This is a genomic window from Mesorhizobium sp. M0678 (genome assembly GCF_040320505.1).
In the GTDB taxonomy this organism is placed as follows: Bacteria; Pseudomonadota; Alphaproteobacteria; order Rhizobiales; family Rhizobiaceae; genus Mesorhizobium.
Map to the genome: position 1 here is coordinate 1 of NZ_JAMYPT010000029.1, position 45,946 is coordinate 45,946.

The 45,946-nt window shown below is 59.6% G+C and carries 39 protein-coding genes, 6 pseudogenes and 3 riboswitches; of the genes and pseudogenes, 35 read left to right on the forward strand and 10 right to left on the reverse strand.

Annotated features, from left to right (window positions below; all coding sequences use genetic code 11):
• Nucleotides 1-415 precede the first annotated feature (415 nt).
• The 7 genes and pseudogenes from NKI29_RS29720 to NKI29_RS29750 all read left to right on the forward strand — a co-directional run bounded on the left by NKI29_RS29720 (nucleotide 416) and on the right by NKI29_RS29750 (nucleotide 7,285).
• Nucleotides 416-1,647: pseudogene (locus tag NKI29_RS29720) on the forward strand (ATP-grasp domain-containing protein).
• 293 nt (nucleotides 1,648-1,940) lie between these two features.
• Nucleotides 1,941-2,057, forward strand: a riboswitch (TPP riboswitch).
• Nucleotides 2,058-2,160: 103 nt separating this feature from the next.
• Nucleotides 2,161-3,992: pseudogene (thiC, locus tag NKI29_RS29725) on the forward strand (phosphomethylpyrimidine synthase ThiC).
• Nucleotides 3,989-4,990 (forward strand): glycine oxidase ThiO, encoded by a 1,002-nt coding sequence (gene thiO, locus NKI29_RS29730; RefSeq protein WP_352643587.1) that lies wholly within the window; start codon nucleotides 3,989-3,991, stop codon nucleotides 4,988-4,990. Before thiC (NKI29_RS29725) ends, thiO (NKI29_RS29730) begins: the two are co-directional and overlap by 4 nt.
• A complete protein-coding gene (thiS, locus tag NKI29_RS29735) occupies nucleotides 4,959-5,156 on the forward strand; it encodes a sulfur carrier protein ThiS (protein WP_023679205.1) in 198 nt (65 codons plus the stop codon). Before thiO (NKI29_RS29730) ends, thiS (NKI29_RS29735) begins: the two co-directional genes overlap by 32 nt.
• A 1-nt stretch (nucleotide 5,157) precedes the next feature.
• Nucleotides 5,158-5,931, forward strand: coding sequence for a thiazole synthase (locus tag NKI29_RS29740; RefSeq protein ID WP_352798275.1), 774 nt, complete (start codon nucleotides 5,158-5,160; stop codon nucleotides 5,929-5,931).
• Entirely contained in the window at nucleotides 5,928-6,533 is a 606-nt protein-coding gene (locus NKI29_RS29745) for a thiamine phosphate synthase (protein WP_352642954.1), read from the forward strand. The genes NKI29_RS29740 and NKI29_RS29745 overlap by 4 nt, the downstream gene beginning before the upstream one ends.
• Complete coding sequence (locus tag NKI29_RS29750; RefSeq protein WP_352798285.1) at nucleotides 6,524-7,285, forward strand: hydroxymethylpyrimidine/phosphomethylpyrimidine kinase; 762 nt, start codon at nucleotides 6,524-6,526, stop codon at nucleotides 7,283-7,285. Before NKI29_RS29745 ends, NKI29_RS29750 begins: the two co-directional genes overlap by 10 nt.
• 21 nt (nucleotides 7,286-7,306) lie before the next feature.
• On the opposite strand, the gene NKI29_RS29755 is transcribed toward NKI29_RS29750, so the two are convergent.
• Nucleotides 7,307-7,480, reverse strand: coding sequence for a hypothetical protein (locus NKI29_RS29755; protein WP_023737084.1), 174 nt, complete (start codon nucleotides 7,478-7,480; stop codon nucleotides 7,307-7,309).
• Nucleotides 7,481-7,673: 193 nt separating this feature from the next.
• Between NKI29_RS29755 and NKI29_RS29760 the strand changes: the two genes are divergently transcribed.
• A complete protein-coding gene (locus tag NKI29_RS29760; protein WP_352624061.1) occupies nucleotides 7,674-8,093 on the forward strand; it encodes a hypothetical protein in 420 nt (139 codons plus the stop codon).
• 651 nt (nucleotides 8,094-8,744) lie between these two features.
• Here the strand turns inward: NKI29_RS29760 and NKI29_RS29765 are convergent.
• The 3 genes from NKI29_RS29765 to NKI29_RS29775 are packed head-to-tail and all read right to left on the reverse strand — an operon-like array spanning nucleotide 8,745 to nucleotide 10,964.
• On the reverse strand, nucleotides 8,745-9,149 hold the full coding sequence (locus tag NKI29_RS29765; protein WP_023697172.1) for a ubiquitination-like system serine protease family protein: 405 nt from the start codon (nucleotides 9,147-9,149) through the stop codon (nucleotides 8,745-8,747).
• A complete protein-coding gene (locus NKI29_RS29770; RefSeq protein WP_023697173.1) occupies nucleotides 9,146-10,333 on the reverse strand; it encodes a ThiF family adenylyltransferase in 1,188 nt (395 codons plus the stop codon). The genes NKI29_RS29765 and NKI29_RS29770 overlap by 4 nt, the downstream gene beginning before the upstream one ends.
• A complete protein-coding gene (locus NKI29_RS29775) occupies nucleotides 10,308-10,964 on the reverse strand; it encodes a multiubiquitin domain-containing protein (RefSeq protein ID WP_032898264.1) in 657 nt (218 codons plus the stop codon). Before NKI29_RS29775 ends, NKI29_RS29770 begins: the two co-directional genes overlap by 26 nt.
• A 150-nt stretch (nucleotides 10,965-11,114) precedes the next feature.
• On the opposite strand from NKI29_RS29775, the gene NKI29_RS29780 reads away from it, so the two are divergent.
• From NKI29_RS29780 to NKI29_RS29795, 4 genes are read left to right on the forward strand one after another with little or no spacing between them, the layout of a single operon-like run.
• Nucleotides 11,115-11,321 carry a ribbon-helix-helix protein, CopG family gene (locus NKI29_RS29780; RefSeq protein ID WP_010913797.1) on the forward strand — a complete coding sequence of 69 codons (207 nt, stop codon included), beginning with the start codon at nucleotides 11,115-11,117 and terminating at the stop codon, nucleotides 11,319-11,321.
• Complete coding sequence (locus NKI29_RS29785; RefSeq protein WP_023697175.1) at nucleotides 11,318-11,965, forward strand: hypothetical protein; 648 nt, start codon at nucleotides 11,318-11,320, stop codon at nucleotides 11,963-11,965. Before NKI29_RS29780 ends, NKI29_RS29785 begins: the two co-directional genes overlap by 4 nt.
• Before the next feature lie 15 nt (nucleotides 11,966-11,980).
• Nucleotides 11,981-12,511 carry a helix-turn-helix domain-containing protein gene (locus NKI29_RS29790; protein ID WP_023830723.1) on the forward strand — a complete coding sequence of 177 codons (531 nt, stop codon included), beginning with the start codon at nucleotides 11,981-11,983 and terminating at the stop codon, nucleotides 12,509-12,511.
• Nucleotides 12,508-13,464 carry an ImmA/IrrE family metallo-endopeptidase gene (locus NKI29_RS29795; RefSeq protein WP_352538818.1) on the forward strand — a complete coding sequence of 319 codons (957 nt, stop codon included), beginning with the start codon at nucleotides 12,508-12,510 and terminating at the stop codon, nucleotides 13,462-13,464. The genes NKI29_RS29790 and NKI29_RS29795 overlap by 4 nt, the downstream gene beginning before the upstream one ends.
• 175 nt (nucleotides 13,465-13,639) lie before the next feature.
• Here the strand turns inward: NKI29_RS29795 and NKI29_RS29800 are convergent, their stop codons facing one another.
• From NKI29_RS29800 to NKI29_RS29815, 4 genes are all read right to left on the reverse strand, one after another.
• The gene (locus NKI29_RS29800; protein WP_352624066.1) at nucleotides 13,640-14,233 is read right to left on the reverse strand and encodes an ImmA/IrrE family metallo-endopeptidase; all 594 of its coding nucleotides are present in this window, start codon (nucleotides 14,231-14,233) and stop codon (nucleotides 13,640-13,642) included.
• The gene (locus tag NKI29_RS29805; RefSeq protein ID WP_352624068.1) at nucleotides 14,190-14,675 is read right to left on the reverse strand and encodes a ParB N-terminal domain-containing protein; all 486 of its coding nucleotides are present in this window, start codon (nucleotides 14,673-14,675) and stop codon (nucleotides 14,190-14,192) included. Before NKI29_RS29805 ends, NKI29_RS29800 begins: the two co-directional genes overlap by 44 nt.
• Nucleotides 14,676-15,485: 810 nt before the next feature.
• The gene (locus tag NKI29_RS29810) at nucleotides 15,486-15,857 is read right to left on the reverse strand and encodes a hypothetical protein (RefSeq protein WP_352624070.1); all 372 of its coding nucleotides are present in this window, start codon (nucleotides 15,855-15,857) and stop codon (nucleotides 15,486-15,488) included.
• 242 nt (nucleotides 15,858-16,099) lie between these two features.
• Nucleotides 16,100-16,387, reverse strand: a complete 288-nt coding sequence (locus NKI29_RS29815) for a hypothetical protein (RefSeq protein WP_081726247.1) — start codon at nucleotides 16,385-16,387, stop codon at nucleotides 16,100-16,102.
• 550 nt (nucleotides 16,388-16,937) lie between these two features.
• Between NKI29_RS29815 and NKI29_RS29820 the strand changes: the two genes are divergently transcribed.
• From NKI29_RS29820 to NKI29_RS29835, 4 genes are all read left to right on the forward strand, one after another.
• Nucleotides 16,938-17,390, forward strand: a complete 453-nt coding sequence (locus NKI29_RS29820) for a hypothetical protein (protein ID WP_352624072.1) — start codon at nucleotides 16,938-16,940, stop codon at nucleotides 17,388-17,390.
• Nucleotides 17,391-17,601: 211 nt separating this feature from the next.
• Nucleotides 17,602-19,257, forward strand: coding sequence for an MFS transporter (locus NKI29_RS29825; RefSeq protein ID WP_352642956.1), 1,656 nt, complete (start codon nucleotides 17,602-17,604; stop codon nucleotides 19,255-19,257).
• A gap of 256 nt (nucleotides 19,258-19,513) precedes the next feature.
• On the forward strand, nucleotides 19,514-20,194 hold the full coding sequence (locus tag NKI29_RS29830; RefSeq protein WP_352798277.1) for an NAD(P)/FAD-dependent oxidoreductase: 681 nt from the start codon (nucleotides 19,514-19,516) through the stop codon (nucleotides 20,192-20,194).
• 602 nt (nucleotides 20,195-20,796) lie between these two features.
• Nucleotides 20,797-20,988 carry a hypothetical protein gene (locus NKI29_RS29835; RefSeq protein ID WP_023727257.1) on the forward strand — a complete coding sequence of 64 codons (192 nt, stop codon included), beginning with the start codon at nucleotides 20,797-20,799 and terminating at the stop codon, nucleotides 20,986-20,988.
• Nucleotides 20,989-21,164: 176 nt separating this feature from the next.
• Here NKI29_RS29835 and hemN read toward each other — a convergent pair whose 3' ends face one another.
• Entirely contained in the window at nucleotides 21,165-22,526 is a 1,362-nt protein-coding gene (hemN, locus tag NKI29_RS29840) for an oxygen-independent coproporphyrinogen III oxidase (protein WP_352567757.1), read from the reverse strand.
• A 1,005-nt stretch (nucleotides 22,527-23,531) separates the two neighbouring features.
• Here hemN and NKI29_RS29845 point away from each other — a divergent pair.
• The 17 genes and pseudogenes from NKI29_RS29845 (at nucleotide 23,532) to NKI29_RS29925 (ending at nucleotide 40,876) form a co-directional block, all read left to right on the forward strand.
• A complete protein-coding gene (locus tag NKI29_RS29845; RefSeq protein WP_352642959.1) occupies nucleotides 23,532-24,689 on the forward strand; it encodes a porin in 1,158 nt (385 codons plus the stop codon).
• Between the two features lie 547 nt (nucleotides 24,690-25,236).
• Nucleotides 25,237-25,353, forward strand: a riboswitch (TPP riboswitch).
• Nucleotides 25,354-25,457: 104 nt separating this feature from the next.
• A complete protein-coding gene (gene thiC, locus NKI29_RS29850) occupies nucleotides 25,458-27,302 on the forward strand; it encodes a phosphomethylpyrimidine synthase ThiC (protein WP_352798279.1) in 1,845 nt (614 codons plus the stop codon).
• Between the two features lie 3 nt (nucleotides 27,303-27,305).
• Nucleotides 27,306-28,280, forward strand: coding sequence for a glycine oxidase ThiO (gene thiO / locus NKI29_RS29855; protein ID WP_352643223.1), 975 nt, complete (start codon nucleotides 27,306-27,308; stop codon nucleotides 28,278-28,280).
• A gap of 2 nt (nucleotides 28,281-28,282) precedes the next feature.
• Nucleotides 28,283-28,480 (forward strand): sulfur carrier protein ThiS, encoded by a 198-nt coding sequence (thiS, locus tag NKI29_RS29860; protein WP_352515934.1) that lies wholly within the window; start codon nucleotides 28,283-28,285, stop codon nucleotides 28,478-28,480.
• A gap of 3 nt (nucleotides 28,481-28,483) precedes the next feature.
• Nucleotides 28,484-29,255, forward strand: a pseudogene (locus tag NKI29_RS29865) (thiazole synthase).
• Complete coding sequence (locus NKI29_RS29870; protein ID WP_352515936.1) at nucleotides 29,252-29,857, forward strand: thiamine phosphate synthase; 606 nt, start codon at nucleotides 29,252-29,254, stop codon at nucleotides 29,855-29,857. Before NKI29_RS29865 ends, NKI29_RS29870 begins: the two are co-directional and overlap by 4 nt.
• The gene (locus NKI29_RS29875) at nucleotides 29,848-30,606 is read left to right on the forward strand and encodes a hydroxymethylpyrimidine/phosphomethylpyrimidine kinase (RefSeq protein ID WP_352624084.1); all 759 of its coding nucleotides are present in this window, start codon (nucleotides 29,848-29,850) and stop codon (nucleotides 30,604-30,606) included. The genes NKI29_RS29870 and NKI29_RS29875 overlap by 10 nt, the downstream gene beginning before the upstream one ends.
• A 626-nt stretch (nucleotides 30,607-31,232) precedes the next feature.
• Entirely contained in the window at nucleotides 31,233-31,496 is a 264-nt protein-coding gene (locus tag NKI29_RS29880; protein WP_352515996.1) for a hypothetical protein, read from the forward strand.
• 79 nt (nucleotides 31,497-31,575) lie between these two features.
• On the forward strand, nucleotides 31,576-31,701 hold the full coding sequence (locus tag NKI29_RS29885) for a sterol desaturase family protein (RefSeq protein WP_352515991.1): 126 nt from the start codon (nucleotides 31,576-31,578) through the stop codon (nucleotides 31,699-31,701).
• A gap of 74 nt (nucleotides 31,702-31,775) precedes the next feature.
• Entirely contained in the window at nucleotides 31,776-32,309 is a 534-nt protein-coding gene (locus NKI29_RS29890; protein ID WP_352643219.1) for a hypothetical protein, read from the forward strand.
• A 485-nt stretch (nucleotides 32,310-32,794) separates the two neighbouring features.
• A complete protein-coding gene (locus NKI29_RS29895; protein ID WP_352643217.1) occupies nucleotides 32,795-34,327 on the forward strand; it encodes a Fic family protein in 1,533 nt (510 codons plus the stop codon).
• A 15-nt stretch (nucleotides 34,328-34,342) separates the two neighbouring features.
• Nucleotides 34,343-34,720, forward strand: coding sequence for a hypothetical protein (locus NKI29_RS29900; RefSeq protein WP_352643215.1), 378 nt, complete (start codon nucleotides 34,343-34,345; stop codon nucleotides 34,718-34,720).
• Nucleotides 34,647-35,126 (forward strand): hypothetical protein, encoded by a 480-nt coding sequence (locus NKI29_RS29905; RefSeq protein WP_352798281.1) that lies wholly within the window; start codon nucleotides 34,647-34,649, stop codon nucleotides 35,124-35,126. Before NKI29_RS29900 ends, NKI29_RS29905 begins: the two co-directional genes overlap by 74 nt.
• Nucleotides 35,127-35,477: 351 nt before the next feature.
• Nucleotides 35,478-36,302: a hypothetical protein gene (locus tag NKI29_RS29910; protein ID WP_352643211.1), complete on the forward strand. Its 825-nt coding sequence runs from the start codon at nucleotides 35,478-35,480 to the stop codon at nucleotides 36,300-36,302.
• A gap of 916 nt (nucleotides 36,303-37,218) precedes the next feature.
• A pseudogene (gene glyA, locus NKI29_RS29915) lies at nucleotides 37,219-38,557 on the forward strand (serine hydroxymethyltransferase).
• A gap of 54 nt (nucleotides 38,558-38,611) precedes the next feature.
• Nucleotides 38,612-39,787: a methionine adenosyltransferase gene (gene metK / locus NKI29_RS29920; protein ID WP_352452623.1), complete on the forward strand. Its 1,176-nt coding sequence runs from the start codon at nucleotides 38,612-38,614 to the stop codon at nucleotides 39,785-39,787.
• A gap of 109 nt (nucleotides 39,788-39,896) precedes the next feature.
• Nucleotides 39,897-40,876 (forward strand): annotated as a pseudogene (locus NKI29_RS29925) (adenosine kinase).
• A gap of 32 nt (nucleotides 40,877-40,908) precedes the next feature.
• On the opposite strand, the gene NKI29_RS29930 reads toward NKI29_RS29925, so the two are convergent.
• Complete coding sequence (locus tag NKI29_RS29930; RefSeq protein ID WP_352643300.1) at nucleotides 40,909-41,586, reverse strand: transposase; 678 nt, start codon at nucleotides 41,584-41,586, stop codon at nucleotides 40,909-40,911.
• Nucleotides 41,587-41,876: 290 nt separating this feature from the next.
• Here NKI29_RS29930 and NKI29_RS29935 point away from each other — a divergent pair.
• Both NKI29_RS29935 and metE read left to right on the forward strand, forming a co-directional pair.
• Nucleotides 41,877-43,501 (forward strand): annotated as a pseudogene (locus tag NKI29_RS29935) (MFS transporter).
• A 498-nt stretch (nucleotides 43,502-43,999) separates the two neighbouring features.
• Nucleotides 44,000-44,200: riboswitch (cobalamin riboswitch) on the forward strand.
• Nucleotides 44,201-44,295: 95 nt separating this feature from the next.
• On the forward strand, nucleotides 44,296-45,946 hold a 1,651-nt coding region (gene metE / locus NKI29_RS29940; RefSeq protein ID WP_352798283.1), incomplete at its 3' end, for a 5-methyltetrahydropteroyltriglutamate--homocysteine S-methyltransferase.

The window sequence follows — 45,946 nt, forward strand, 5'->3', positions numbered from 1 at the left end:
TATCATCGCGTCTCCCCATCGAAAGCTTGACCCCAGCACTCCGGTGCTCAGGTTCTCCTGGCCGCCGGATACGCACGTCTGCGGTCTTCACCGGATGGGTACGGTATGACCAGAGCGCATGTTCTTGTGCTGCGAGTTTGATGTGGCTTGGCGTGCCCTACCCGAGGGGTAGGTCACGCCCAGGCCCACGGGATCACACACCAACCCCAGCTAACCTGGTTTGAACGGAGCAAGCCTCCGACGCCGCCCTAATCAACAACGCTGCAACAGATCCTTCAAATCAATTTACAAGATTTTTACAACCGTCAGTCGTTGACAATGGTACGGCGCCGCGAGTCTGAGGTCCGGCACGGCCATAAAAGTGACGCCGGTACCCTCGGACCGCCGCCAGCACGCAACATCGGGATTAACAGCAATGGTAAGAAGAAGAGCGCTCATATTGGTCGAAGGCCATAGGGGAACTGGTCAGCTATACGTCCAAGCGGCTCAGTGTCTTGGTCTTCATCCAATTACTCTGACGGCTGATCCACCTCGGTACGACTATCTTTCGGCGGAAAACGTTGAGGCAATCCGTGTCGACACTGGCAATCTCGAAGCGTTGGTCCGCGAATGTTCGCGGCTGCGTGCTACCCACGACATTGCTGGCATTACTGGCTTTGCCGGGGACCATGAATCGATCTATGCGACAGTTGGCAAGCTTTGCCGGCATTCGATCTACCGGGACCGAACCCTGAATCGATTGAACGAAGCTGCGACAAATTCAAGCAACGCCAACTCCTCGCGCAGGCCGGCGTTCCAATACCGGCCTATCGGTTGGCAACGAATGCGGCGGAGGTAGAAAGCTCGGCTGCAGAGATCGGCCTGCCCGTGATTCTTAAGCCGGCAGTAGGCAGCGGCAGCATCGGTGTCCGATTGTGCCGCAGCCTCGAAGACGTAGCCGAACATACGACCTATCTATTGGGCGGAAAGCACATATGGCGGTCTACACCGAAAATACTCGTCGAAGAATTCGCACAGGGCCCGTTCTATAGCATTAATGTTATGGGGAATGAGGTCGTTGCGATTTGCGCCAATGACTTTGGTCCCCTCCCCCATTTCGTCATTCGTGAGGTGACCTATCCGGCCCTGCTGACTGATCAGGAGCGTGAGCGCATCGCCGATGTTTCGCTGAGCTGTTTGCGGACTCTCGGCCTTGGCTGGGGGCCAACTAACATTGAACTCCGGTGCACGAAACGCGGTCCAGTTGTCATTGAAATCAATCCGCGTCTTAGTGGCGCGCCCGACCCTCAACTGGTCCAGTTAGCTTACGGTGTCGACCTCGTAACCGAGCACATCAAGCTTGTCATTGGCGAGGAATGGGATCTGCGCAAAAAGCATTCGCATACTGCGGCCGCGCGATTCCTGCTTCCTGATCAAGATGGCACCCTCGACTGGATTGGTGGCGACACTCAGGCAGCTGCTATATCAGGTGTGGCCGAGGTGAAATTGAATGTTGAACCCAAGACACCGATCGTCAGGAAGGGGGATTTCCGAGACTGGATTGGACATGTCATTGCCACTTCGCCCAGCCGTGCTGAAACCGAGGGCGCCCTTCAGCGAGCGGTCGACTTGATCGATTGGTCGATCACCCCTTTCCGGCGACAATAGGAGGTGATCGAGAGCACGATGTTTGTGGGGCGTTCGGGCGGCCCACCAGTTCTGTTCCGATCAGGCATTGACGGCTTAAGATCCTTGAAACGCAGCAGGCCGTCTACGTCAATGTCACATCAAGTTTGACGAGGCAAATGCAGCTTTGGCCACACCTGCCCTATCTCCCGCGGAACTTCTCCGCGACCCGTGGCGAGGCCGTCGGCCCAATTTGGGCCCAATTTGATTGCCGCCCACCGCCGCCGCAGGACGAACATGCGCTTGACAAGACAACCCCGGCCCGTTCAACTTGAGGCATTCACCAGGGGAGTCCCGGCAAGGGGCTGAGATACTGCTGGCTTTCGCGGCGCAGTGACCCGTTGAACCTGATCCAGTTCATACTGGCGTAGGGACGGTGCAAGCGCTTTGCGGGAGTTCACGCCCGAGGTCCTGTTTCGGCAGGTCGACAGAAGCGTCTTTTCATCCTTCCGGCACAGAACTGGGTCTCCAATGCATGAGCAAAGGAGCCTCAAGATGAATGCCCTCACCCCAGCCGTCTCAACGGGACCGCTGCCTGCTTCGCGTAAGATCCACAAGCCCGGTGCCATCCACCCGCAGATCAGGGTGCCGATGCGCGAAATCTCCGTCCATCCGACAGCCGGCGAACCGCCCGTCACCGTCTACGACCCGTCGGGCTCCTATACCGATCCGGCTGTCGAAACCAGCATCCAAAAAGGCCTGGCCCGGCTTCGCCACGAATGGATCTTGGCGCGCGGCGATGTCGAGGAGACGGCCGCCACGTCCGGCCGGAGGACAACGGATTCGCGACGGGCGAACGCCTGACGCCAGAATTTCCCATCCGCCACCGACCGCTCAGAGCCAAAGCAGGCAAGGCGGTGACGCAGCTTGCCTATGCACGCGCCGGCATCATCACACCCGAAATGGAGTTCGTCGCCATCCGCGAGAACCTTGGTCGCGAGATCCTGCACGGCAAGCTTGAGCGCGACGGCGAGGCTTTCGGCGCGATGCTGCCCGATTTCGTCACGCCCGAATTCGTCCGCCACGAGGTGGCGCGCGGACGCGCGATCATTCCCGCCAACATTAATCATCCCGAGAGCGAACCGATGATTATCGGTCGCAATTTCCTGGTCAAGATCAACGCCAATATCGGTAACTCCGCCGTCACATCGTCGATGGCTGAAGAGGTCGAAAAGATGGTCTGGGCGATCCGCTGGGGCGCCGATACGGTGATGGACCTGTCGACCGGCCGCAACATCCACAACATCCGCGACTGGATCGTCCGCAACTCGCCGGTGCCGATCGGCACTGTGCCGCTCTACCAGGCGCTCGAGAAGGTTGGCGGCATTGCCCAGGATCTGACCTGGGAGGTGTACCGCGACACGCTGATCGAACAGGCCGAACAGGGCGTTGACTATTTCACCATCCATGCCGGCGTGCGGCTGCATTACATCCCACTGACCGTTGACCGGGTCACGGGTATCGTCTCGCGCGGCGGCTCGATCATGGCAAAATGGTGCCTGCACCATCACCGGGAAAGCTTCCTCTACGAGCACTTCGCGGAGATCTGCGACATCTGCCGCGCCTATGACGTCTCCTTCTCGCTCGGCGACGGCCTTCGTCCCGGCTCGATCGCCGATGCCAACGATGCGGCGCAGTTCGCCGAGCTGGAAACGCTTGGCGAGCTGACGAAGATCGCCTGGGCGAAGGATTGCCAGGTGATGATCGAGGGGCCTGGCCACGTGCCGATGCACAAGATCAAGCAGAACATGGACAAGCAACTCGCCGTTTGCGGCGAGGCGCCGTTCTATACGCTTGGCCCGCTGACGACCGACATCGCGCCGGGCTATGACCACATCACCTCCGGCATCGGCGCGGCGATGATCGGTTGGTTCGGCACCGCCATGCTCTGCTACGTCACGCCCAAGGAGCATCTCGGCCTTCCCGATCGCAACGATGTCAAGATTGGCGTGATCACCTACAAGATCGCCGCCCATGCCGCCGACCTGGCGAAGGGTCATCCGGCGGCGAAAGTCAGGGATGATGCCCTTTCCCGCGCGCGCTTCGAGTTCCGCTGGGAGGACCAGTTCAACCTGTCGCTCGACCCCGAAACCGCACGGTCCTTCCACGACCAGACCTTGCCCAAGGAGGCGCACAAGCTGGCGCATTTCTGCTCGATGTGCGGACCGAAATTCTGCTCGATGCGAATTTCCCACGACATCCGCGCCGAAGCGCAGAAGGAGGGCATGGCGGCGATGGCGGCGAAATACCGCGAGGGCGGCGATCTCTACGTGCCGGCGGACGAGACCGGCGCACCGCTTTCGCCACAGGCGCATGAGCCATCATGAAGGTGCTGGTCAAAGGGGCCGGCGTTGCCGGCCTCACCGCGGCCTTCGAGCTCGCCGCACGCGGCGCGGCGGTTTCCGTTGCCGAGACAAGGCCTGGCCTTGGGGGCAATGCGTCGTGGTTCGCCGGTGGCATGTTGGCGCCATGGTGCGAGCGTGAAAGCGCCGAGCAGCCGGTGCTGGATCTCGGATGCGACGCCGCCGACTGGTGGGACGCCGCAACGCCCGGCTTGGTAACACGACGGGGAACGCTGGTCGTGGCCGCGCCGCGCGATGCGGGCGAGCTCGACCGGTTCGCCAGCCGCACGTCGGGCTATCGGCGCGTCGAGGAAGATGAAATTGCCTTGCTGGAGCCCGACTTAGCCGGCCGCTTCCGCCGCGGACTGCTCTTTCCCGATGAGGGCCATCTCGATCCGCGCCAGGCGATGGCAGCGCTTCATGACAAGCTCGCGGCCATGGGTGTCGAATTCCACTTCGGCGCCGACGCCCAGCATGTTTTTGGTTTCGATCGTCAGATCGATTGCACGGGAATGGCAGCCGCCGATGACAGGTTGCGCGGCGTTCGCGGCGAAATGCTCATCCTGCGCACCCCTGATACCTCGCTGTCGCGCCCGGTCAGGCTGCTGCATCCGCGCTTTCCACTCTATGCAGTGCCGCGCACCGACCACCGTTTCATGGTTGGTGCGACGATGATTGAAAGCCAGTCCGCCGGACCGGTTACGGCGCGCTCCATGTTGGAGCTGCTGGGTACCGCCTATGCCCTCCATCCGGCCTTTGGCGAGGCCGAGATCGTTGAAACCGGTGTTGGCGTCCGTCCAGCCTTTCCCGACAATTTGCCGCGCGCCGAAACGAACGGTGAGATCATCGCGATCAACGGGCTCTATCGTCACGGTTTTCTCCTAGCTCCCGCCATGGCGCGCCAGGCTGCCGACCTGGTTTTCAATCAAGACGGAACCAAGGAGCTTGCTCATGAAACTGATGGTCAACGGCAAAGTGCATGAGGTTGCCGCCACCACGCTGGCCGAGCTGCTTGCCGCGCTTGACTATGAGGGCGATTGGCTCGCGACCGCCGTCAACAACGACCTCGTGCACAAAGCCAGCCGGGCGGAATTCCAATTGAACGACGGCGACCGGATCGAAATCCTCTCGCCGATGCAGGGAGGCTAACATGTTCGAACTTCTCGGGACGACGCTTCCCTCCCGCCTGCTTCTCGGCACGGCTCAATATCCTTCGCCGGCTATCCTTTCCGATGCGGTCAAGGCGTCGGGCACGTCGGTGCTGACCGTCTCCTTGCGCCGTGAAATGGCAGGCGGCAGGGCCGGCGAAAAATTCTGGTCGTTGATCCGCTCGCTCGGCGTCAGAATCCTGCCCAACACTGCTGGCTGCCACTCCGTCAAGGAAGCGGTCACGACCGCGAAGATGGCGCGCGAAGTCTTCGGTACGAGCTGGGTCAAGCTCGAAGTGATCGGCAACCACGACACCCTGCAGCCGGATGTGTTCGGTCTGGTCGAAGCCGCCCGCATCCTGTGCGAGGACGGTTTTGCTGTATTCCCCTATACTACCGACGATCTTGTCGTTGCCGAGCGGCTGCTGGACGCGGGCTGCAAGGTCTTGATGCCGTGGTGCGCGCCGATCGGTTCCGCCCTCGGACCCATCAACATCACTGCGCTGCGCTCGATGCGCGGGCATTTCCCGGGCGTTCCGCTGATTGTGGATGCGGGGCTCGGACGGCCGTCGCACGCGGCGACTGTCATGGAACTCGGCTTTGACGCCGTGCTCCTGAACACGGCGGTCGCCAGGGCGGCCGATCCGGTCGGCATGGCGCGCGCGTTCGGCAAGGCGGTCGAGGCCGGTCGTGAAGCTTTCAGCTCCGGGCTGCTCGAACCGCGCGACGTCGCAATGCCATCGACACCGACCATCGGCAGGGCAGTATTTTCATGAAGCTCGATCCCTTCTACCTGATCGTCGACAGCGCTGCCTGGATCGAACGGCTGGTGCCGCTCGGCGTCAAGCTGGTGCAGCTGCGCATCAAGGATAGGGACGAGGCCACGCTGCGGACGGAAATCCGCCGCGCGAACGGCGTCTGCGCGGTCCATGGTTGCCAACTGATCGTCAACGACTATTGGCGCACGGCAATCGAGGAAGGCTGCGACTTCGTCCATCTCGGCCAAGAGGATTTGGCTGCGGCCGACCTGCTGGCGATCAAGTACGCCGGATTGAAGCTCGGGCTTTCCACGCACGATCATCTAGAACTGGAAACGGCCATCGCTGCCGAGCCCGACTATATCGCGCTCGGCCCCATCTATCCCACCATCCTGAAGCAGATGAAGTGGGCGCCGCAAGGGCTCGAGCAGATCAGCGAGTGGAAGCATCGGGTGGCGCCGATCCCATTGGTCGCCATAGGCGGCCTCACCCCTGACCGGCTCGACGGTGTCTTCGCGGCTGGTGCGGACAGCGCGGCAGTGGTGACCGACATCACGTTGAATGCCGATCCCGAAGCGCGCACGCGAGAATGGATCGAAAAGACAAAGCCATGGCGCTGAGGCGAGAACCGCATGTGCTCGTGGTCGGCGGATCAGACTCCAGCGGTGGGGCTGGAATTGCACGCGATATCGAGACGATCTCTTCCATTGGCGTGCGCACCTGCCTGGCCGTCACAGCGCTAACGGTGCAGACGCACCATGCGGTCATGGAAATCCACTCTATGCAACCCGGTCTGGTGGCCGGTCAGATGCGTGCGGGGTTGCAGGCCAACAAAGTGGCGGCCATCAAGATCGGGATGCTCGCCACGGTGGAGATCGTCATTGCGGTTGCCGGAGTGCTGCGCGAAAATCCGCAGGTGCCGGCAGTGCTCGACCCGGTGCTGGCGTCGACGTCAGGCCGGGCGCTCCTGGAAGCCGGCGCCATCGCCGCCCTGAAATGCGATCTGATGCCATTTTGCCGTCTGGTCACCCCCAATCTCTTCGAGCCGGCACTCCTTGTTGGCTCGGAGCGGGCAGTGGATGAGGACGGCGTAGTGTGGCAAGGCCAAGAATTGCTGGCAGCCGGCGCGCGGGCTCTGCTGATCAAGGGCGGCCATGCATCGGGACCGCAATCAACCGATATTCTGTTGCGCCCCGATCACGAACCAGTCCGCTTTGACACGCCGCGTCTTGCCGCATCGATGCGCGGGACGGGCTGCATGCTGGCCAGCTCGATTGCGGCACATCTGGCGAAGGCGCAATCAATCGAGTACGCCGTGCGCCAGGGCAAGCTCTTTGTGTTAGAAAAGCTTCGGAAAACCCCAGCCGAATAGCCGTAGAGCCGGCTCAAGCGTTCAGCGGCTGACGCTGAAATGGAAGCCGTAGCCCTCCTGCCCTTTTTTCACAGGGCGTGACGGGATGAGGCCGCTTTGCAGATCGGAATTCAGCGGCGCCGAGACAAGCTGCCCTGCCAGGCCGGGAAAGTAACGGGACTCTTCCTGCGGCGAAGCGCACTGCCAGTCAGGCATGGGGATGCACTTGTGCCTCCTGGCGAGTGTGAGGCCGGCATTTCAGCGCGGCGGGGGCCGCCGGATCTGGCCCCGCAGTGCTGGAGCAAAGCAAAGGCCGGTTTGAGACGATTCCGGGGATTTCTACGAGGCTGCTCGCGACGCCGGCGTTGAGTTCTACCAGCTCCTGAGCGGCATACGCGACCAAACCCGGTTGAGTGTCACCGCAGGGATGTTCCACGAGTGGGACAAACAGCTGCGGGACTGGCTGGTCCGCGAATTACGACACTGGCATCGAGGGGATACGGCAGCTGCGAAGGTCTGGTCAGCGGATTTCGCCAAGATTGCAGACCTCCTGGAAAGTTTCGGCTGGAAAGTCCGAAGCACGGACTACTTCAAGACGCTCGATGCGTGCCGGTTGGTGGTCAACGTCTACAAGCACGGCGCCGGAAAATCGCTGGATGACCTGAAGAAAACCTGCTCCGAGTATCTAGACGATCCGCTCAAAGGCACTCGGCCGCCGTGGTCAGAGAAACTGCTGAACCACACGCACCTCAAGGTGAGCGATGACCAGTTCCAGACGTTCTCAGACGCGATTGTCGCGTTCTGGCGCGACGTCCCGGCAATGCCGTAGGTGGCAGCAACAGGTTCCTGATTGGTTTGAAAAGGCCATTCTCAGTGATCGCGCCCAACGATAAGCACGCCAAGGTTTTACCCTCGCATATATCTTCGCTCCCGCTCCCGGCCATAAATTCTGCCACATATCTGCATTGCCGGGAAAGGTGCCATGCGTAACGCATTGGTCGATGGGCGAAGATTCCGCCCGCAAGCGGGTTTCGGGGGCTCTTGCCCGCATTGCGGTACAGACATGATCCCGCGCGCGGCAGCGTCTGGGTTTGGCATTAGGCCAATAAACGAACACGTCGTTGGGTCAGCAGACAGCTATCTGTTCGGCCGGTCAGACCGCCAAATTCGGTTCATTCAGAATTGGATGGGTACCGACCAAAATGAATCCCTAATCGACCGACTTCACAGAAAACGAAGCGATCTCCGGCCCTGACGAGCGAGTTTCGGCGTTGTCCGGGTGCTCCTGGATGAAAGATCGGGCTTCGCGCCTCATTTGGACAACGCCGCCAGGTAACCGTTTCCCTGAAACCTGCCCTTCATTCAGATTTGCAACATCAACGACTACCGGCTTCCTAGACCTACTTGGAGCCAATCGGAGGACAGCCGTGTCGGCGCCAGCCCGACCGCAAATTGCGGCCGACCCCATGGCAAACGTTGATTAGCCAATGAACTTGATCCACAGGCGCTTGAACCATGCGACGATGGCCCTGAGCCCCTTCGGCTGGGCGCCGCGCTTGAGCAGACGGTCATGGACGCGGCCCGCTTCGATCTGCGCGCGAGACATCTTGCCGGCCCATTGGATGCGGCCGCTTTTAATGATGTAGTGCGAGCCACAAGGGAAGTCGTGATTGCCGATCGACGGCCATATCGAGGCTCCCTCGTCTTCCATAATGAGGTCATATTCAGTCGGAACGAGCGGTGTTGAAACCTCCTCGCCGCACCCACACGCGCAATTATGCAGCGCGACGTGGCATTCGCGCGACACGTAAAGGACACCGTCTTCCAGTTGTTCCGGAATGTCTTCGACGAAGACCGTTGTAAGACAATCCACCCGAGCCATCATGTCACCCGGTTTGTGATATTGTTGCCCTCGATCATGTATGTCGCGTTCCTTTCGTTGCGCTCATCACGATAGAAGGTCAGCCAGCGTTTCCAGCGCATGACCGCCATAATCGCGTTCAAAGAATTGAGTTCGGCGATCTGGATTTCGGTTCCGTACACATCGGCCTCTTCGTCGTCGTCACCGAACGACAGATGGGTAGCCACTTCCGCCCACGGCATGCCAGGGGCAATAAACGTTGCCCTTGCGCAACCGTCGAGCGTGTTGTCGTCCAGCCCTATACCTATGCCAGTGTCGACGAATGCAATGCCCAGGCGAACCAGCCCTTCGGCAATCACGCGCCGCGACGATCCCTTATCAACGCAGACAAATACGAAGTCATAGGCTGAAAATTCGTCAATGTTGTCAGCCGTCACTCGAGTGGTGTGCGGCTTCACGCCCTTGTGCATGCGCGCGTAGAGCGCAGCGTAATAATCTACCTTGCGGGGGAAATTCTTCGCTAGCACCAGTTCGGGAGCACCAGGCGAACGGAAAAGATTGTGGTTGAGAAGCTGGTCGTCATCGTAGATGTGGATCTCGGCAACACGGGTCTTGGCGGCGAGGTCGAGCAGATAGGCACCGGTTCCGCCGAGGCCGATGATCGCGATGCTGCCCCTGAGTTTGCGGTTGGCGGCGAGGATTCCGTAGCGGACTGACGCAGAATCGGGAATCGCGAAGGGACTATCGTCCTCCGCACTGGCCAACGTGACGCCTGTACGCGCGTTGGCGGTCTTGTCGTGAGACCGCGCAGCAGCACCGAGGTGAGACTCATAGGTGACAACCTTGTCGTAAATGTTGGCATACTGGCCGGTGCCTTCTGGCTTCGACGAGAAATAATGGTGGACCTTGATGTCCGACCCCACAGTCGCTTCCTGACTATTATGGATGATATTTGTCATTGGCGTGCCATCGCGATGGCAAGGCGTCTCGCCGGCGAACCACATGGTGTGGTCCGTCAGTGGAGTCGAGGTCAGGCCTTCCGTATCCAGCGACAGAGTGCAGACAAGTGTGCCTCGACCAAGCGACATGTCCCGCTTCACATAGGGCACGCTGTGAACGAGGAGGACGAGGTCGCGCATCTCAAGCTCAAACCCCTCGTCCAGCAGTTGCTTCAGATGTGGATCACGACTTATCAGATCGGCGGACATTGAAGACCATCCCATTCTTGACTTCGATCTTTTCGCCCTCCACCAGATCACCTTCCGCGCCGTGTACACCTTTCAGGTAAGTTATCGTGTACTTGAATTTCTCGAAGTCGGCGTCAGGGTAGGCGAGAAGTGCAACCTCACGATAGCTGAGCTTTTTCTTGGGCACCGTACGCGGTCGCCCGTTGACTTTGATGACCACCGTCTTCGCTTCGCGGCTGCGGATGCGCTCGACTCCCTGTCCGCCCAGAGTCACCTCGCCATCAGCGGGAATGACCGCGTCGCCGGCGCTGTCCAGGATTAGCTCGAGTTCCTCATCGATGCTGGCGTAACGGTAGATGTCAGCTGCGGAGAGTTTGGCCGCCCCCCATTCCCAGCCGCGCTCGTTGACGGTGAGGGAGAAGGTCCGATCACCTTCGAATGAAAGGAACTCAGGCTGCGGCATCTGTCGCAGGTCGGTCGGCTCCTCAAGCCCGATCGAACGCGTCGACCCGTCCGCAATCTGGATGAGAATATAACCGCTAGCTGGATTGAGCCCGCCGATGGTGCGGACCTCGCGACCTGAGATTATGGCGTCATTGGTGGCGATCACGCGACCATCCAGCTTATATGTAAAGTTCGTTACGTCAGGCATTGAAGCCTCCTTGTTTCTCATTCTGCACAAATCATATATGGAGTTTTTAGCCAATGTCTAGCTATTAATTGGCTAATTAACGATTGTTTTTTGATTGACAGGTATGGACTTTATAGCTACATGGAGAGTGCTGGTTAGGGAGAAGCGCCTGTGAAGCGTACGATGACGCTTAATTTGTCGGACGCAGAAATGAGCGTCCTTGAAACCATGTGTGAAGAAAAAGGGTTGTCTAAAACCGCACTCGTTCGCCAAGCGCTGCGGCTCTACAAATCAGTCGATGATCGACTGGCGCGGGGCGAAAAGGTGTTCGTCGAAAGCGCGGATAAATCAGAAAAAGTAGAGCTTATGGTTCTATGAAAGGGCTGATCGATCGAGTCTTTCTCAAAAATCGTGCCACAGGCCTGTACGAAGATGCACACCTGTATCATGGCTTGGACAGCACGAATCTCGCGCATATCGAAGGACGCTGGCGACCTCTTTTTGAGTTGCGTCGGAGGGAGGCTAAGGCTTCCCTTCAGACGTTAGCAGAGGTCAATGCTGAAGACGCCCATTGGGAATGGGGCAAGAAGGCGCTGGTTGCGCTGAACGACCCCTTCCTGTTCGATTTCTTCGTGCTTGAATGTGGTGGCAGTACCCAAGCCATCATGATGACGCGCAAAGGCGGTCAGGATTGCTTCAGTCGCCACCCCGAGCATCAGCGAGCGCCGCTGATCTACGTGGAGTTTTTGGCGACGGCTCCATGGAACCGACCAAAGTTGGTTGCTGACCCGACTTACAAGGGCGCGGGCCGTGTGCTCATCGGTACGGCCGTCAGCTTGAGCCTAGAAGAGGAATTTGGTGGCCGAATTGGTCTGCATTCACTTCGTGGCGCAGAAGTTTTCTACCGGGATGCGATCGGAATGACGGATTTCGGAACGGATAGCGAAGGAGTACATAAAGGACTTAGATACTTCGAGCTTTCCAGCAGGGATGCTGCGACTTTCCTATCCGTGCAACACTAACAAGAGGAGTCGACCATGAAATTACATTTCACTGCCGATTGGCTGCGCAGCCATATCGAACATGATCCGGATGTCGATTGCGACGTGGGGCTCCCGCTCCGCGACGCAGCTCCGCTTGAGCGTCTTATGCAGGAGAAGTCTCGTCATCAAGCAACTGCGGGGCAGCCTAATTCGGCTGCCCCCGAACAGAAATCTGCTGTGTTGTTTAAGTTGGTGCATCAGCTTCGACGCAAGGACGGTTTAAGCATTGCGCAGTTGGCTGCCAAAATTCGTGTTGATGCGGCGGAATTGGAGCAGGTGGAGAAGGATCCCAACTATGTTCCAGGCCCGCGTACCGTTCATCAGCTAGCCGAGTTTATTGGGGTTTCAGCACGTGCTGTAGGACTGCTGACTGCGGCGGCGTCCGCGCAGAATGACAATCTCACCGAAGCGGTGCATCGTTTTGCTGCGAGTTCAGACGACCTATCGAAACTAAGCCAGGCTGAAAGGCGCGACCTCAACGATTTCGTTAAGGTACTGGCGTCAATCGATAAGAAGAATGGATGACCATGTCTGCGATTGAGCCGATAATCGGGAACTTTGAGCGCCGAGATATCCATGAGCACATATCACGTTTGCTACGTGATCTCGGCAATCCAGAGCCCCCATTAAGGCTCGAGCAGGTGCGCGCGCTGCAAAAGCTTGACCTTACCTATTATAGCAAGGCGAACTTGAGCCTATTAGATGAGATCGCCCACAGGGCGCGAATGGCTGGGAACGAGATCACCAGCACGGCTAAGCGCATGGTCGATGTAGTCCAGCAATATGGCCTTCGTGGTATCCTAATGTTGAAGGAAGGCGACAAAAGAATCTTCATCGATGACGAGGTAGCCGAGCTAAAGCGACGCTTCCTCATCGCACATGAAATTACACATGACCTTCTACCCTGGCATCGCTCCCTGCTTCTGGGCGACAACGAGTCTACGCTGAACCCAACATTCCATCAGGCAATGGAAGCAGAAGCTAACTATGGCGGACGCCATCTCTTGTTTCTCGGAGGAAGGTTTCGACCGGAAGCGCTGGACTGCTCATTGGAATGGAAGAGTATCGAGCAGCTTCGCAAGCGCTATGGGAACACACTTACAACAACACTTTGGCAAATGGTTTGTGAACGCGACCCGGAGTTTCCTGCCTTCGGCGTTGTCAGTCGGCATCCGTATCACAGAGATATTTGCGAGAAGGCGGGGAATGACAATGTGGCATATTTTCCAAGATCGATAGCTTTAGCTGAGCACTTTCCCGGAATCACCACCACAGTTGCCTATTCCGCGATCTGCGATCACGCAACGAACCGCAAACGGGGTCCAGTAGGCGAAGGCGAAAGCATCTTTTATGATGCGAACGGCGAACCCCATGTATTCTGGTTGCACAGCTTCTCAAACACCTACGATCTGCTCACTTACTGCATCTACAAGAAGAAACACCAGCGCATTTTCCCTGTCGGCTATAGGGCAGCCTAGGCACAGGCAGACGGTTATCTCAACGGCAGCTTGCCCATATGTAAGCACACCACCGCTGTTTCGCTTGCGGCATATTTCTTGGCGGACGTCGCTTATTGTCGGCGCGACATTGGTATGACCTCGCCGAGCTGGCCGGACGGCCCCTCACCGCGGGTCGGCGCCACGAGCTTCAGCTTCACGACGCGAGCAGGCTCTTGCGAGAGCCAGCCCGGAGGAAGTGCAGCCAAGCTCTCAACATCATGAGCGAACAACGGCAGATCGTGCCGAAGCTCTTCCTTGGACAGCCCCCGTCATCCACCACGGTCCGAAATACATCAGCCAGTAACGTAGGTTGCTGCAGCGGCCAAACGTCATCGTAGGGCTCGGATCCTGAGTAGCCCTTGGCGCTGTAGCTACGATAAAGGCGGGTCGCTCCCTCGGCATCGACAATGCAGAGGCGTTGGAGACGCATGATCTGAGCCTTGATGGACACGCGCCAGCGAACCTTCAGACGCTCCAGCTCCCAAAGCGAGGCACTAGTGACCTCAGCCGAGAACTGACTCGCCGGCAGAAGCAACGCTGAAGCGAACCGATGAGCTTGGTCTTGGATCAGCTTGAAGTTCTCGACAAGCTCATCCTCGGACACTGCACGGTGCAGCAAGAGGTGGGCCAACTCGTGCGCGGCATCAAATTGTCTTCGCGCGAATGACTGCTTGTCGGTGGCTAGAAGTACGTGTGGGCGACGATCAGATCCCCACCTGCTTAGCCCATCCAACTGTGTGGTTTCCATTGGTTCGCTCGCCACGACGACGCCGATCTGCTCCAGCAGAGCAACTACGTTGGGGTCGGTCGCAATCCGATTCCCCAGTGCTCTCGCGCTGTTTGGGCAATGCCCTCCAGATCCTCATCCCCAGGCTTCGGTAGCCTAAGCCGTTGAGTAAATCTGGCAGGTCGACTTCAGGGAGAAACGCATAATGGCCGGCAACTGCCGTAATGTCTTCAAGCCAGCGGTTGACCGGATAATCCTTGGTCACAGCCACGCCCTGTACGGTGCGGCCCTCGTCCAGCAGCAACCGCAACGCCCCCAGTCGCCGCCCTCCGGCGACGACTTCGAACTTGGCTCCCTTCGGGGCCTTGCGGGTCAAAAGGTTATGGATGAGGCCATGGGCCTCGATGCTGGCGGCCAGTTCGGCCCTACCTGCGGGCGGGATAGTGATAACAGCGGTATTCATGGACTTGCTCGTGTTGATTTCAGGGATTGACCTGATGGGTTCAGGTCCCCTGAACCCCTGCCTCGCGGCGAGTAGCGGGGAGCGAGGGGGGGGCAAGTCCCGGGGGCGGAGTGGTCTCCCCGGTCTGCACCTAGCGAAGCGGAGGAAGATGGGGGAACCCGCCCGCGGCGGCTTGCTGGGGAGAGAGGGCCGCGCGCCTCTCTTCCCGCTACATAGGAGAGGTGCCGCTAGGCACATCCATGTCGGCGCAGCCGTGCCGCGAAGCGGCCCAAGAAAGAAGAGCGTACAAAACGGAAGCACCTAAATGCCCGCCAGCGGGACCAAGTCAGATCGGTGCAGGAGAAAGACCGTGGCCCTGAGACCGGCTCAACAGGGCGGCCGTAGGAGCATCAGCAACGCGCCGCCGTCAGGCGGGATGCGGAACGGACGGCCCCCGCCGAAGGGCGCCGTTCTCTTTGAGCTGCGACCCTGGTGAGCGCCTTCGTGCCTAAAGCTGTGCCGTCGGGCTAAGCTTCAGCTTCAGATCGTTCTGAAAAGCCGAACATGGTTCGTCGAGTAACCCTTGAGGGAAGGATCCTTGTCGGGTTCCCTGTTTTTCGACAAAATCGCCCTGCAGAATTTATATTGCGTGATTTGGCGGCATCGCACTGCTGGGTGTCCGCCTTATAGCAAGCGTGGACCAAAACGGCTCCCACGTAATCATGCTCGACGTTGTTGGAAGAAAGGTGGGTCTGAATGTCTTGGAGAATGGCAACTCCATGGGACATCCCATCTGCTCCGGAGTAGGTCATTGCGAGTTGACCGGGTCGTTCAAAGCCGCTTACCGAGCCGCTCCCTGCAACGTTCTCGTAGGTGCCAGACAAATCCGGGGCCGACGTGAATGTCACCTTGAAGGGGGTGCCCCAGGCCGACGGGGGTGACATCCGTAAAGTCGGGACCGTAGTACACCGAGAGATACCACTCGCCCTCTATAAGAGCGTTGGGGGCTTGCCCGAGCCCAAGGCGCTGCATGCTCTTGTCGATGACAGTCCGAACGACGTTGGACCTGCCCTGCTGGATGCCTTCGCCGAAGCCGGTCCAGATGAAGGCGCCTACGGCCAACACAGCCACACCCAGCAGGCCGAACGTCGCACCTGTTGACTTCGTTTCACGCCCGGGCTCGATTTCCGGCTGGTCCTGCATCCGCCCCTCGCAACGCTCGTCGGGAACAACTTGGGACCCGACTATGGGCCCCAAGGGATCGGTCAGCAGGCTTCCAGATGAACTTTCTTCTCATGTGCATTCCTCCTCGACTCAAGGGCACTTGCCGTGCGGAGCCGAACACACGCAGTATGGAGATGATAACCCGATTGCGGCTTTCAAGTGTCCTCGCATCCCCCGAGGGCGCCACCTGATCTCTCGGGCAACCTTGTTCGGCGCCGCAGTTATTGAGGCGGCCGGCTTGGAAGCAGTTCCTTATGGCCCTCATGCATAAACCAGAGCACCCGTTTGAGGTGACTGCGAAGGGCCTTACGGGCGCGGATTGGCTCTTTGACCGGATCGATACCCAGTACATCCAGCGCCATCTCCTCTTCGCTGGCACTGTCGGCGCAAGCGTCCATGAGCTTCAAATAGAGCTCGAAATGCTTGTCATCATATGCGGTTAGGCTTTCCGACCAGGGGACTTCCGTTGCAATGGTTGGATCAGGCGTTGGGCGCGATCTGCTTTTCATCCATGTCTCGCTTTGGCGATGAACCAGGCCCCCGTTCCAATTCAGAATATCTCCATCTAGCGCACTTTCAACCGTTCTCGGCCTTCTTCGGACAGTGCCCAATCGTTGCATATGGTCGTGGGTTCCAAATTGGCGCGCGGCTGCTCGCGACCAATACATCCTCAACTTGGCGAGGCGATGTAACGCCCGGCTGAACCAGAATGGCGCGGGTATTGAGCATCGCCGATTGGATCGAACCTCTTATTTTAGCTTCGCGATAATCTTGTCTGGCTGCTTGCAAGCGTCCATCATGCCGCCGTACATACGCTTAAGGATCTCGCCCATCACCGTACGAGCAGCAAACATTTCCAAAATCGATCTTGCAACTTGAGGCTTTGCGTTACTGCATAGCTGCATTGCACAAAATGTGTTTGCGCATTGCACAACTTTTAGCCATTAAGCTTACAGCTGATGCACGCGATGGTTTCCTCCCATTCCATGGTATCAGCTGTTCCCCTCTGAAGGTTTTGACTTTACACCTAAAGGGCCTCGGTTTTCCGATGCCCTTTTTTTGGCGGTCGCCACGTCGTTAATGGAACGCGGCTCGATCGCCGGTTCAGCCATCAGGCTTTGGAACCCGTTCTGCCCGGCCGACCCCTCCCGACAACAGTCTGACCTTCGCCAGCCTTCTACGGGCAAGCGTTCGCGCCAAAAGTTCAAAGCCGCGTCCGTAACATTCGACGATGAAAGCCAATGTCATCAGGTCGAGCAGAAACTCGTCGATCGCATGTGTGAGCGCATCAGACTTTTGTCCGAACTGAAGGAGCAGGGCGCGCGCGTCTTCGATCGCGGCCTGGCAATCGTGTGCATCTATCAGGGAACTGATCCTGTCAAAGATCTGCAAGCGTCCTCACTTTTCGGAAGCCACACTCAGCATCGAACGCCGCTGATGAGTGAGTTTCCAACAAAAGAACAGGGTAACGTTTCGCGAAAAATCGCTCGGCAGCGCGTCGAACGAGCATGATGCCTCAAATGACATGTGAATTCCGGCTCACCAACATGTCGTCGAAGGCGAGTGAGCCGGCCCATGTCTGCGTCCCGGCCGCCAGACCACTGGTCAGGAGAAACTGTGGCCACATCGTCGGAGACAAATGGGTCCATCTATTCTTCCAGCCGCCACGGTTCAGCCTAGATTACATGGGAAGCGACAATAACGGAAAGCAAAGGATCGCAAAATGAGTAGGGTGGCTGGATCAAACGAAGATTTGGCTGCACCAACGACCTTTGGGCCACTTCTGCAGCCCACCTTTCGCTCGATCTGGCTCGCCACGCAGGTTTCAAGCCTCGGCTGGTTGATGCAGACTGTCGCCATCAGCTGGCTGATGGCAACGATCTCGACTTCCGATCTGATGGTTGCGTTGGTTCAGGCTTCATCGAACCTGCCCGCCTTCGTCTTGTCTGTCTTCGCCGGGGCTCTCGCTGACAATTTCAGCCGGCGCCGGGTCATGTTCGCCGGTCGGTGCCTTATGGTGACTGCCTCCGCGATGCTGACCGCATCGGTGGCGCTGGGCTTTGTCAGTCCGTGGATGATCCTCGGCTTCAGCTTCTTGATCGCAAGCGGCGGTGCTCTCAATGATCCGGCCTGGCAAGCGTCGGTTGGCGATATTGTGGATCGACGAGATGTTCCCGCTGCCGTCACCCTGCTTTCTGTTGGATTCAATACCGTCCGGACTGTGGGCCCGGCGCTCGGCGGCATTGTAGTTGCCTCGTTTGGCCTTATGGCGGCATTCGCGGTGACCACGCTCACCTATTTCGTACCCTTGGCCACTATTTGGCGCTGCAAGTGGAAGGTTCGTTCTTCCCCTCTTCCACGCGAGTCGATGAGGACGGCGATCTATGACGGGCTGCGCTTCACGGCGATGTCATCGGAAATCAAGGCCGCGATCGCGCGCGGAACCCTCTTTGGCTTGGCGAGCATCGCCATACTCGCGCTGCTGCCGGTGGTTGTCCGCGATCAGCTGGGAGGAGGCCCGCTCGCCTATGGCGCGCTCATGGCCGGCTTCGGGACCGGAGCCGTCTTCGCTGGCCTCTCCAACAGCCTGTTCAGACGGAGCTTGTCGCAGGAGCGGCTGATGAGGCTCTCCTGCGTCGCCTGCGCGGCGTGCTCACTTTCCCTGGCACTGACAACTTCGATCGGGGTGGCGGCAATTGCACTCGCTTTGGGCGGCGCGGGCTGGGTCACCGCCTGGTCAGGGGTCGGTGTGAGCGTGCAGCTGGCAAGCCCGCGCTGGGTCGTGGGGCGCACCATCTCGATCTACTATGCTTTGATAGATGGTGGCATCGCGCTCGGCAGCTGGGTGTGGGGCACGGTGGCCGAAAACCATTCGCTGGCCCTGGCGCTGGAGGGTTCCGCTGCCTCCCTGATGTTCGTCGCTGCAGCCGGCGTTCTGTTTCCTCTTCGCGAGCGCCGCGACTCAGAGCCCGATCCTCTGGAGGAATTCGATGCCCCGGCTGTCGCTCTCAATCTGAAGCCGAGAAGCGGCCCGATCGTGGTCAAGGTCGAATATCTGATAGCCGAGAGAAATCTCGAGGCTTTCCTCGACCTCATGCGGCAGCGGCGTCATGTACACAGCCGGGTCGGTGCTCGGAATTGGACGCTCCAGCGGAACTTGCAGAAGCCTATGCATTGGACGGAAACGTTCCGCACGCCGACCTGGACGGACTACCTTCGCCTCAATCATCGTCTGACGGAAGTGGACAAGGAACTGGACGAGCGTGTCTTCCAGTTGCACGCGGGAGAGGAAGCGCCTCAGATGACGCTTTCCATCGAGCGACCGACAAGCTCGGCCCGCAAGCCCGAGCACTCAGCTTTTCGCCATCCCCGTCATTGAAGCCCGGCCGGCACAGAAAACGCGATTCTTGTCTATCGCGCTGAAACCGGTGCGGGAGACGGACAATCCACCAAAATTCGATGATGGGTGGCAGAGAAGAACCCCAGGCTGAGAGTGCGACCGATCGGTCCCCACGGTGAAGCGGAGCCTGGGGCTACAGCGGCACGCGACTATTGCCGCGTGTCACCTTTTGAATTTAAAGTCTTCCTCAGTCCGCCTCGCTGATTCGGGCCAACGTTATCTTGAGGTTGGCATTTTGTCCCGCCAGCTCGCTGAGACGATCACGTTCGGCGGCGACCACATCCGGACTGGCGTTGGCAACGATGCACCCGCGCGGAGCGTGCTGTTGCTGGAAGCAGGAAGGCATGATCGGCCAAAGCCGGGAGAGGTGCTGCCGGCAGTAGCGAATGGGCTGCTGCGTCAGCTTGGTGTCTGGACGCCGTTCGCCGAGGCCGGCTTCGTTGAAAATCGTGCGCTTGTTTCGGTGTGGGCCAATGAAGTTCCCAGCGAGCGGCACGGCATGTTTTCCGCTCAAGGTGCCGGCTGGCAGCTCGACCGGACGCGATTCGACCGGCTGATGGTGCAGGCGGCCAAGGCGGCAGGTGTGGACACGCGGTTTGGCTCGGCCGTGGGTTCGGCAGTGCGCGACGATCAAGGCTGGCTGCTCAAGCTGGCCGATGAAGCTATCGTTGCCCGCGCCGTGGTTTTGGGCGACCGGTCGCAGTTGGAGGCTGGCGCGATGTTTCGGCGCCAAGCTCACCATGCACGGACATCTTGCCGCCTACACACGCTTTTTCGACCGCGCACCGGGCGATTGCAGCATGGTCGTCGAGGCGCGTCCCGAAGGCTGGTGGTACAGCGCCGACTTGCGCGTGCCTCACCGATCCGGATCTGGGCAGCGAACTGCGCAAAGCCGGACATTGGTACCGCGCTTTAGCCGCAACGCAGTCCATCGCGCCGCTCGTGCCGCCCAACGCAATCGAGACCGCCAGCATGATCAAGGCGGCGGGAACCGCAACGATCGATCCCGCCGCCGGTGACCGCTGGGTCGCGGCGGGCGACTGCCTGTTCTGTGCCGATCCACTGTCATCACGCGGGATCGTGCATGCACTCCGCTCAGGGATCCTGGCGGCCTACGCGGCATCGGACATGCTGGACGGGCGTGGCGATTCGCCTGCGCCCGCTATGCAAAATCGCCACACGCGGCTTTGCCGATTAGCTCCCGGCGCTGGCTGCCCACTATGCAGCCGCCGCGCGATGGGACACGCCTTTCTCGCAGTGGCGGCGCAGCCATGTCTTCCACGCGTCTAGCATCGAAGGAGGGAGGTCAGAGGTGGTCTCGGGACGGGGTGCTCGGCACTTATGAACCGACCGAGCGCCAGCGAGTGGTCGTCGGCGGGCTCGATGGCGGCATTAGGTCAGGGAACTCGGCCTCCATGATCATCTCCGATTTAATTCAAATTTGTCTGTATATATTGACGATTGCACTACCTTCACCTCGTAGACGGCAATGCGGGCGGGTAGAGAGGGTTCTATGATATGACAAGCGATTTTTCCGCCGCCCGAGTGCATTTAGATCGAGCGTATGACTACCTTTGTGGGGATGACCCGATGAGTCAAAGGGGCCGCGAAGCCTTGGACCTGCTAATTGAGGCGGTTGCCGTCGAAGAGTTCAAGCAGCCACGCCAAAGCGCTGAGGTGCTAAGGTTTCCGATCGGGCGCCGCTGCTGAGGTAATCTCCACGGCCGCCATGTAGCCTCGCGGGTGAGGCGCTCACGGCAGGGACTCGCCGCCCCGTGAGGGCCGGGAACGAACGCATTGGCAAACGGAAAGCCCACTTGCCAGACCAGCGCCCGGCCGGCGTGGCAAGTAGGCCGGCGGTTCCAAGCGGAGACATTGATGCCGGACTATGTCGTGCTTTGCATCGCATTAAGCTGCTGCGGGATATACATAACGCCATCCCTAAAAACATCGAATGCGGCAGCGACAGCGCGAATCCCAAAGCGATGCTCCCGCCGTACGCGGACAAAGCCGTTTTCGAAGTCCACTATCCCGTCCTTGGCCAGCATGGCCAAGCGCTCAGCCGAATCGCGAAGACGGATCGGATCAGATCCGTGGGCGACACAGATTGCCGGCACGTCAGCCTCGAAATCGCACATTAATCGCTCGATAATTGCGGCTCGCACGCGGTCGTCGTCTGTGAGGCGATGGCCCTTCGATGTAGCCAGTCGGCCAGCTGCGATGTGCTGGATGTAGGAATCCCGTGTAACTTCGTTTTGAACGTATCCCTGGCCGATGCGGCCGATAGCCGACGCGCCGAAACCGATCAGGGTTCTGCAGGTATCGGCCGAGTAGCCCAACGAGTTACGTCGCAGGCGACCTGTTTCCTGTGCCAGCGCGAGCTCGTCGTCCGGCAAGGCGAAATGGTCGAGCCCGATCTGTCGGTAGCCGGCGGCAATCAGCGTCACGGCGACAGCCGCATACTGTTCAGCGCGGGCAGCGCTGTCGGGAAGAAATTCCGCCTCGATGAGGCGCTGATTCTTTACTTGGGATGGGATGTGCGAGTAGCCGAACAAGGCAAGCCGGTCGGGGCGCATGGCGACCGCCGCCCTCACTGTTTCGACGCACGACTCCACCGTTTGACGCGGCAGGCCGTAGATGAGGTCGAAGTTGATGCGGCTTACTCTATGCCGGCGCAGCACTTCCACGGCAGCCGACGTCTGGGCCTCGCTCTGGATTCGGTTGATCGCTTTTTGAACAATGGGATCGAAGCTCTGTACGCCCAGGCTCGCGCGGTTCACGCCGGCCGCTCCCAAGCCTTCCGCCATCTCGGGCGTGAGCGTGCGTGGATCGATCTCGATGGCGACCGTAGCTGTTTTCGAGATGGCGAAGCGGCATCGCAGGAACTCCATCAGAGCGAGGAACTCGGCTGGTCCGATGAGAGACGGCGTTCCGCCGCCGAAATGTATGTCGCTCACGGGCAACGTCTTCGGCACTCGCTCCGAAACCAGACGGATCTCGTCACGCAGCGCCGCCAGATAGTTGAGGATGGGCGCATCACGGCGGGTGATGGTGGTTGGGAAGCCGCAATACCAGCAGGCTGATCGGCAGAACGGAACGTGCAGATAGAGTGACACCGGATCATCAGCCGGCAGGTTCCTGAGCCATTCCTCATAAGCCTCGGCGCCGACCGCCCCAGAGAACTCCGACACAGCCGGATAGATAGTGTACCAAGGCAGCCGGGCCTCTCGAAATTTCGTGGTCTGCAACGGTCACCGTCCCATGCTGATAACATCCAACCTTACCGCTGCGCTCGCCTGCGTCTTTGCGCTATGTCAGTCCGTTCCGCTTTGGGCTCGAAATTTTTTAGCAATGGGCGCCGTTCAGTCTTGGCTGGACAGCGATGGTCTGAGCGCACTCGATCAGCGACTGACGATGGTGTTCCCGCCGAAACCCTCACGCGCACCGTTTTGTTCGACGTCCCTTCCCTTCATCTGCGCGTGGGAGACTCTTCTGAGCGCAGATGCCGCATCCGATGAGACAATACGGTGTTGGGTCCAGACTTTGCACGCCAGCTAGCGCCGCCCATAATGATCTCTGCCGTCTCGATGAGCTCGTTGTGTGAATTGCTGGCAAGAAGCATTAGCTGTGCCGCGCCGCTTTCAGCACGAAAACCTGCTCGACGCGACCGTCAGGTCCGCCGCAATGCCAAGGCTGGCGCCTACCGACTCAGTGGTGCAAGGCTGCGGCGCGTGGTTATCGACCATCAGCTCGCCAAAGTGACGGCGTCGTACCGAGCGGTGGCCGCCGCATGATGCCTCAACGGCGGGGCTCAAGCAAACAATGCCGTCGCCATTAAGCCAAACTGTCCCGAAGCGAACAGACGAACCGTAGCCGAAACGTTTGCCGTTCGTGCTTGGGTGGATCCGCAAGGCAAAAGAACGGAAGCGCGAACCAAGGTCCGCCCGCATAGTTGAGCTTCAAGCCGCAGCTGGGTCGTCAGGGTGGCACGTCATTTGCAGTAGTACCCTTTGTGAGGCCCGCCGCGGAGGTGAAAAGGGTGATTGTACAAAAATGTTGTACGACCGCCTGGGAGTCATAACTACTTAATATATGTGACAACAAGTCTCAATCACATTCTAACTTCTCCTGAGCGTTAGCACGACAGGTGCAGCAACACTCCCAGAATTCAGCTTGATGCGCTATCAATCGTTTGCTTAGCAAAAATCATTTATCGGTCTCGATTCCTTTTACTATTTAGACGGAGATCAACAATGACCATTGGGAGCCTCCTCCTCGGCTCAACTGCGGCACTGATCGCCGTTTCCGACGCTCGCGCGGTGACCACCGTCGCCGAGCCTGACCCGACTGAGTACGTCAAGATCTGCGACGTCTACGGCTCGGGCTACGTCTACATTTCAGGCACCGAGGCCTGCCTGCGCATCGGCGGCTATGTTAGTTACGACGTCGGCTTGGGCCATGTCGGATTGTTTGACCACGCAAGAACCTCAGATGTGAGGACTGGTGAGGATCAGGGTACATGGCAAAACAATACGCGCTTCACACTGAAAGCTTGGACCGGCCAGGAGACCGAACTCGGCACGTTGAAGACCTACACCGAAACCCGCGTGGATTTCGGTAACCGCCACACGTCGGTTTCGGACAGTTCTCGGTCCTATGCCTTCAACGGAGACAGCATCTTGACTTTCGCCTGGATTCAGCTTGGTGGCCTCCGAGTTGGTAAGGACTGGTCGGCCTTCGACATGTTTATTGGCGGCGCGGGTGACGTACTCAACCAGACGCCGGTTCCGTACGGCGCTTTCGATACCAATGTGGTCCAGTACTACTTCGACGCCGGGAACGGCTTTTCGGCCGTGGTTTCGCTCGAAGAAGGCTCAGGCGTGGTCGGCACAATCGACAACTACGATCCGCACATAGTCGGCGGCTTGAAATACACACATGGCTGGGGAGCGATCACCGGCGTTGCTGGTTATGAAAGCAACTACGAATCGGTGGCCGCCAAGGTCCGTGTCGACATCAATGTCACCAACGAACTGTTGCTGTTCGGAATGTTCGGCTACGGTCCCAATGGCAAGCTCAACGACGACTCCATGAACGCGATCGACGCTCATGGTCGCGGCTTCTATAAGATTTGGGGCGGGAACTGGGCTTTCTGGGCTGGCGCCGCTTACGAGCTCAACGAGACAACTTCGTTCAACCTTCAGCTCTCCGGTGATCAGCTCAACAACCATGGTGTCGCTGCAAACGTCGCCTATGCGTTTCTTCCAGATTTCACAGTTACGGCGGAACTCGACTATGGCCGCTACGGCAACTTCGCCGTCGGCAAGGTGGACGCTTCCAACGTGACCTGGACCAACGCCAACAAGAAGAGCAGTGTCAGCGGAATCCTGCGTTTTGAACGCTCATTCTAATGGGATGAAAGGGTTGAGCTCCGAGATCCGGTTGAGCGGACCAATCCCGCAACACTCCAAGAGAACGTCGCATGAAGCTATACGAGATTGGAGCCTCGATCTCGGGGCCGGACGATGTTTCATATCAGATCTGGTCCGGATGATCGCGCAGGCGATATTCATCGCTCGATTATGTGTTTTGATCTGCAGCTCTTTCATTTCCTCATCCCTTCCGCCCGCTTGACGGACCCTGCCATCCAGCAGTACCCCGGCCAGGTTTTCCAAACTCGAAGGCCCAGTCGGGTCAGGACGTGTTCAACTTGTTGAGCGATTGTGGGGTGCGGCCCGACGCACTTGAAATCGCAAATGGATCGCCTCCGTTCAGCCATCCCCGCGGAAATTCGGGCGCGAGAAAACAAGCTCCAGAGCATAAGCGAGGCTGATCGAGGAACAGACGATTCTCAGGCGACGCTCCATCCGATCTTGCGCCTGGCCGAGACGATCGCCCGACGATCACCGCCGCGGCCCGAATGCGCTTGACAAGATAGCGCTCGCCCGTTCAACCTGAAGCATTCACCAGGGGAGTCCCGGCAAGGGGCTGAGATACTGCTGGCTTTCGCGGCGCAGTGACCCGTTGAACCTGATCCAGTTCATACTGGCGTAGGGACGGTGCAAGCGCTTTGCGGGAGTTTATGCCCGAGGTCCTGTTTCGGCAGGTCGACAGAAGCGTCTTTTCATCCTTCCGGCACAGAACTGGGTCTCCAATGCAACGAGCAAAGGAGCCTCAAGATGAATGCCCTCACCCCCGCCGTCTCGACGGGATCGCTGCCCGCCTCCCGCAAGATTCACAAGCCCGGCACCATCCACCCGCACATCAAAGTGCCGATGCGCGAAATCTCTGTTCACCCGACGGCGGGCGAACCGCCCGTCACCGTCTACGATCCGTCCGGCCCCTATACCGACCCGACTGTCGAAACCAGCATCGACAAGGGCCTCGCCCGACTTCGCCACGAATGGATTGCGGCGCGCGGCGATATCGAGGCCTATGACGGCCGCCCTGTCCGGCCGGAAGACAATGGATTCGTGGCGGGCGAGCGCCTGACGCCGGAATTTCCCGCGCGCCACCGGCCGCTCAGGGCCAAGGCAGGTAAGGCGGTGACCCAGCTTGCGTATGCGCGCGCCGGCATCATCACGCCCGAAATGGAGTTCGTCGCCATCCGCGAGAACCTCGGCCGCGAGATCCTGCACGGCAAGCTTGAGCGCGACGGCGAGGCTTTCGGCGCGACACTGCCCGATTTCGTCACGCCGGAATTCGTCCGCGACGAAGTGGCGCGCGGACGGGCAATCATTCCCGCCAACATCAATCATCCTGAGAGCGAGCCGATGATCATCGGTCGCAATTTCCTGGTCAAGATCAACGCCAACATCGGCAACTCCGCCGTCACATCGTCAATGGCCGAAGAGGTCGAAAAAATGGTCTGGGCGATCCGCTGGAGCGCCGATACGGTGATGGATTTGTCGACCGGGCGCAACATCCACAACATCCGCGAGTGGATCGTGCGCAATGCGCCGGTGCCGATCGGCACTGTGCCGCTCTACCAGGCGCTCGAAAAGGTTGGCGGCATTGCCGAGGATCTGACCTGGGAGGTGTACCGCGACACACTGATCGAACAGGCCGAACAGGGCGTCGACTATTTCACCATCCATGCCGGCGTGCGGCTGCACTACATCCCGCTGACCGTCGACCGGGTCACGGGTATCGTCTCGCGCGGCGGCTCGATCATGGCAAAATGGTGCCTGCACCATCACCGGGAAAGCTTCCTCTACGAGCATTTTGCGGAGATCTGCGACATCTGCCGCGCCTATGACGTGTCCTTTTCGCTGGGCGACGGCCTTCGTCCCGGCTCGATCGCCGACGCCAACGACGCGGCGCAATTCGCCGAGTTGGAGACGCTCGGCGAGCTGACGAAGATCGCCTGGGCGAAGGATTGCCAGGTGATGATCGAGGGGCCCGGCCACGTGCCGATGCACAAGATCAAGCAGAACATGGAAAAGCAGCTCGCTGTCTGCGGCGAGGCGCCGTTCTATACGCTGGGACCGCTGACGACCGATATCGCGCCGGGCTACGACCACATCACCTCCGGCATCGGCGCGGCAATGATCGGTTGGTTCGGCACCGCCATGCTCTGCTACGTCACGCCGAAGGAACATCTCGGCCTTCCCGATCGCAACGATGTCAAGATTGGCGTGATCACTTACAAGATCGCCGCCCATGCCGCCGATCTGGCGAAGGGTCATCCGGCGGCTAAACTCAGGGATGATGCCCTTTCGCGCGCGCGCTTCGAGTTTCGTTGGGAAGATCAGTTCAACCTGTCGCTCGACCCCGCAACCGCGCGCTCCTTCCACGACGAGACGTTGCCGAAGGAGGCGCACAAGCTGGCGCATTTCTGCTCGATGTGCGGGCCGAAATTCTGCTCCATGCGCATCTCCCACGACATTCGGGCCACGGCGCAGAAGGAAGGCATGGCGGCGATGGCCGAGAAATATCGCGCAGGCGGCGATCTTTATATGCCGGTGGAGACGCCCGAGGTAGAAAAACAGGCCTCAGTGCAGGAAGATCAGGGGGCGCGCTGAGCCATGCGCCGCATTCTTGTCAAAGGCGCCGGTGTGGCAGGCCTCACCGTCGCCCATGAATTGGCCGCGCGGGGTGCATCCGTCACGGTTGCTGAAATTCGCAGCCAGATCGGCGGCAATGCCTCCTGGCTCGCCGGCGGCATGCTCGCCCCTTGGTGCGAACGCGAAAGCGCCGAGGAGGCGGTCGTCACTTTCGGCAACGTTGCGGCCGACTGGTGGGAAAGGGCGCTGCCCGGGCTGGTGACGAGGGCCGGCACTCTCGTCGTCGCCCATACGCGCGATGCCTTCGAGCTTGCCCGTTTTGCAGCTCGTACGCGCAACTATGAGTGGGTTGACGAAAAGGCGGTTGCCGCCCTCGAGCCCGATCTTGCCGGCCGCTTTCATCAGGGCCTGTTTTTTGGCGGCGAAGCTCATCTCGATCCCCGTCGGGCTCTCGAAGCCCTCGCCGGCAAACTGCGTGCGATGGGCGTCGTCTTCCTTTTTGAGACGGGTGAGGTTGGCCTTTCCGGCTTTGATCAGGTGATCGACTGCACGGGCATCGCGCGGGCCGACGACGATTTACGCGGCATGCGCGGTGAAATGCTGATCCTCCACACGCGTGATGTCTCGCTCGCGCGGCCAGTGCGTCTCATGCATCCGCGTCATCCGATCTATATCGTGCCGCGAGCCGATCATCACTTCATGGTCGGCGCGACCATGATCGAAAGTGACCATGACGGACCGATCACCGCCCGTTCGCTGATGGAGCTCCTCAATGCGGCCTATGCACTCCATCCGGCGTTCGGTGAGGCCGAAATCGTTGAGACGGGAGTGGGCGTGCGCCCTGCCTATCCCCACAATCTGCCGCGGGTGAAGCGCTGGAAGGACGGCACGATCACGATTAACGGCCTTTACCGGCACGGTTTCCTGCTTTCACCGGCCATGGCCGAGCAGGCTACCAGCCTTGTCTTCAACTCATCTGCCGACCAGGGAGCCTGAAAATGAAGCTGATCGTCAACGGCGAAGCGCTTGAAGCCAAGGCAACGACGCTCGACGCTCTTTTGAAGGAGATTGACTATGAGGGCGGCTGGCTCGCCACCGCGCTCAACGGCGACGTAGTGCCCGCGGCCGAACGGGCGGAATTCCGCTTGAGCGAGGGCGACCGGATCGAAATCCTGTCACCCATGCAGGGAGGCTAGCCGATGTTCGATCTTCTCGGGGCAAAGCTTGCCTCACGCCTGCTTCTCGGAACCGCCCAGTATCCTTCGCCGGCCATCCTTGCCGATGCAGTGAAGGCGTCTGGCACTTCGGTGGTGACGGTATCGCTGCGCCGTGAAATGGCCGGCGGCAGGGCCGGCGAGAAATTCTGGTCGCTGATCCGCTCGCTCGGCGTGAGCGTCCTGCCCAATACCGCCGGCTGCCACTCCGTGAAGGAAGCCGTGACGACCGCGAAGATGGCGCGCGAGGTCTTCGGCACGTCCTGGATCAAGCTCGAAGTGATCGGCAACCACGACACGCTGCAGCCGGACGTGTTCGGCCTGGTCGAAGCCGCGCGTCCTTTGCGAAGACGGCTTTTTGGTGTTCCCCTATACCACCGACGATCTCGTCGTCGCCGAGCGGTTGCTGGAGGCGGGCTGCAAGGTGCTGATGCCGTGGTGTGCGCCGATCGGCTCGGCGGTCGGACCGGTCAACATCATGGCGCTGCGCTCGATGCGCGGATATTTCCCCGACATTCCGTTGATCGTGGATGCGGGGCTCGGACGGCCATCGCACGCAGCAACCGTAATGGAACTCGGCTTCGACGCTGTGCTCCTGAACACGGCGGTCGCCAAGGCGGCCGATCCGGTCGGCATGGCGCGCGCTTTCAGCAAGGCGGTCGACGCCGGTCGCGAAGCCTATGGTTCGGGACTGCTCGAGCCGCGCGACGTCGCCGTGCCATCGACGCCGACAATCGGCAGGGCGGTTTTTTCATGAAGCTCGATCCCTTCTACCTGATCGTCGACAGTGCCGCCTGGATCGAACGGCTGGTGCCGCTCGGCGTTAGGCTGGTCCAGCTCCGCATCAAGAACATGGACGAGAACGAGTTGCGCGCGGAAATCCGCCGCGCGAACGGCGTCTGCGCGGTCCATGGTTGCCAACTGATCGTCAACGACTATTGGCGCACGGCAATCGAGGAAGGCTGCGACTTCGTTCATCTCGGCCAGGAGGATTTGGCTGCGGCCGACCTGCTGGCGATTAAGTACGGCGGATTGAAGCTCGGACTTTCGACCCACGATCACACCGAACTGGAAACGGCGCTGGCGGCCGAGCCGGACTATGTGGCGCTGGGTCCTATTTATCCGACGAGCCTCAAGAAGATGAAATGGCCGCCGCAAGGGCTTGAACGGCTCAGTGAGTGGAAACGACGGGTCGCGCCGATCCCGCTGGTCGCCATCGGTGGCCTCAACCCCGACCGGCTCGACGGCGTATTCGAGGCTGGGGCAGACAGTGCCGCGGTGGTCACCGACGTCACGCTGCATCCTGACCCTGAAGCGCGCACCAGAGAGTGGATAAAAGAGACCGCCCGATGGCGCTGAGGCAGGAATCGCATGTACTTGTCGTCGGCGGATCGGACTCCAGTGGGGGTGCCGGAATCGCGCGCGATATCGAGACGCTCTCCTCCATGGGCGTGCGCAGCTGCCTTGCCGTCACTGCGGTGACGGTGCAAACACACGACATCGTCACGGACATCCTTCATCTGCAACCCGGTCTGGTGGCCGATCAGATGCGTGCAGCGCTGCAGGCCAACAAGCTGGCGGCCGTCAAGATCGGCATGCTCGCAACGGCTGAGATCGTCGCTGCGGTTGCCGCTGTGCTGCGCGAAAATCCGCGCATACCGGCAGTCCTCGATCCGGTGCTGGCTTCCACGTCGGGCCGAGCGCTTCTTGAAGCAAGCGCCATCCCCATCATGAAGCAGCATCTGATGCCACTTTGCCGTATCGTCACACCCAATCTCATCGAACTGGCGCTTCTTGCCGGCTCAGAGCTAGCGGTGGATGAGGTCGGCGCGCTTCAACAAGGACAACAACTGCTCGCCGCCGGGGTTCAGGCCCTGCTGATCAAAGGCGGCCACGGCTCAGGACCTCGCTCAACGGATGTTCTCGTTCGACCTAACCAAGAACCCGTGCGCCTTGACACTCGTCGGCTGGCAAGAACGATGCGCGGCACCGGCTGTGCCCTGGCCAGCGCGATAGCCGCGTATCTGGCGATCGGGGGATCGATTGAGGAAGCGGTGCGCCAGGCCAAGCTTCTGGTGTTCGAAAAGATTTGGAAACACCCCATATGAGAATCAGGCTCGCGATAGGCGGCCCCATTTTATCGCCGACGATTTCAGCCAACGGAGGGTCATGTTCGCTGGCCGGTGCTTATGACAAAAGCATCTGATCCTGACCGCTTTTGTGGCTCTGGTTTCGTCGATGGGTGAATGATCTTCGGTTCAGCAGACGATTAGCAGCGGGAGCCAGGCACCGCCAATCGCGTGGAATCTAGGATCATATTGCGCGAGCAAGAATCCCGTTCGCGGCGATTATCACCAAGGGGATCTTGGCGTCGGCGACTGTGCACACCTGACTAAATCTAGTTTGCGGCGATCATAGCCGCAAAACATCAAAAAATAAGAGCGAGTAAATTTTAGTAGACAGCCCATAACTCTAAGCAACGTTATCGTAGCCGCCGGCGCGCACACTGGTGCATAGTTGGTCGCCTCGCGCAAGCCACCTCGTCTGCTGGACTCCTCCACCATTTGGGACCCGGATGGGTCATATCCAAACACTAATTTTATCAATCTACCAGGATGCCCGCATAGCGGTGCCGGCAGAATGCTCACCGTTTGGATCGTACTTCGGTTAGCCTTGTCAACGCGAGCCCATTTGCTGGGCGAGACAAGGGCCGCGCGAAGGAAGGAGCAAACAAATGCAGATTCTCGACGTTAATCAGATGGTCCAGTACTACCTAACATCGCTTGAGCTGGTTGTGATCTTCGCTACCGTTTGCGCGGCGCTGGAGCTAACCTTTCCGGCTTTTCGATACAGTTTTGCCTCAAATGTTCGCGGCGTGCGGAATTGGATATTGGCTCGGATGGGGTACATTTATCTGGCATCTCTACGCTGCGAGCTTGGGCTGGTTAGGAATAAAGCCGCTCGTAACGATCAATTTCGGTGCGTTTCTTCACTCTGACAACGCAGTCATCAACACTGGATTCGCCGTCATTTCAGGGGTCTTAGTCGCGATTGCCGGCGACTTCTTTTACTACTGGATGCACCGCGCTCAGCATGCTGTTCCATTCCTCTGGCGCATGCACGCTACTCACCACTCGATCCGCGAATTGACGGCATGGACAGCGCTTGTATCACCCACTCAAGCTGATCCATTTCGAATCTAGCGTAGTGCCCGCTGTTGCCATGACACTGATTACCTTTCAGGGACATCTTTCACACTCTAGCACCCGCATCAATCTTGGGCCGCTTCGATACGCTGGCGGCGTTCCTCGGGCGCGTCACCGGCATCACACTGATCCGGGATAAGCTGCACCGTTACCGGGACCGGCAACGGCTGGAGGCGTTTGTTGCGCGCAAGACAGAGCTCGTGCAGGCGAAGCGCGGGGCGGCGCATATCCAGCGGGAGCGGCACCGGCTGCAGGCCGTAGACGGCGAGCGCACGCTGAAGGCGCTGGCGGCGGTCGAGAAACGCGAGCTGCAATCGCTGGAAGTGAAGCGCGGGCGCGAGCAGCGGATCAAAGACCGGGCGGGGCATGTGCATATGCCGGCGCTGACGCTGGAGCTGAAGCCGAAGGGGCGCGGCGCGTTGGTGCGCAAGGCGCAGAATCGCTACAAGGATACGCTGCGTGTGCCGGAGAGCGGCAGGCGCGGGTTGACCAGGCGGCCAGCCCTTCCATCGACCTGCAACAGGCGATGCAGGATGCGCTGGCGGCGCAGTCGCCGTTGTCGAAAGCGGTGGACGTGCGTGACGGTTCGCGCGCGCAGCCGATGACGGGAAGAGCGGGGACAGACAGGACAGTGGTGATGAGGGCGCGATTGCCGAGAAGCCGATCTCGCGGGCGTCGCGGCGTAGTGAGCGCGGGCGCGGCCGTGATGATCGTGGCGGGAAGGAGAGGTAAGGAGCGTCTTTTCTTTGAGAATTCGCGTTTACGGGTACCCACGATGCACAACGGGCGAGTTTTTCAAAGAGGCGCGTCCTCCTTCGAAGCGCTTCGGAGAGCCAGGCTTTAGGCTCGCCCCGAGCCCTGCGTAGCCTGCGGCTGGGTCATCGGCCCATCCGGGTAACGATCCTTCGCGCAGACGAGCTATGGAAACGATCAAAAGTGTGATTTCACTGGGTTATTCCCGATTATCGCATAAAAAACTTGTTATCGCACAACTTAGAAAACTTGCAACTCCACAGCATCATTGACTTGTCGCCTATCAGCACTATATACTTGTAATCGCACAGCTCTAAAAACTTGCAAAGGCACGGCCATGGCCAAGCCCCATGAAAAACTCGCTGAATCACTGGCCGTCCTCAAAGAGCTGCAGGAGGGTGGGCGGCGCATATTCAAGTCAGATGAGCTGACCCGCGTCCACCGGGAGCGGCTGCTGCAGAACGGGTTCCTGCGCGATGTTATCAAAGGCTGGCTCATGTCGACCGGCCCGCAGGCACAGCAGCAAGACACCACCTCCTGGTACGCGAGCTTCTGGGAGTTCTGCTCCCTTTACTGCAATGACCGGTTCGGCAAGGACTGGTTCCTGTCACCGGAGCAGTCGCTGCTTCTGCACGCGGAAGCGCCCACTATTCCGCCTCAGGTGGTGGTGAATACCCCCAAAGGCACGAATAACAAAATCGACCTGCTGTTCGGACCTTCGCTCTATGACCTCAAGGTCAAGGAGATGCCGGCCGAACTGACAGAGAAAAACGGCCAGCGCGTGTTCACTGTCGAGGCCGCCCTTACCCGGGTGCCGGAAGCGTTCTTCCAGCGCGCCCCTATCGAGATGCAGATCGCCATGGCGTCGGTGCGCGACGTATCAACCGTTCTGGCCCTGCTGCTTGATGGCGGCCATTCCGCCGTGGCGGGACGGCTTGCGGGGGCCTTCCGTCGCGTAGGACGCGACTCCTTTGCCGATGAAATCGTGGCCGCGTTCAAAGCCGCCGGCTATGACGTGCGCGAATCCGATCCGTTGGCGGGACAAATTGGAGTGACAACCATTGCGGCGGGCGTACCGCCGTTGGTCGCCCGCCTGCGCGCGATCTGGCAATCGCAGCGCGAAGCCATCATCGAGATATTCCCGAAGGCACCCGGACTGCCGTCCGACAAAGACGCCTATATGAAGTTCGTCGAGGATATCTACGAAAGCGACGCCTACCATTCGCTGTCGATAGAAGGGTACAGCGTCACCCCGGAACTCATCGACCGGGTGCGCGAGGGGAGCTGGAATCCGGAGATTGATGAAGAGGACCGCAAGAACCGGGATGCGCTTGCCGCGCGTGGCTACTACCTCGCATTCCAGAAGGTCAAAGACTCTGTTGCCGCGATCATCAACGGCAAGCCAGCCGGCGCGTTGACGCGGGACACTCACCGGGAGTGGTACCGGGAGCTGTTCGCGCCGTCAGTGACCGCCGGCATCCTCAAAGCCAGCGCGCTTGCGGGATATCGCAATCACCCTGTGTACCTGCGCGGCTCGCAGCACGTGCCGCCGCGTACCGAAGCGGTGGCCGATGGTATGAATGAGCTGTTCGACCTGCTGGAGGCGGAGAAGGAGGCCTCCGTGCGTGCCGTGCTGGGGCATTGGCTTGTGGGCTATGTGCACCCCTATCCGGACGGCAACGGACGAATGGCGCGGTTCCTCATGAACGCGATGCTGGCTTCAGGCGGTTACCCCTGGACAGTCGTCAGAGTCGATGACCGGAAGGCCTACCTCGCAGGGCTGGAGGAGGCGAGCGGCAATATGAATGTGAAAACGTTCGCCGCCTTTCTCGCCGAACGGGTGAAGTGGTCTATGGAGAAGGCGGCGTGAGGTCGGTGGTGTGCCATGTTTAACTTGCTTGTCTCGGGCCACGGCGAGTGGTGGGAAACGCCGCCGTTCACGTCAACCATTGACCGGTTCAAGGAATATAGCGGCGCCGAGGCCGAGGCTATCGACCTCGCGCGCCCTGAAACATTGCGCCGGCTGGAGGAAATCCCGGCGCTGTTGATGTACGAAGTCGGGGCGGGAGGCCCGCACGCGCGCGTGGTCGGCACGGCCGCATACGCAATATCGTTCGGCGCGGACACGAACTGGCCTTCACCTTCGAGCCCGATCCGGAACATGCCTTTCTCGACCGGTCAGCGGGGTGTTGAGAATTGCGGACCGGCTGGGCATTCAACAGTTCGAACAGCACCGTACGCACTGGGCGATCAAGGATGGTGACATTCCGGCCGAGCTGATTGCCACCGGCACCGCTGAACGGGCGCAGCGCACCGTTGCCGTGGTTGCGGCAGAATATGTAGAAGCGCGCCGCGAGGGACGAAGGAGAGAAGCTGCCGAACTGGCCGAAGAACTGGAGGATTTTCCTCCCTCGCTGGAGAAAGCACTGTCGCTCGTGCCGGCGCGTATCCTTCAGCAGCCGACACCCGAATTATACCCGATCCTTGGGATAGAGCCCCGCACGCCCGAAGGCCGCAACGCCGTCGTGGCCGTCGTCGCAAGGGATCACAATGGGAGGACTTGCCTGCCGACTGGTCTTACTCGCTGGCGTGGTTCCTGGACCTTTACGGCAGCGCGACGGAAGCGGGGCGCCTTGACGGCGCGCTGGCCGAATGCGCAGTGCATATGATCGCGCTCGGCACTGGCGAGGGAGAAGCCGCCGCCCCGGTTGAAGATATCGGCTACGCACTCTGGCGCTGTTCGCGAAGCCCGAAACTTATCGGCGATCTGCGCCGGGAATCGCTGAGATAGCGCAGGAGGTTTTGTCGCTTACCAAAATCAACTGGAACTCGACCCAAATCAACCAGAAGCTTCCCATTCCCATTCTAGCAGCCAGAAGAGTGGGTGAGCTTTTGAAATATCTATCCGAGGAATCGATAAGCTCAGACTATCGCAAGTATACATAGTTTTTTCTGTTATATGGTCTGCTCGGCTGCAGGCAAAGAGTCCCGGATAAACTTCAGCACGAAAGCAGAATTGAATGAAGGTGGGCTACACGGAGTTCTCATTTGGGTATGCCTTCACCGAAAACCTTATCCGGTCATCGTCAGCCGCACCTGTAGGCGCGCCGGTCTTTCCAAACCTCATACAGGAGGGGCATTCTGGCTTTGACATCCGCATCAATTTCCCAGGGGTTCCGCTGTTTTTCCAGTACAAGCTTCCGGATCTGATGAAGCGAGGAACTGCGTTTGAGATTGCGAGCGGACATTGTCCCGGTTTGTCGATACCATTTTTTCGGATTGCGATGATGCGCAGGGATGTGTCGCGTCAGCATGAACTGCTTCTTCGGCTTGAGGCGCGCTATCCGTCAAACGTCTTCTATGCGGCTCCTTGTATTGCAAACATCAGCGATTTCGACCGCTCTTATAATGGAGCAACCGTAGCACGGCAGTCCATTTTCGTCTCACCAGGGGATATTGGGCCCTTGCCAGACGACAAAGCGCACAGCCTTGCCTATAAACCTGGACTGGCAACTGGATATTTTTGCTCGAAACCCAAGCCCACCAAAGTTCAAACATTTGATGATCTCGCTGCGCTCTTTAAGGAGCAGTTCGCCGAGAAGCGTTTTGCGGAAGTCGGCGAGGCGGCGCGTGAGATGCGCGAAAACGTACTTGAGCTTGCTTCGCCGTCAATGCGGCAAGCCGAACAGCTCATTGCTGAACGGGTCGGCGCGAGACGCATTCAGATTCTAGACGGCGCAGCCAGACCGCCCGAGGAAGAGCGCGCAGTCACTGACATTCTCGTAGCGCGGGAAATTGCGCGTGTCGATCTTGGCGTCGACCTGCTGGTGGCCCAACCACGCTAACGACATCATACCTCGCTGATTAGCCCTCCTTTTGTCTAGGCCACAGTTATGAGACTACGAACTACTTGGCCAGGAAGAAGATCGGATTGAAAGCGAACCTTCCTTGTCATCTTTGCATCACGGTCAGTCTGCACGAGATTGACCGCTGCAAGCCGGGAGCAAGACCGGGCTGCGCAAACGTTGCAACAGATCCTTCAAGGAAATTCATAGACTCTTAGCAACTCCGGTTCGCTGTGAATGGTAAGCTTATTGCAACGTTTGAGTCAGTGGGGTCCGAACCGTGGCTTATTCTCCGACCCGCCGAACTGCGTGCAATTTCGGCTAAAGGCAATGGCAAGAAGAGCGCCCATCTTGTTTGTTCGACACAGCCATATCGGCTCAAAACAGTATCTTCACGGCCACCGAGATTGTCCGGTCGGTGGACAAGCAACCATATTATTTGGTTCGAAAGCTGCAACATCTGTGGAGAACGCGAAATGACAAATTCAGTAGGACGAGTGCCCAGGCTTTCCAAGTGGCTTGGTCGTGACCAATGCTGACACTGGTCAGTCGCCTACGGACGGCAGCGCATTTAGATCGCCTTCGAATTCTAGGCCTTTGCGCGCACGCGGACCTAACTGTCTGCCAGCTAGCGGAGATTCTGGGTCTGCGTCGTGAGCACGTTGTGCGACACGTTCGGCTGCTGGCCAGAGCCGACTTTCTTTACTGCAACGAACAACGTCCGTGGTGCTCGTACAATCTCAAAACAGGAGGTAAGGACGGCGGGCTGGTTCAATTGTTGGTTGATCTCCTGCCCCACGGCGATGGCTATCACAAACGAGACCTTCAACGGCTCGAAGCGGTACGAGACACGCGGCCGAAGGGGACCGCATGCTTGACCGTGAAATAGGTCATCCAATTGGAGCGCGAAGCTACCATGGACAACTCCGCCGACGGCGCGATCGCACAGCCCGACACCTACGGGCAGTCTTCCTTGGCGGCGGTTGATTGCCGCGTTCACGAACTGCTTCTAAGACAGGAGCGGCAGGAGCGGACGACCCTTAAGCTCATCGCCTCAGAGAACTTTGCGTCCTCGGCCGTGCTGGAAGCGAACGGCTCGATTTTCACGAACAAGTACGCCGAGGGGTACCCCGGTGCGCGATACTACCCTGGAAATGAGGTCGTTGATGAGCTTGAGAATCTAGCCATTGAGCGCTTGAAAACACTATTTGGCAGCGAGCATGCCAACGTCCAGCCTTATTCCGGCTCGCCGGCCAACCAGGCTGTCTATCGTGCGCTTTTGAGCCCCGGTGACAAAGTCATGGGCTTGCCCCTTCCGGAAGGGGGCCATCTGACTCATGGTTGGGCCATCAACTTTTCCGGAACTGACTATCAACGCGTCCCCTATGGACTAGATGAAAAGACACAGCAGATTGACTATGACCGCTTGCGCGAGACAGCCAAGCGGGAACGGCCGCGGCTCATTTGGGTCGGCGGAACTGCTTACCCGCGTGTCTTTGACTACGCGGCAATGGCAGAAATCGCCCTGGAAGCGAGCTCCTATCTCGTAGCCGACATTGCGCACATCAGCGGCCTGATTGCCGCGGGAGCGCACCCGAATCCCGTGCGCCATTGCGACGTGGTCAGCAGCACCTCCCACAAATCGATCCGCGGTCCCCGCGGTGGCTTCATTTTGTCAAGGAATGAAGATCGCTATCAACCGCTGTATCATTCGAAGGGCAAATACAATCTCGCCAGACGAATAGATCGCGCTGTCTTCCCTCAACTGCAAGGCGGCCCCCATATGAATGTTATCGCTGCGCTAGCAGTTGCCTTGCACGAAGCCGCGAACCCGTCCTTCCGAAGCTACGGCCAACAGACCGTCAAGAATGCCAAGGCTCTTGCACAGGCACTGATCGAGCGAGGTTATGACCTGGTTACCGGGGGGACGGACAATCACATGCTGATCCTTGATCTGCGCGATCGACCACTATCGGGCAAGGCCTATGCCGAGCGGCTAGCAAAGGCAGGCATCATCACAAACTTTAACATGGTGCCTGGCGACCCGCGGGATCCGGCGGTCACAAGCGGAATTCGCCTGGGGGCGCCAGCAGTGACGTCAATGGGCATGCGCGATGTGGAAACCGTGCAAATTGCTCGCTTCATTGACTCCGTCCTCTGGCGAGCCAGACGACGAAGATCTCCATGCCTCCCTGCGAAGAGACGTTGCCGACTCGTGCGCTGCGTTCGAGGTCCCGGGCATCCCCGACAGGTAAGGTGGGCTAAGCAAAATGCCCCATACAACTCCAACACCCGAAGTGAGGCATTTCATGGCTAGGCAGTTCGTGTTCTCTTCCGAATCGGTTGGCGCGGGACACCCGGATAAGTTGGCCGACAACATCTCGGACGCCATCCTCGATGCCATCCTCCGCACCGATCCCAAGGCGCGCGTCGCCTGTGAAGCGTTGGTAAAATCAGGGATAGTCGTTCTGGCTGGCGAGATTACCAGCGATGCGCGGGTGGATTATAGCCAAGTTGCGCGCGATACAATTCTCGATATTGGATACGACGATGAGGCCGTCGGCTTTGACGGCCGGCGTTGCTCCGTCGTTCATGCACTCACCGAGCAATCGCCCGACATTAGCCAGGGCGTTGACGAGGGACGAGGGCAGGACCTCCAGCAGGGAGCGGGAGATCAGGGCCTCATGTTCGGCTACGCATGCCGCGAAACCGATACCTTGATGCCTTTGCCGATCCAGCTCGCGCATCGCTTGACGAAACGACAGGCAGATGTCCGGAAAGCACGACAGCTTGGCTGGTTGCGTCCTGATATGAAATCCCAAGTCTCAGTGCGCTATGAGGGGTTGCGCCCGGTCGCCCTTGATACCATCGTCGTATCGACCCAACATGACGAGCAAGTCTCGCAAGAGACGGTCCGCGAGGGCGTCATTGAGGAAATCATAAAGCCTGTCCTGCCGACCCACCTGGAGACGGAAGGCATCAGAATTCTGGTCAACCCGACGGGGAGGTTCGTAGTCGGCGGGCCGCGCGGCGACTGCGGTCTCACTGGACGCAAGATCATCGTCGATTCCTATGGTGGGATGGGTCGTCACGGCGGCGGCGCCTTTTCGGGCAAGGACCCGTCCAAGGTTGACCGCTCAGCTGCCTATGCGGCCCGGTATGTCGCAAAGAATATCGTCGCTAGCGGACTTGCGGACGTCTGCGAGGTGCAGCTTGCTTACGCAATCGGCGTGGCCAGTCCGGTTTCTGTCATGGTCAACACGTTCGGAACAGCGAGGGTTGAGGAAAGAAGGATCGAGCGCCTCATTCTTGAGTTGTTCGATCTCAGACCGAAGGGCATTATCAAGATGCTTGATCTCTTACGCCCTATATACCGCAAGACCGCGACCTATGGCCATTTCGGCCGTGAAGAGCCTGATTTCACCTGGGAGAAGACAGACAGGGCCGACGAATTGCGTCGCGAGGCAGGACTTGCCGCCCCGTGAGGGCTGGCGCCGAACGGATTGGCAAGCGCAAAGCCCATTCCCACTGGCCAGACCCGCCCGCGCCCGGCGTGGCAGAAAGCCGGTGGGTTTTTGGCGGAGACATGAATTGATGCCGGACTATGACGTGCTTTGTATCGGAAATGCCATCGTCGACATCATCGCCCAGTGCGACGAGGCGTTCCTGGAGACCAACGGCATCATCAAGGGCGCGATGAATTTGATCGACACGAGGCGCGCCGAACTGCTCTACAGCCGCATGGGCCCGGCCATCGAAGCCTCGGGCGGCAGCGCCGGCAACACGGCGGCGGGCGTTGCCAGCTTCGGCGGCCGCGCCGCCTTCTTCGGCAAGGTCTCGAACGACGCGCTCGGCGAAATCTACGCGCATGACATCCATGCCCAGGGCGTCGCCTTCGACACCAGGCCGCTCAGCGGCGAGCCACCGACGGCGCGCTCGATGATCTTCGTCACGCCGGACGGCGAGCGCTCGATGAACACCTATCTCGGCGCCTGCGTCGAGCTCGGCCCGGAGGCAAGGCGTCGGGCGCCGCGGTCACCTATTTCGAGGGCTATCTGTGGGACCCGCCGCGCGCCAAGGAGGCGATCCGGCAGACGGCGAAGCTCGCCCATGCCGCCGGGCGCGAAGTGTCGATGACATTGTCGGACTCGTTCTGCGTCGACCGCTACCGCGACGAATTCCTCGATCTGATGCGCTCCGGCACCGTCGACATCGTCTTTGCCAACAGCCACGAGATCAAGTCGCTCTACCAGACCGCGTCCTTCGACGAGGCGCTGGCGCAGATCCGCAAGGATTGCAAGATCGCCGCCGTCACCCGCTCGGAAAAGGGCTCGGTGATCGTGCGCGGCGACGAGACCGTGACCATCAATGCGAGCAAGATCCGCGAGCTGGTCGACACCACCGGCGCCGGCGACCTCTACGCCGCCGGCTTCCTCTACGGCTACACGCAAGGCCGCAGCCTCAAGGATTGCGGCGATCTCGGCTCGCTGGCGGCCGGACTGGTCATCCAGCAGATCGGCCCAAGGCCACGGCAGAATCTGCGCCGAGAGGCGGAGCAGGCGGGATTACTGTAGGTGGCGAGCCAAGAACCAGCTGCCCACCCTCCTTAATCCAGCCCGAGCCTTTTCTTCAGTTCCGCATTCTCCTTGCGGAGACGATCGGCAAGCAGGCTCTTTAGCCGCTTGTTTTCTTCCTCGAGCGCGACGAGATCCTTCAGCCCGTCACTGTCCGCCGCCGGCGCCGCCGCCTTCTTCCAAAGATAATATGTCTGTTCCGAGATGCCGGCTTGCTTCACCGCGCTCTTGAGAGTAGCGCCGCCGCCGATCGAGGTCTCGATCTGCGCCAGCTTCTGGGCACGATCCTTCGCGGAGTAGCTCTTTCGGCCTGTTCGCGCTGACGGCGGTGCTTCAGTGGTCGCGGATATCGGCTTGGCGCCCTCCTTGCGGGCAGGCGCGCTCGCCTCAGCTTCTGGCTTCCTCGACCGCCGCGCTCTCGTCTTCGGTTTTGGCGTTTCCGCTTTGTCTGCCGGTGCGCTATGAACTACTGCTGACTCGGTTTCCAGGGGATTGGCCATGAAATGCTCCACTCGCGGTTTGTGCAAAGGTTCAGCATCAAGGGCCACTACAGTAGAGTCAACAAGCTGACGATTTAACGGCTCGACTTCCTTTGTTGTCTCGGCCATCGCCGCGGCGATGTCGAAATTGCCCCAGATGGAACGTGCGGATTTTTCATAATTGCGCTTTTGTTTGACTTCCACGGTGAATGGTCGCGTCTGCCGCCTCATAGTTCCTTCCTGAATAGGAGAATGAAGTCGCCGCTCGAATTTTTGGCGCTTCCTGCTTAGCGCGGAGCATTATCGTATAGCCGCTCAACGGGCAAGTGATGCCGGTCTTCGGTGGCTGACCCATCTGGGGAGATTTGAGCGGCTTCGCGCGTCCTGCGCATGCCTGTAAGGCCGCCAAGTTTTCTGGGTTAGCAGGCGCGCCACTGTGGCAGCTTGGCTTGTACGGCGAGGCCATGGTTGAGTGAGGCGAAACAAATCCAGCCCCGCGCTCGATCCCGAAGCTTCCCACAATGGCGAAGAGAACATCTTCACTCGTACCTTTTCAGCACAAGACCTTCCGTTCGCTATGGTCGGCTGCACTCGTTTCGAACCTTGGCACCCTAGTGGAAGGTGTGGCGGCGGCTTGGCTGATGACCAGCATCGCCACCTCCCATGGAATGGTGGCGCTCGTCCAGTCATCGACCACCCTCCCCTACATGATCTTCTCGCTCGCGGCGGGAGCGCTCGCGGACAACTTTGACCGTCGCCGGAGTTGACTGCGCAACTGCTGATTGTCTGCGTATCCGCCTTCCTGGCGTTCCTGACCTATGCGGGGGAAATGACACCCTGGATCCTTCTGGGTCTCACCTTCCTGATCGGCTGTGGTTGGGCATTGCACGATCCCTCTTGGCAAGCCTCGATGGGGGATATCCTGCCTCGCGAACACCTGCCTAGCGCGGTTGCGCTCAACGGCATGAGCTACAATCTCATGCGCAGCATCGGGCCGGCGATTGGCGGCCTAATCGTGGCCACAGCCGGTGCGGCCTTCGCGTTCCTCTTTAACGTCTTTTGCTACTTCGCTCTGATCGCTGCGCTGTTGCGGTGGAAAGCGGTACGGGCACGACAAGCGCTGCCGCGGGAGGCTTTCGGCAGTGCGATGGCGGCGGGCTTCCGTTACGTGCTCTTGTCGCCGAACCTTCTCAAGGTGATGTGCCGGAGTTTCATTTTCGGCCTCACCGCCGTTGTCATTTTGGCTCTCCTGCCGTTGGTCGCTCGCGAACAGATCAAAGGGACCGCAGTCACCTACGGCGTGATGCTCGGCTTCTTCGGCCTGGGAGCGATTTGCGGCGCGCTCCTCATTGGGCGGGTCCGAGAAGTTCTCTCCAACGAATGGGTCATTCGCGGTGCGTTCTTTATACTGGCGATCAGCTGCTTCTTTCTGGCATGGAGTGAGCACGTTTGGCTGAGCTGTCTCCTCCTCATGCCGGCCGGTGCGGCCTGGATTCAATCATTCTCGCTGTTTAACGTCACAGTGCAGCTTTCGGCGCCGCGGTGGGTGGTTGGACGCGCCCTGTCTCTCTATCAGACGGCCACATACGGCGGCATGGCGGCGGGAAGCTGGCTTTGGGGCGAACTGGCGGATGTCCAAGGTGTTTCGGGAGCCTTCCTCGTCGCCAGCGTGGTTCTTGTGATTGGTGGACTGATGGGAATCGTTCTGCGTCAGCCGGATTTCGAAACGCTCAATCTGGATCCGACCAACAAGTTCAGCGAACCGACGCTGCAACTTGATCTGCGGCCACGAAGCGGTCCGATCATGGTGATGGTCGATTATCGTATCGATCAGAGAGATGTCCCAGAATTTCTCAGTGTGATGACATCGTGGCGAAAAGCCCGGCTGCGAGATGGCGCCAGACAATGGGCGTTGCTGCGTGACCTGGAAAAGCCCGAACTATGGACCGAGTGCTATCATGTGCCAACCTGGGTCGAGTATGTTCGCCACAACAACAGGCAGACCCAGGATGACGCCGAAATCGTTGCGCGCCTGGAAGCGCTGCACCGTGGCGATTGCCCGCCCAAGACGCATCACAAGATCGAACGCCAAACCGTGCGCGTGCACGACGATTTGCCGCTCAGGCCTCATTTGGACAGGACTTGAGCTGGCCCGTTGGTTTGAGCCGGTTACCTTGAGCCGGTGGGCTGCGAACAAGCAGGTCGAGACATTGGCCTCGATCACTTCGCAACACGCCGCTGCGCCGGGCCTCGGGTGCTCCCCTCGAAATCATTGTGTCGTATCACCGAGGGCATCACGGCCAACAGCTTCCTAGGCAACAGCCTCGCCATTGAGCCGAATATGGTCGCGAGCAGATCACCGACGAAGCGGTCGGAACCTCGGAGCCGAAGTTCGATGCCGAGGTGGCGTTCGCATGATGCGGGAAGCAGCACCACAGCGCTTGCCGGTATGTTTGCCGCCGGGAGCCGACGAACTCCTATCCTCCTGGACAAGGGCGCCGTGCGTCATTGATTTGATTTACCGGCCGCTCAAGGCTTCCACAGTTTTCGCTTTCGAGGCGACCTTTGGAACATGCCAACGGAAATTTAACATAACGACATAAACATTTCTTTATGCGGCGTTGACAAAGAAGCGAACTGTTGTAATTGTCTCCCGCGTCGTGGTTCTCCGTACGGCGCTGCCGCAGCGGAGCTAAGAGGGAAGCCGGTGCGATGCCGGCGCTGCCCCCGCAACTGTTAGCGGCGAGCCAACCCCACTCATGTCACTGAGGCGAATAGCCTTGGGAAGACGGGTAGAGGCTATGACCCCGCGAGCCAGGAGACCTGCCACGGCGAATTACGTCCACGGGCGGGGTGTCTCGGTGGCCGCTGCAGCCTGGCGTTCGTGCCGGCCTGCTAGCGCCTTCCTTGTCACCGACGCCCCAACCATCGGGGTCTGGCATGACTGTCTCTCAGCAAATTCCTGTAGCAACGCTCGGCGTGCCCCGCTTCGGTCGTCGGCGAGAACTGAAATTCGCGCTTGAAAGCTACTGGTCCGGAAAATCGTCCGCTGCCGACCTTCTCACGACCGCGAAGGCGCTCCGTGCCGCTAGCTGGGAGGAGCAGCACGATCGCGGCGTGTCGAAAATCCCGTCGAACGACTTCTCGCTCTACGACCATGTGCTCGACACCGCAGCCATGGTCGGCGCCGTTCCATCCCGTTACGGCTGGAATAGCGGCGAGGTTCCACTTGACATCTACTTCGCAATGGCGCGCGGCAACCAGGGTCAGACGGAGGATTGTGGACACGCTGGTCACCAGCAGGCGGCTCATGGGCCTGATGTAACCGCGATGGAAATGACCAAGTGGTTTGACACCAACTATCACTACATTGTGCCGGAACTCGACGATGATCAGACGTTCGCCCTCTCGTCGACGAAACCGGTCGACTACTTCCTCGAGGCTAAAGCTCTCGGCATTCACACACGCCCAGTCATCCTTGGACCGATCACCTTCCTCAAGCTGGCGAAATCGCCTGCCGAAGGATTCGATCCCATCGCGCTCCTGCCGAGGCTGCTGCCCGTCTACGAGCAACTCCTGCAGAGGCTGAAGCTGTCGGGAGCCGACTGGGTGCAGATCGATGAGCCAGCGCTTGTCCTCGATCTGAACCCGAACGAACGAGCTGCGTTCGAATTCGCCTATGGCCAGCTGTCAAAAGCCGCGCCCGAGTTGAAGATCATGCTGGCTACGTATTTCGGGCCGCTGGGAGACAATCTCGAAACCGCAGTTTCTTTGCCCCTGGCCGGGCTGCATATTGATCTCGTGCGCGCTCCCGAGCAGCTGGAAACGGTGGGTCGGCTCGCACCGAAGGATCTGGTGCTCTCGCTTGGCTTGATCGATGGCCGCAACGTCTGGCGTGCGAACCTGCCCGCCATTCTCGACCGCATCAAACCGATCGTCGCCGGCTGGCCCTTGGACCGCGTCGAGATCGCGCCTTCTTGCTCGATGCTGCATGTGCCGATCGACCTCCGCATGGAGACGGAACTCGACGCGGACATCAGGTCGTGGCTCGCCTTCGCGGCCCAGAAGACCGACGAGTTGGTGTTGCTTGCCCGGGCCCTGTCCCAAGGCAGGGATGCGGTGGCAGGCGCGTTGAAAGCGTCTGCGGAGGCTGCCGCCACTCGCGTGACATCCACGAAGATCCATGACCCGCTGGTTGAGGGGCGGATCGCCAGCATTGACGACAGCATGAAGCGACGAGAGAGCGCTTTTGCCGAGCGCTCCAGAGTCCAGGCCGGCACGCTCGGGCTGCCGCCGTTCCCGACGACGACCATCGGGTCCTTCCCGCAGACGCCGCAGGTACGCAGGGCACGGGCCGCTCATGCGAAGGGCCAGCTGAGCTATGTCGACTACGAGACCTTCCTGAAGAAGGAGATCGAGGCTGCAATTCGCTGGCAGGAAGAGATCGGGCTGGACGTGCTGGTGCACGGTGAGTTCGAACGAAACGACTGTCAATGCCGCTCGAATTTTCCCCAAAAGTGCCGAAGTAAAATTCCCCAGTTTCGCCGCTCAGGCTGTTGCGGAAGGGTGTCCATTTTTCGGCGGCCGGCCG

Excerpts from the sequence above, each read along its gene's own strand:
- thiO (WP_352643587.1), top strand. The coding sequence starts at position 3,989 with ATGAAGGTGCTGGTCAAAGGGGCCGGCGTTGCCGGCCTCACCGCGGCC.
- thiS (WP_023679205.1), top strand. The coding sequence starts at position 4,959 with ATGAAACTGATGGTCAACGGCAAAGTGCATGAGGTTGCCGCCACCACG.
- NKI29_RS29740 (WP_352798275.1), top strand. The coding sequence starts at position 5,158 with ATGTTCGAACTTCTCGGGACGACGCTTCCCTCCCGCCTGCTTCTCGGC.
- NKI29_RS29745 (WP_352642954.1), top strand. The coding sequence starts at position 5,928 with ATGAAGCTCGATCCCTTCTACCTGATCGTCGACAGCGCTGCCTGGATC.
- NKI29_RS29750 (WP_352798285.1), top strand. The coding sequence starts at position 6,524 with ATGGCGCTGAGGCGAGAACCGCATGTGCTCGTGGTCGGCGGATCAGAC.
- NKI29_RS29755 (WP_023737084.1), bottom strand. The coding sequence starts at position 7,480 with ATGCCTGACTGGCAGTGCGCTTCGCCGCAGGAAGAGTCCCGTTACTTT.
- NKI29_RS29765 (WP_023697172.1), bottom strand. The coding sequence starts at position 9,149 with ATGATGGCTCGGGTGGATTGTCTTACAACGGTCTTCGTCGAAGACATT.
- NKI29_RS29770 (WP_023697173.1), bottom strand. The coding sequence starts at position 10,333 with ATGTCCGCCGATCTGATAAGTCGTGATCCACATCTGAAGCAACTGCTG.
- NKI29_RS29775 (WP_032898264.1), bottom strand. The coding sequence starts at position 10,964 with ATGCCTGACGTAACGAACTTTACATATAAGCTGGATGGTCGCGTGATC.
- NKI29_RS29785 (WP_023697175.1), top strand. The coding sequence starts at position 11,318 with ATGAAAGGGCTGATCGATCGAGTCTTTCTCAAAAATCGTGCCACAGGC.
- NKI29_RS29790 (WP_023830723.1), top strand. The coding sequence starts at position 11,981 with ATGAAATTACATTTCACTGCCGATTGGCTGCGCAGCCATATCGAACAT.
- NKI29_RS29795 (WP_352538818.1), top strand. The coding sequence starts at position 12,508 with ATGACCATGTCTGCGATTGAGCCGATAATCGGGAACTTTGAGCGCCGA.
- NKI29_RS29800 (WP_352624066.1), bottom strand. The coding sequence starts at position 14,233 with ATGGAAACCACACAGTTGGATGGGCTAAGCAGGTGGGGATCTGATCGT.
- NKI29_RS29805 (WP_352624068.1), bottom strand. The coding sequence starts at position 14,675 with ATGAATACCGCTGTTATCACTATCCCGCCCGCAGGTAGGGCCGAACTG.
- NKI29_RS29810 (WP_352624070.1), bottom strand. The coding sequence starts at position 15,857 with ATGCAGGACCAGCCGGAAATCGAGCCCGGGCGTGAAACGAAGTCAACA.
- NKI29_RS29815 (WP_081726247.1), bottom strand. The coding sequence starts at position 16,387 with ATGAAAAGCAGATCGCGCCCAACGCCTGATCCAACCATTGCAACGGAA.
- NKI29_RS29825 (WP_352642956.1), top strand. The coding sequence starts at position 17,602 with ATGAGTAGGGTGGCTGGATCAAACGAAGATTTGGCTGCACCAACGACC.
- NKI29_RS29835 (WP_023727257.1), top strand. The coding sequence starts at position 20,797 with ATGACAAGCGATTTTTCCGCCGCCCGAGTGCATTTAGATCGAGCGTAT.
- NKI29_RS29845 (WP_352642959.1), top strand. The coding sequence starts at position 23,532 with ATGACCATTGGGAGCCTCCTCCTCGGCTCAACTGCGGCACTGATCGCC.
- thiC (WP_352798279.1), top strand. The coding sequence starts at position 25,458 with ATGAATGCCCTCACCCCCGCCGTCTCGACGGGATCGCTGCCCGCCTCC.
- thiO (WP_352643223.1), top strand. The coding sequence starts at position 27,306 with ATGCGCCGCATTCTTGTCAAAGGCGCCGGTGTGGCAGGCCTCACCGTC.
- thiS (WP_352515934.1), top strand. The coding sequence starts at position 28,283 with ATGAAGCTGATCGTCAACGGCGAAGCGCTTGAAGCCAAGGCAACGACG.
- NKI29_RS29870 (WP_352515936.1), top strand. The coding sequence starts at position 29,252 with ATGAAGCTCGATCCCTTCTACCTGATCGTCGACAGTGCCGCCTGGATC.
- NKI29_RS29875 (WP_352624084.1), top strand. The coding sequence starts at position 29,848 with ATGGCGCTGAGGCAGGAATCGCATGTACTTGTCGTCGGCGGATCGGAC.
- NKI29_RS29880 (WP_352515996.1), top strand. The coding sequence starts at position 31,233 with ATGCAGATTCTCGACGTTAATCAGATGGTCCAGTACTACCTAACATCG.
- NKI29_RS29885 (WP_352515991.1), top strand. The coding sequence starts at position 31,576 with ATGCACCGCGCTCAGCATGCTGTTCCATTCCTCTGGCGCATGCACGCT.
- NKI29_RS29895 (WP_352643217.1), top strand. The coding sequence starts at position 32,795 with ATGGCCAAGCCCCATGAAAAACTCGCTGAATCACTGGCCGTCCTCAAA.
- NKI29_RS29900 (WP_352643215.1), top strand. The coding sequence starts at position 34,343 with ATGTTTAACTTGCTTGTCTCGGGCCACGGCGAGTGGTGGGAAACGCCG.
- NKI29_RS29910 (WP_352643211.1), top strand. The coding sequence starts at position 35,478 with ATGAAGGTGGGCTACACGGAGTTCTCATTTGGGTATGCCTTCACCGAA.
- metK (WP_352452623.1), top strand. The coding sequence starts at position 38,612 with ATGGCTAGGCAGTTCGTGTTCTCTTCCGAATCGGTTGGCGCGGGACAC.
- NKI29_RS29930 (WP_352643300.1), bottom strand. The coding sequence starts at position 41,586 with ATGAGGCGGCAGACGCGACCATTCACCGTGGAAGTCAAACAAAAGCGC.